Genomic DNA, 54,722 nt, shown 5'->3' on the forward strand with positions numbered 1-54,722 from the left:
GCGTGGTGACTGCGTGCCTTTTGAAGAATGAGCCTGCGAGTTTGCGGCATGTTGCGAGGTTAACCCGTTGTGGGGGAGCCGTAGCGAAAGCGAGTCCGAAGAGGGCGTCTGAGTAGCGTGTTCAAGACCCGAAGCGGAGTGATCTAGCCATGGGCAGGGTGAAGCGGCTGTAAGAGGTCGTGGAGGCCCGAACCCACCAGGGTTGAAAACCTGGGGGATGACCTGTGGTTAGGGGTGAAAGGCCAATCAAACTCCGTGATAGCTGGTTCTCCCCGAAATGCATTTAGGTGCAGCGTCGTGTGTTTCTTGCCGGAGGTAGAGCACTGGATAGGCGATGGGCCTTACCGGGTTACTGACCTTAGCCAAACTCCGAATGCCGGTAAGTGAGAGCACGGCAGTGAGACTGTGGGGGATAAGCTCCATGGTCGAGAGGGAAACAGCCCAGAGCATCGACTAAGGCCCCTAAGCGTGTGCTAAGTGGGAAAGGATGTGGAGTCGCAGAGACAACCAGGAGGTTGGCTTAGAAGCAGCCATCCTTGAAAGAGTGCGTAATAGCTCACTGGTCAAGTGATTCTGCGCCGACAATGTAGCGGGGCTCAAGCACACCGCCGAAGTCATGTCATTCGAGCATTAACCTCTAACGGGGGCTCGGATGGGTAGGGGAGCGTCGTGTGCCGGGTGAAGCAGCCGTGGAAGCGAGTTGTGGACGGTTCACGAGTGAGAATGCAGGCATGAGTAGCGATACGCACGTGGGAAACGTGCGCGCCGATTGACTAAGGGTTCCTGGGTCAAGCTGATCTGCCCAGGGTAAGTCGGGACCTAAGGCGAGGCCGACAGGCGTAGTCGATGGATAACCGGTTGATATTCCGGTACCCGCTGTGTGGCGACCAACGCTGAATCAGGTGATGCTAAGTCCGTGAAGCCGCTCCAGCTCCCTTCGGGGTGTTGGGGTGTGGTGGAGCCGACGGTCCAAGTCTGTAGTAGGTGAGTGATGGGGTGACGCAGGAAGGTAGTCCAGCCCGGGCGGTGGTTGTCCCGGGGTAAGGGTGTAGCCCGTTGTGCAGGTAAATCCGTGCAACTTGTGGGTGAGACCTGATGCCGAGCCGATTGTGGTGAAGTGGATGATCCTATGCTGTCGAGAAAAGCCTCTAGCGATGTCGTACGGCGGCCCGTACCCTAAACCGACTCAGGTGGTCTGGTAGAGAATACCGAGGCGTTCGGGTGAACTATGGTTAAGGAACTCGGCAAAATGCCCCCGTAACTTCGGGAGAAGGGGGGCCACGTCTGGTGATCCAATTTTCTTGGTGAGCTGGGTGTGGCCGCAGAGACCAGCGAGAAGCGACTGTTTACTAAAAACACAGGTCCGTGCGAAGCCGTAAGGCGATGTATACGGACTGACGCCTGCCCGGTGCTGGAACGTTAAGGGGACCGGTTAATCAGGATTCGTTCTGGTGAAGCTGAGAACTTAAGCGCCAGTAAACGGCGGTGGTAACTATAACCATCCTAAGGTAGCGAAATTCCTTGTCGGGTAAGTTCCGACCTGCACGAATGGCGTAACGACTTCTTGACTGTCTCAACCATAGGCCCGGTGAAATTGCAGTACGAGTAAAGATGCTCGTTTCGCGCAGCAGGACGGAAAGACCCCGGGACCTTTACTATAGCTTGATATTGGTGTTCGGTTCGGCTTGTGTAGGATAGGTGGGAGACTGTGAAGTGGCCGCGCCAGCGGTTGTGGAGTCGTTGTTGAAATACCACTCTGGTCGTGCTGGATGTCTAACCTGGGTCCGTGATCCGGATCGGGGACAGTGTCTGGTGGGTAGTTTAACTGGGGCGGTTGCCTCCTAAAGAGTAACGGAGGCGCCCAAAGGTTCCCTCAGCCTGGTTGGTCATCAGGTGGTGAGTGTAAGTGCACAAGGGAGCTTGACTGTGAGACTGACGGGTCGAGCAGGGACGAAAGTCGGGACTAGTGATCCGGCGGTGGCTTGTGGAAGCGCCGTCGCTCAACGGATAAAAGGTACCCCGGGGATAACAGGCTGATCTTCCCCAAGAGTCCATATCGACGGGATGGTTTGGCACCTCGATGTCGGCTCGTCGCATCCTGGGGCTGGAGTCGGTCCCAAGGGTTGGGCTGTTCGCCCATTAAAGCGGTACGCGAGCTGGGTTTAGAACGTCGTGAGACAGTTCGGTCCCTATCCGCTGCGCGCGTAGGAGTCTTGAGAAGGGCTGTCCCTAGTACGAGAGGACCGGGACGGACGGACCTCTGGTGTGCCAGTTGTTCTGCCAAGGGCATGGCTGGTTGGCTACGTTCGGGAAGGATAACCGCTGAAAGCATCTAAGCGGGAAGCCTGCTTCGAGATGAGGGCTCCCACCCCCTTGGTGGGGTTAAGGCTCCCGGGAGATGACCGGGTTGATAGGCCGGATATGGAAGCCTAGTAATGGGTGGAGTTGACCGGTACTAATAGGCCGAGGGCTTGTCCTTAGATGTTCGCGTCCACTGTGTGGTTTCTGAGACCACAACCGCCGTATACGGTGTGTTGGGTTGGGTTTCGGTGGTTATAGCGTGAGGGAAACGCCCGGTTACATTTCGAACCCGGAAGCTAAGCCTTTCTGCGCCGATGGTACTGCGAGGGGGACCTCGTGGGAGAGTAGGACACCGCCGAACAATCATTGTGGAACAGCCCCGTCGGCTTTTGTGCCGACGGGGCTGTTTCGCGTTCGGAAACACCCCCACAAGCCCACCCGCCGGCCCCGCCCACCCTCCGGGTAAGGTCTCGGGTGTCGAGCGCATGACCGGGTTCGACCACGCACCACGTACGAGACAGCACCGGACAGAGCGGGAGGCCGAGGGTGGAGGTCCAGGAGACGGCGGCCGGGACGGACCGGGTCCTCAACGTCCCGAACATCCTCAGCATGGCCCGCCTCGTCGGCGTCCCCGTCTTCCTGTGGCTGGTCCTGTGGCCCGAGTTCGGCGGCCCCAACAGCGACGGCTGGGCCCTCCTCGTTCTCGCGCTCAGCGGCATCAGCGACTACCTCGACGGCAAGCTCGCCCGCCGCTGGAACCAGGTCAGCAACCTCGGACGCATCCTCGACCCCGCCGCGGACCGCCTGTACATCCTCTCCACCCTGGTCGGCCTCACCTGGCGCGGTGTCCTCCCGCTGTGGCTCACCGGCGTACTCCTCGCACGCGAGCTGCTGCTGCTCGTCATGGTCTGGATCCTCGACCGGCACGGCTACGCGCCCCCGCAGGTCAACTTCCTCGGCAAGGCCGCGACCTTCAACCTCATGTACGCCTTCCCGCTGCTCCTCCTCAGCGACGGTTCCGGCACCGTCGCTTCCGTGGCCGCGGTGTGCGGTTGGGCTTTCGCCGCCTGGGGTACTGCGCTCTACTGGTGGGCAGGGATTCTCTACGTGGTCCAGGTCCGCCGTCTCATCCGGGCGGACGCCGCCACCGACTGAGCCTGCTCGCCTGCTCGACGCTGAGCGGCCGGGACCGGCTGCCCGTAATCTGGGACCGCTGGGGTCATCGTGGACGGGGCAGTCGGTTCCACTGTCTGTCGTTTTTGCGAGGAGGACATTTCCGATATGAAGGCCGTCGTAATGGCTGGGGGCGAGGGCACACGCCTTCGCCCCATGACCGCGAGCATGCCCAAGCCGCTGCTGCCCGTGGCCAACCGTCCGATCATGGAGCACGTGCTGAAGCTGCTGAAGCGGCACGGGCTCAACGAGACGGTCGTGACCGTCCAGTTCCTCGCCTCCCTCGTCCGGAACTACTTCGGTGACGGCGAAGAGCTCGGGATGGAGCTGACGTACGCGAACGAGGAGAAACCGCTCGGCACCGCGGGCAGCGTGAAGAACGCCGAAGAGGCCCTGAAGGACGACTCGTTCCTCGTGATCTCCGGTGACGCGCTCACCGACTTCGACCTCACCGACCTCATACGCTTCCACCGCGAGCACGGCGGTCTCGTCACCGTCTGTCTCACCCGAGTGCCCAACCCCCTCGAGTTCGGCATCACCATCGTCGACGAAGAGGGCCGGGTGGAGCGCTTCCTGGAGAAGCCGACGTGGGGCCAGGTCTTCTCCGACACCGTCAACACCGGCATCTACGTGATGGAGCCCGAGGTCTTCGACTACGTCGAAGCCGACACCTCCGTCGACTGGTCCGGTGACGTCTTCCCGCAGCTGATGAAGGAAGGCAAGCCCATCTACGGCTACGTCGCCGAGGGGTACTGGGAGGACGTCGGCACCCACGAGAGCTACGTCAAGGCGCAGGCCGACGTGCTCGAGGGCAAGGTCGACGTGGAGATCGACGGCTTCGAGATCTCGCCGGGCGTGTGGATCGCCGAAGGCGCCGAGGTGCACCCCGACGCGGTGCTCAAGGGCCCGCTCTACATCGGCAACTACGCCAAGGTCGAGGCGGGTTGCGAGATCCGCGAGCACTCCGTCGTCGGCTCCAACGTCGTCGTGAAGGGCGGCGCGTTCCTGCACCGCACCGTCGTCCACGACAACGTGTACCTCGGCGCGCACTCCAACCTCCGCGGCTGCGTCATCGGCCGCAGCACCGAGATCATGCGCGCCGCCAGGATCGAGGACGGCGCCGTCATCGGCGACGAGTGCCTGATCGGCGAGGAGTCGATCGTCCAGGGCAACGTCCGCGTCTACCCCTCGAAGAGCGTCGAGGCGGGCGCCTTCGTCAGTACGTCCGTGATCTGGGAGTCCCGCGGCCAGGCCCATCTCTTCGGCGCCCGGGGCGTGTCCGGCATCCTCAACGTCGAGGTCACGCCCGAGCTGGCCGTACGGCTCGCCGGCGCGTACGCCACCACGCTGAAGAAGGGCTCCACGGTCACCACCGCGCGTGACCACTCGCGGGGCGCCCGCGCGCTGAAGCGGGCGATGATCTCCGCGCTCCAGACGAGCGCGATCGACGTACGGGACCTGGAGAACGTGCCGTTGCCCGTCGCCCGCCAGCAGACGGCCCGGGGGAGCGCGGGCGGCATCATGATCCGTACGACGACGGGGGTGCCCGACTCCGTCGACATCATGTTCTTCGACGAGCGGGGCGCGGACCTCTCGCAGGGCAGCCAGCGGAAGCTCGACCGCGTGTACGCGCGCCAGGAGTTCCGCCGCGCGTTCCCCGGCGAGATCGGTGACCTGCGGTTCCCCGCCAGCGTCTTCGACTCGTACACGGGCTCGCTGCTGCGCGCCGTGGACTCCACCGGAGTCGCCGAGTCCGGCCTCAAGGTGGTCGTGGACGCCGCGCACGGCAGCGCGGGGCTCGTACTGCCCAGCCTCCTGGGCCGGTTGGGCGTCGACGCGCTGACCATCAACCCCGGGCTCAACGAGGGGCAGCCCACCGAGACCGCCAAGGAACGCCGGGCGGGCCTCGTACGCCTCGGGGAGATCGTCGCGTCGGCGCGCGCCGCGTTCGGGGTGCGCTTCGACCCGGTCGGGGAACGCTTCTCGCTCGTCGACGAGCGCGGCAGGATCATCGAGGACGACCGGACGCTGCTCGTCCTGCTCGACCTGGTGGCGGCGGAACGGCGCAGCGGCAAGGTCGCGTTGCCCGTCACCACGACCCGTATCGCGGAACAGGTCGCGGCCTACCACGGCACGCAGGTGGAGTGGACGACGACCTCGCCCGACGACCTGACCCGGGTCGGCCGGGAGGACGGCACGGTCTTCGGCGGGGACGGGCGCGGCGGCTTCATCGTGCCCGAGTTCAGCCCCGTGTTCGACGGACCCGCCGCGTTCGCGCGGCTGCTGGGGCTGGTGGCGCGCGCGCAGATGACGCTGAGCCAGATCGACGCGCGCATCCCGCAGGCGCACGTCCTGCGCGGCGACCTGGCGACCCCCTGGGCCGTCAAGGGCCTGGTGATGCGCCGGGTCGTGGAGGCCGCCGGAGACCGCCCCGTGGACACCACCGACGGCGTGCGCGTCGTCGAGCCCGACGGCCGCTGGGTGATGGTGCTCCCGGACCGCGCCGAGGCGGTCACGCACCTGTGGGCGGAGGGCCCGGACGACACCTCGGCGCAGGTCCTGCTCGACGAGTGGTCCGCAGTCGTGGACAGCGCCGGACGCTGAAGTCCCGCCGTACGCACGCCCGTACGGCATGAAGGACGCCTGAACGGGCCCACCGGACCGCACCGGTGGGCCCGTTCGGTGTCACCACTCTCGACGTGCGACGATGTGCGGCATGTCGCAGCAGCACCCCGGGCGGAGCACCGCACCGCGGCCTGCGCGTCCGGACGCGTCGATGTCGCTGCTGACCAACGTGATGGATCACAGCCTCGACGACGGATACGCCGAGGCCGCCGCCCGCCAGCACGCCGAGGGCCGTTCCGGGCTGCCCCGTACCCTCCACGCGAAGCTGTGGCTGGCCACGGGCCTGGTGCTGACCGCGCTCGTCGTCACCGTCGGCGCGGTCCAGGCACGCGTGGACGCGCCCACCGTCGCCAAGGAGCGCGGGGAACTCGTCGACCGGGTCGAGGAGGACACCCGCGAGGCCGACGCGCTGGAGGAGCGCATCGAGAAGCTCCGCCGGAGCGTCAGCGCGCGGCAGAACGAGGCGCTGGAACGCCACGGCGGGGACAAGGGCGCGCTCACCGCGCTCCTCGCGGGCGCGACCCCCGTCGAGGGCCCCGGCGTCGAACTCGTCGTGGACGACGCCGAGGACACCGGTGGCGGCGGTGACGGGCCGCGCGGCGACAGCAGCTTCTCCGACACCGGGCGCGTACGCGACCGCGACATGCAACGCGTCGTGAACGGCCTGTGGGCCGCCGGGGCCGAGGCCGTCTCCGTCAACGAGCAGCGTCTGACGGCGCTTTCGGCGATCCGCGCGGCGGGCGACGCGATACTGGTCGACAACAAGCCGCTCACGCCCCCGTACACGGTGCTGGCCGTCGGTGACGGCCGGAAGCTCGGCACCGCGTTCCGGGAGAGCGCGGACGGGCGTTACCTCCAGGTGCTCAAGGAAAGCTACGGCGTGCGCTACGGCGTTTCCGTACGGGAGGAGCTGCGGCTGCCGGCCGCGCTCAGCCTCTCCGTACGGACCGCGCGGCCCGCCGGGACAAGTAGCCCGTGAAGACAGGAAAGGGCAGCACATCGTGATCGCCGTACTGGGCCTCATCGTGGGAGTCGTGGCCGGACTCGTCGTCCGGCCCGTCGTACCGACGGTGATGGAGCCCTACCTGCCGATCGCCGTCGTCGCGGCACTGGACGCGGTCTTCGGCGGTCTGCGGGCGATGCTGGACGGGATCTTCAACGACAAGGTCTTCGTCGTGTCGTTCCTCTCCAACGTCGTCGTCGCCGCCCTCATCGTCTTCCTCGGCGACAAGCTGGGCGTGGGCGCGCAGCTGTCCACCGGTGTGGTCGTCGTCCTCGGCATCCGCATCTTCTCCAACGCGGCCGCCATCCGCCGCCACGTCTTCCGGGCGTGAGGCCGATGAGCGACGAGAACCCGAGGGGCGTCGGCGGCGACAAGCGGCAGGCCCTGCCCGCCGAGGAGCCCGCGCGCGACGCCCACGCCGCGGCGTCCGCCGACCGCGGGGGTGCCGAACCGGCGGGAAGCCCCGGGCGTCCCGGAAGCCACGGGGCCCCCGGCCACGACGAGCACGCGGGACGCGACGAGCGGGCCGCGGGGGAGGCCGTCACGCGCGGGAGCGACGAGGAGCCCGAAGGGGCACTCGCCCCGGAGGGCGGCGACGAACCCGGGGTCACCGGCCGCCAGCGGCTCGCGGCCGCTCTCTGGCCGCCGCGGGTGACCCGCGCCCAACTCACCGTCGCCGTGCTGCTGTTCGTGCTCGGCCTCGGCCTGGCCATCCAGGTGCGCTCCACGAGCGAGGGCGGTCCGCTGCGCGGCGCGCGCCAGGAGGACCTGGTGCGTATCCTCGATGAACTGGACGACCGTTCCGCGCGGCTCCAGGGCGAGAAGCAGCGCCTGGAGGGGCAGCAGCGGGAGCTGGAGAACAGCTCGGACCAGGCGGAGGAGGCACGCAGGCAGACCCGGCAGAAGGCACGTCAGCTGGGCGTGCTCGCGGGCACGGTGGGCGCCGAGGGGCCCGGACTGCACATCACGGTCCGCGACCCGGGAGGCGCCGTGGAGGCCGACATGCTGTTGGACACGATCCAGGAACTGCGCGCCGCGGGTGCGGAGGCGATCGAGGTGAACGACGTACGGGTGGTGGCGAGCAGTTACCTCCAGGGCGCCACGGACGTGCGGATCGACGGGAAGGCGGTCGCCCCGCCCTACCGCTTCGAGGTGATCGGCGAGCCGAAGGATCTGGAGCCCGCGCTCAACATCCCAGGTGGAGTCGTACAGACCCTGGAGAAGGAGCAGGCCGGTGTGGAGGTGTCCAGGTCGGAGAAGATCACCGTGGACGCCTTGCGTTCCACGAAGCAGCCTGACTACGCTCGGTCATCACAGTGAAGTGGCGATCGAGGCTTCAAGGGGGTCGGCGGGGGTGTAGTGGCCTCCGTGAGGGAAACTGGTCCGCCGCTGGGGATGTTCCCCGGGAATGTGGAATGGCCAGTGAGAACATCGAGGGTCTGTCCTGCCCCACGGGCGGGTCTGTGTCATGCGAGGGGAATCGCCCGTGAGTTTCTTTTCGAGGTTGTTCGGCAAGAACCGCAAGGAGGGTGGTGACGGCGACGCACGCCGGCACCGCGCCCCCCGACACGGTGACGCCCCCCGGGGCGAGGCCCCGGGCGACGAGCGGGAGCGTCCGCTCTTCCGCGACGAACTGGGCACCCCAGGTGCCCCCAATCCGGGTGGTCACGGCGTGGTGTCCGTTGACCCCGAAGCGACAGGCCGCATAGGTTTCGACGAACCATCAACCTCAAGTACGGGTGGAGGGTCTGCCTTGCCGGTCTGTTCGAGGTGCGGCACCCGTGCGGCGGAGGCCAGCCGCTTCTGCTCCAACTGCGGTGCGCCGCTGCGCGGCGGAGTGCCCGAGGGGCGCTCGGAGCAGACGTCCACGATCTCCATCTCCGGTATCGAGGCGCACGACTCGGAGACCACCGGCCAGCACATGATCGCCCTGCCCCCCGAGGCGCAGGCGGCCGTGGACGCCCTCCCCCTGGGGTCGGCGCTGCTGGTGGTCCGCCGCGGGCCGAACTCGGGCAGCCGCTTCCTGCTGGACGCGGAACTGACGACGGCCGGACGGCACCCGGAGGGCGACATCTTCCTGGACGACGTGACCGTGTCACGCCGTCACGTGGAGTTCCGGCGCGGCCAGGACGGCGGATTCACCGTCATGGACGTCGGCAGCCTCAACGGGACGTACGTCAACCGTGAGCGGATCGAGACCGCGATCCCGCTCGCCAACGGGGACGAGGTGCAGATCGGCAAGTACCGGCTGGTCTTCTTCGCGAGCCAGCGAGGCATCTGACCCGTCCCAGGGGAAGGTTCATGCTGCACACACCGTCGGGCGGCGCCGGGAACGGCGCCGCCACCGGGGAGGACGGCGGACCCATGAGCATCGGGGCCGCGCTCCGGATGCTGCGTGCCGAGTTCCCCGAGGTCACCATCTCCAAGATCCGGTTCCTGGAGTCCGAGGGACTGGTGGAACCGGAGCGCTCGCCGTCGGGGTACCGGAAGTTCCGTGACTCCGACGTCGAGCGCCTCGCGTACGTGCTGCGGATGCAGCGCGACCACTACCTCCCGCTGAAGGTCATCCGCGAGCACCTCGACGCCCGCGCGCGCGGCGAGGAACCACCCGTACCGCCCGCCCCGCGCCCCGGCGCGCTCCCCGAGCCGCGTGCCTCGGCGGACGTACGCCCCGGCGCCGCCGACCCCGTACGGCTCGGCAGGGCCGAGCTGGCCGCCGTCGCGGACGTCAGCGAGGACCTGTTCGCCGAGTGGGAGTCGTACGGGCTGCTCGCCCCGTACGAGGACGGCGCGTACGACATGGCGGCCGTCTCCGTGGTCCGACTTCTCGCGGACCTGGGCCGTTTCGGGTTGGAGGCGCGCCACCTCCGCTCCGTGAAGGCCGCCGCCGAGCGGGAGGCCGGTCTCGTCGAACAGGTCGTGGCCCCGCTCCGGCAGGCCCGTGATCCGCGTACGAGGGCCCGCGCCGAGGCCACCGCCGGGGAGCTGGCGGAGCTGGCCCAGCGGCTCCACACGGCGTTCGTACGGACCGCCCTGCGGCTGCCCGCGCCCTGACGGGAGCGCGACGACGTGCGCGCCGAAACACTGCCCGACTACCCAAACAGGCCGGGCACGTCCTAGGGTTGCTGTGTGAACGAGCTCGACGTCGTGGGTGTCCGGGTCGAAATGCCCTCCAACCAACCGATCGTTCTCCTACGAGAAGTGGGAGGCGACCGGTACCTCCCCATCTGGATCGGCCCCGGGGAGGCGACCGCGATCGCCTTCGCGCAGCAGGGGATGACCCCTGCGCGGCCACTGACGCACGACCTTTTCAAGGACGTGCTGGAAGCGGTGGGGCAGGAGCTGACCGCGGTGCGGATCACGGATCTGCGCGAGGGCGTCTTCTACGCCGAGCTGGCCTTCGCCAGCGGCGTCGAGGTCAGCGCCCGCCCGTCCGACGCGATAGCGCTGGCGCTGCGCACCGGCACGCCGATCTTCGGCAGTGACGGTGTGCTCGACGACGCGGGCATCGCGATCCCGGACGAGCAGGAGGACGAGGTGGAGAAGTTCCGCGAGTTCCTCGACCAGATCTCGCCCGAGGACTTCGGGACCAGCAGCCAGTGAAGGCGAAGCGCGTGCGGGACGCGAAGCGGACACGGGGGAGACCCGTGCCGCGGACAGCCGCGGATGTTTTCCCGGACCCGGGACACGTGAAACCACTCGTCGGGTGATTATCACTCGGCGTGCCGAGTGTGGCGATCGTTGACGCACCCCGGGCGACTGCCTACCTTCGGTTGGGCAGGTTCCGGGGGACTATCCCCGGGATGTGAAGGAGGAGGTCGGCGTGGGCAGCACCGGCGGAGAAGGCACGGCGGCGAACGGTTTCCCTCCACTCCAGGGGCCCCCGCCGCAGCCCGCCACCGAGGCCGTCCCGGCCGACGACAGCCCTGTGGAGCGGCTCGGCTACCGCGGCCCCACGGCTTGCTCGGCCTCCGGCATCACGTACCGGCAGCTGGACTACTGGGCGCGTACGGGCCTTGTCGAGCCGAGCATCCGCGCCGCGTACGGCTCCGGGACCCAGCGGCTCTACAGCTTCCGTGACGTCGTCGTCCTGAAGATCGTCAAACGACTGCTGGACACGGGCGTATCGCTCCAGAACATCCGTACCGCCGTCGAGCACCTCCGCTCGCGCGGCCGCACCGACCTGGCGCGCATGACGCTGATGAGCGACGGCGCCACCGTCTACGAGTGCGCGTCCCCGGACGACGTCGTCGACCTGCTCCAGGGCGGCCAGGGCGTCTTCGGCATCGCCGTCGGCGTCGTCTGGAAGGACGTCGAGGGCGCCCTCTCCGAGCTGCACGCCGAGCACGTCGACACCGGCGAGACCGTCGTCCGCGAGCACCCCGGGGACGAGCTGGCGCGCCGCCGGGGCAACCGTGCCGGGTGAGACTGTCAGTGGCGTGCGGCAGCATCGGGAGACGTGAGGTCCGCACCGACGATCCTGCATCTCGACATGGACGCGTTCTACGCCGCCGTGGAACAGGCGTCCAAGCCGAGCCTGCGCGGTAAGGCCGTCGTCGTCGGAGGGCTCGGCCCGCGCGGGGTCGTGGCCACCGCGTCGTACGAGGCCCGGCGCTTCGGGGTGCACTCGGCGATGCCCACGGCCCAGGCCCGCAGACTCTGCCCCAACGCGGCGTACCTCGTCCCCCGCTTCCCCCTCTACCGTCAGGTCAGCGACGTGGTGATGGGCCTGCTGCGGGAGCTGTCACCCCTGGTGGAGCCGCTCAGCCTCGACGAGGCCTTCGTCGACCTGGAGGCGGGCGGCACCCCCGCCGAGGCGGCCGCCGTACGCGCCGTGGCGAGGCGCCTGCGGGCCGACATCCGAGCCGCGACCGGGCTCGACGGGTCCGTGGGACTGGCCGGTTCGAAGCTGCTCGCGAAGATCGCGTCGGAGGACGCCAAGCCCGACGGGCTCGTGGTCATCGAGCCCGGCACGGAACGCGACCTGCTCGCCCCGATGCCCGTACGCACACTGCCCGGCATCGGCCCCGCCACCGCCGAGACCCTCCGCCGCGCCGGGATCACCACAGTGGGCGAGACCGTGGAGGCCGGGCAGGACGAGCTGCTGCGGCTGCTCGGCCGGGCGCACGGCACCGGCCTGTACGCCATGGCGAACGGGATCGACGAGCGCCCGGTGGTGGCCGAACGGGACGCCAAGTCCGTGTCCGTCGAGGACACCTTCGACGTCGACCTCACCGACCGCACCCGCGTACGGAACGAGCTGGGGCGGCTGGCGGAGCGGTGCGTCGAGCGGCTGCGCGCGGCGGGCCGCTCGGGCCGTACGGTCGTCATCAAGGTGCGGAGCTACGACTTCTCCACCCTGACCCGTTCCGAGACGCTGCGCGGCCCCACGGACGACCCGGCCGTCGTACGGGAGGCCGCGGCCCGGCTCCTGGACGGCGTGGACACCACGGCGGGCGTACGGCTGCTGGGCGTCGGCGTGACCGGACTCGCCTCCTTCACTCAGGAGGACCTCTTCGCGCAGGCCGCGGGAGACGCGCGGCACCCGGTGGCCGACACCGACGCGGCCCGCACGGAGACCGGTCTCCCCGACGGGCCGGAGCCCGCGCCCGGAGGCGCGGACGGGCCACGGCACGCGGCGGCGGACGACCCGCCCCGGCGGTGGCTCCCGGGCAACGACGTGGCGCACGCCGCGCACGGGCCCGGCTGGGTGCAGGGGAGCGGCGTGGGGCGGGTGACCGTACGGTTCGAGGGGCCGGGGACGCCGCCGGGCCGCGTCCGTACGTTCGCCGTGGACGACCCGGAGCTGAGCGCGGCCGACCCGCCGCCCCTCACGGCGTCACCCGCCCACCCGGACGGGCCGGACGACGCCGCGGGCGGTCAGCCGTCGGCGCCGGCGATCCGGCCGAAGTCGGTGTCGGGTGGGCGCGGCGCGGACGGCTCGCCGCCGGTGGGCACGTCGAGCCCGTAGTGGTGGTAGAGCTGCAACTCCTGCTCGGGCGACAGATGGCGGCCCACGCCGAAGTCGGGGGCCTCCTTGATCAACGCGCGCTCGAACGGGACGCGCAGCACGTCGCCGTCCAGCTCGCTCGGCTCCAGCGGGACGAACGCGTCGCGGCTGAACAGCCCGGTGCGTACGGCCGCCCACTCGGGGCGTCCCGTGGCGTCGTCGAGGTACACCTCGTCGACGGTGCCGATCCGCGCACCGTCGCGGTCGAACGCCTTCCGGCCGATCAGGGTCCGCGGATCGATCTCGGTATGCACGGCCACTCCCACTGCTCGCGGTCACTCCGGACGCCCCCGGGAACAGAATCCCCCAGGAAGCGCGAAAGCGACATTCCGGGGCGGGCGGTGACGCTGCCCGGTTCCCGTTCCCCACCGCGCTGGTACCCTCGGAAACGGCTGTCGACCCCGTACGGGAGAGTCCTCCGGAAAGTCCCGGAGGCGCCGAAGGAGCAACTCCTCCCCGGAATCTCTCAGGCACACGTACCGTACGGACGAGGTCACTCTGGAAAGCAGGGCGGGCCGCGGACGAGCGCCGAAGTCCCCCTCACCGACGGTGAAAACCGGGCGGCCCGGCACCCGGGCGGGCCGGTGAAGCTCTCAGGTCCATGACAGAGGGGGAGGCCGTCCGGGCACCTCGACCGGTGCCCCTCGTAGGTCGCACAGACCCAGGAGGCCCCCGCAGATGACCGACAACCGCACCTCACTCACCGCGCTGGAGCAGGCCGCGCCCTTCGAGCGCCGCCACATCGGGCCGGACGCGGAGTCCCAGGCGAAGATGCTGGCCCACGTCGGGTACGGCTCCCTCGACGAGCTGACCGACGCCGCCGTACCCGGCGTGATCCGGAGCACCGAGGCCTTGGCGCTCCCCGACGCGCGGGGCGAGGCGGAGGTCCTGGCCGAACTGCGCGGTCTCGCCGGGCGGAACGAGGTGCTGCACCCCATGATCGGCCTGGGGTATCACGGCACGTTCACGCCCCCGGTGATCCTCCGGAACGTGCTGGAGAGCCCCGCCTGGTACACGGCGTACACGCCCTACCAACCCGAGATCTCCCAGGGCCGCCTGGAGGCCCTGCTCAACTTCCAGACCGTCGTCTCCGACCTGACCGGCCTGCCGACCTCCGGCGCCTCCCTGCTCGACGAGCCGACCGCCGCCGCCGAGGCCGTGGCGCTCTCGCGGCGCGTGGGCAAGGTCAAGCAGGGCGTGTACGTCATCGACGCCGACTGCCTGCCGCAGACCGTCGCGGTCATCCGTACGCGTACGGAACCGGCCGGGGTCGAGACCGTCGTCGCCGACCTCAGCGACGGCATCCCGGCCGAGGTGGCCGAGCGCGGCGTGTTCGGCGTCCTCGTGCAGTACCCGGGCGCGTCCGGCGCCGTACGAGACCCGCGCGCCGTCATCGCGCAGGCGCACGAGCTGGGGGCCGTCGTCACCGTAGCCGCCGACCTGCTGTCGCTCACCCTGCTCACCTCGCCCGGCGAGCTGGGCGCGGACATCGCCGTCGGCTCCAGCCAGCGCTTCGGCGTCCCGATGGGCTTCGGCGGGCCGCACGCGGGCTACATGGCGCTGCGCGACTCGTACGCGCGGAGCCTGCCCGGCCGTCTCGTCGGCGTCTCGAAGGACGCCGACGGCAGGCAGGCGTACCGGCTGGCGCTCCAGACCCGCGAGCAGCACATCCGCCGCGAGAAGGCCACCAGCAACATCTGCACCGCGCAGGTGCTGCTCGCCGTGATGGCCGGGATGTACGCCGTCTACCACGGCCCCGACGGCCTCGCGGACATCGCCCGCCGCACCCACCGCTACGCCGCGCTGCTCGCCGCCGGGCTGCGCGCCGGGGGAGTGGACGTCGTGCACGGCGCCTACTTCGACACCGTCACCGCCCGCGTCGAGGGGCGGGCCGCGGAGGTCGTCGCCGCCGCGCGGGAGGCGGGCGTCAACCTGCGGCTGACCGACGCCGACCACGTCGGCGTCTCCTGCGACGAGACGACGACCCGCGCGCAACTGACCGCCGTCTGGGGCGCGTTCGGCGTCGAGGCCGACGTCGAGGCGCTGGACGCCGTGACCGGCGACGCGCTCCCCGCCGACCTGCTCCGCACCGACGCGTACCTCACCCACCCGGTGTTCCACGAGCACCGTTCCGAGACGGCGATGCTGCGCTACCTGCGCCGCCTCTCCGACCGCGACTACGCGCTGGACCGCGGCATGATCCCGCTCGGCTCCTGCACGATGAAGCTGAACGCCACCGCCGAGATGGAGGCGATCAGCTGGCCCGGGTTCGCCGGGCTGCACCCCTTCGCGCCGGAGGATCAGGCGCGGGGCTTCCGTACGCTGATCGACGAGCTGGCCGAGCGGCTGGCGGAGGTCACCGGCTACGACACGGTCTCCCTCCAGCCCAACGCCGGCTCGCAGGGCGAACTCGCCGGGCTGCTCGCCGTACGGGCCTACCACCGGGCGAACGGCGACACCGGCCGCGACGTCTGCCTCATCCCCTCCTCCGCGCACGGTACGAACGCCGCCAGCGCGGTGATGGCGGGCATGCGGGTCGTCATCGTGAAGACGGGCGCCGACGGCGACGTGGACGTCGCGGACCTGCGCGCCAAGATCGAGCAGCACGGCGAGCGGCTGGCCGTGCTCATGGTCACCTACCCGTCCACGCACGGTGTCTTCGAGGAGCACATCACCGACATCTGCGCGGCCGTGCACGACGCGGGCGGCCAGGTGTACGTGGACGGGGCGAACCTCAACGCGCTGCTCGGGCTCGCCAAGCCCGGCCGGTTCGGCGCCGATGTCTCGCACCTCAACCTGCACAAGACCTTCTGCATCCCGCACGGCGGCGGCGGCCCCGGCGTCGGCCCCGTGGGCGTACGCGCGCACCTCGCGCCGTACCTGCCCAACCACCCCCTCCAGCCCGCGGCCGGGCCGGAGACGGGCATCGGGCCGGTGTCCGGCGCGCCGTGGGGCTCGGCGGGCATCCTGCCGATCTCGTGGGCGTACGTACGGCTGATGGGCGCCGAGGGTCTGCGCCGCGCGACGCAGGTGGCGGTGCTGGGCGCGAACTACGTGGCGAAGCGCCTGGAGCCGCACTTCCCCGTGCTCTACACCGGACCCAACGGGCTCGTCGCGCACGAGTGCATCATCGACGTGCGGCCGCTCACCAAGGCCACCGGCGTCAGCATCGACGACGTCGCCAAGCGGCTGATCGACTACGGCTTCCACGCGCCGACCATGTCGTTCCCGGTCGCCGGGACGCTGATGATCGAGCCCACCGAGAGCGAGGACCTGGCCGAACTCGACCGGTTGTGCGAGGCGATGATCGCCATCCGCGCGGAGATCGACCGGGTCGCGTCGGGGGAGTGGGACGCGGAGAACAACCCGCTGCGCAACGCCCCGCACACCGCCGCCCAGCTCGGGCGCGACTGGGACTTCCCGTACAGCCGCCAGGAGGCGGTCTTCCCGGCCGGGGTCGAGGCGTCCGACAAGTACTGGCCGCCGGTGCGGCGCATCGACGGCGCGTACGGCGACCGGAACCTGGTCTGCTCCTGCCCGCCGGTCGACGAGTACGACAGCTGACGCGTACGGCGGCGGACATGAAGGGGGGCCGGTGCGGCTGACGACGCCGGGCCGGCCCCTGTCCGTACGGTGCCGCGTCAGGCGGCGGTGATGACCTGCTCGCTGTCGAGCGGGCGGTGCGGCGCGATGACCTTGCCGTCCGGGAGCAGCTCACCGGTGTCCTCGAAGAGCAGGACGCCGTTGCACAGCAGGCTCCAGCCCTGCTCGGGGAAGTGCGCCACGAGGTGCGCGGCCTCCCGGTCGGCGGATTCGGCTGTCGGGCACGGTGGCTTGTGCTGGCACATTTTCGGTGTCTTCCGGTGTGTGGTGGTCTCTGTTCCGCGGCTCGGTGCGTTCTCCATGGCCGCCCCCCGTTTCCTCGGTCAGTCCCCAGTGTTGCCCCGCCGGGAGGAATCCGCAGGCATTTCGCCGCAGTGCTCCTGACTCGTCTGAGACGCGTCCACCCGGCCGGGCGGTTGCCCCCGGAAAGGGGTCCCTTCGGGTGGTCGGGAGAACGCGGAGGGCTACTCCGCCGGGGGTACGGACCCGTCCCGTACGGCCGTGCGCGCGCGTACGGGCCCGGAGCGGCGGTCGGCCGGCGTGCCGCCGTGTCGCGGGCGGGACGCCGGCCGGGGACCGGTGCTCTGACGGGCCGGGCGGAACGGGTGGTGTCAGACGGCCGTGCCGGAGGGGACGGTCGTACCGAGCAGCTTCGCGGAGGCCACCAGCCGGTGCGTGAGCACGGGCAGCAGCGCGTCGACCCGGTGCGGCTGGTGCGCGGCGATGCCGGGCGGCGACGGGGCCAGCGGGATCAGCAGGTCGGAGGCGGCCGGGGAGCCCTCGGCGGGGTCGGCGTCGGCGTCGCCGTGCAGCCACAGCGTCACCATGTACAGCTCGGGCACCGACAGCAGACGCGGCTGGTACGCCAGCGGCAGCACGTCCGCCTGCTCCATGGCGCGCCGCGTGGAGGACGCGTACGGGCCCTGACGGAAGTGCTCGAACGACCAGCCCCCGGCGGTTCCGCGCACCTCGGCAGCGCCGACGACCACGGGTCTGCCGCTGCCCGGCCCGTCCCCGCCCGGTTCCGTGTCGCGCAGCAGGAACCGCCAGCCGGTGAGGCGGGTGACGGGTGGGCCCTGCCGCTGTCCGACGTGCGCGATCTCGTGCACGGGCAGGGCGAGGTCCGGACGTGGCGTGCCCGGGAGCCCGGAGGCGGGTGAGTCGATCGCGTCGAGGACGCCGCGCAACGCGGAAGCCGGAGCCGGGGACATACGCAGGGGCATGATGGGTCGCCTCTCATGGGAGACATGGCTGTGCGAGGGCGGTGCGCGACGGCACTGTCGGCGTACGGAGGGCCGCGGACGGCGGCCGGGAGGGCGTCGACGGTCACGGGCCGGTCGAGCACCCAGGTCTCTGCCTCGTCCTCGGAGCTTATACGACGTTTGTTCCCACAAGGTTTCGGCTAGTGACTCACCAGTATTTCCGCAAGGGGAAATCCGGGCGGTGTGAGAGACGCATTTCTCCGGGTACGCGGTGTCCGTATGCCCGCTGCCTCGGATTCCCACCGGGAAATGGTCGGCCGAAAGACGTCGATGCATTTCGTGGGACGTTATGCATATGGAGTGGGTCACCGCCGTATGCCGAAGGGATGTGCCGACGGCGTTCCCATCGCAGCGTAACCGCCGACGACCTGCCCGGGGAGGCGTTATCGATCATACGGACGGGCATCAATCCCTCGTCATACGTGTGACTCCCGGCCGTCACCGGCCGCACGCCCCGAGCACACCACCCCGCAGTCCCCGTCCCCGACCCGTGGTCCGCAGCACAAGGAGGAACGCCCCGATGGGAGAGAAGGTCGCGGCCGACAGATTCGGCCTGACCGACCGGCAGAGGTACCGCGCGAAGCTGCGGCTGTGCCTGGAGGGACTCGAACGCCTCCTGCGGGAGCAGCGGTTCGACCGCCCCCGCGGACTGATGGGGCTGGAGATTGAGCTGAACCTCGCCGACGCCGGGGGCCTGCCCCGCATGCGGAACGCGGAGGTCCTGGAGCGGATCGGCAGCCGCGACTTCCAGACGGAGCTGGGCCAGTTCAACCTCGAAGTGAACATCGTGCCGCACCAGTTGACGGGCCGGGTGTTCGACCAACTGGCGGAGGAGCTGCGTACGGGCCTCGCGTACGCCGACCGGCAGGCGCGCGAGGTCGACGCGCGGATCGTGATGATCGGCATCCTGCCGACGCTCACCGGTGAGGACCTGGTCTCCGCGAACCTCTCCGCCGTCGACCGCTACACCCTCCTCAACGACCAGATCATGGCGGCGCGGGGCGAGGAGGTCACCCTCGACATCCAGGGCGTCGAGCACCTGCGCTACGTCTCCGGGTCGATCGCGCCCGAAGCGGCCTGCACCTCCGTGCAGTTGCACCTCCAGGTGACGCCCAACCGCTTCGCGAACGTGTGGAACGCCGCGCAGGCCATCGTCGGCCCGCAGATCGCGATGGGCGCCAACTCCCCGTTCCTCTTCGGCCGTGAGCTGTGGCGCGAGTCCCGCCCGCCGCTGTTCGCGCAGGCCACCGACACCCGGCCGCCGGAGCTGGCCGCGCAGGGCGTCCGCCCGCGTACGTGGTTCGGGGAGCGCTGGATCGACTCCGCCTACGACCTGTTCGAGGAGAACGTCCGCTACTTTCCCGCGCTGCTGCCCCTGCTGGAGGACGAGGACCCGCGCGTGGAGCTGGACGCGGGCCGGACCCCCGCCCTGCCCGAACTCGTCCTGCACAACGGCACCGTGTACCGCTGGAACCGGCCCGTGTACGGCGTCGCCGACGGCGTGCCGCACCTGCGGGTGGAGAACCGCGTGCTGCCCGCCGGGCCCACCGTGGCCGACGTCCTCGCCAACACCGCGTTCTACTACGGCCTGGTGCGGGCCCTCGCCGACGACCCTCGGCCGGTGTGGAAGCGCCTCCCGTTCGCCGCCGCGCGGGAGAACTTCGACAACGCCTGCCGCCACGGCGTCGACGCCTCCCTGACCTGGCCGCGCCCCGGCCGAGGCGGACTGGCCAGCGTCCCCGCGGTACGGCTCGTACGGGACGAGCTGCTGCCGCTCGCCGCCTCGGGCCTCGACGCCTGGGGCATCGAGCCGGGCGACCGCGACCGCTACCTGTCCATCATCGAGGAGCGCTGCCGCCTCCGTACGAACGGCGCGGCGTGGCAGGCCGCCTCGTTCCACCGGGCGCAGGCGGCCGGGCTGGACCGGGAGAAGGCGCTGACCGCGATGACCAGGAGGTACTGCGAGCTGGTCCGTACGGAGGAGCCGGTCCACACCTGGCCCGTCGGCCCGTGACGTAGCGCGCCCCCGGGCCCGGTGCCGCACCGGGCCCGGGGGCGCCGTACGCCCCGTCGCCGCCGGGCCCGTGCGGTCGTCCGGCCGTGCTCACCCCGCGTGGCCCGCCGACATGATCGCCTTGAGGATCACCTCGCGGATCTGGCCGGGGTCGTCGACCCGGTACGAGGAGCCGCTCGTCGCCTCCGCGATCTCCCGGCACGCCTCCTCGTCGGCGTCCGGGCCGACCGCGATGGCGATCAGCGGTACGGGCCGTTCCGGCCCCGCCAACTTCCGCAGCTCCTTGACGAGTTCGCCGCGGGTGACGCTGCCCGGGTCCTCGTTGGCGCCGTCGGTGAGGATGACCAGCGCGTTGAACCCGCCCTTCGTGTACGTGTCGAGCGCGTCCCTGTACGCCGCCAGCGCCGTGTCGTACAGCCCCGTCGCGCCGCCGGGGATCGGCTCCAGGCCGCCGATGGCGGCGGTGAGCCGGTCGCGCTGGGTGCCGCCGTCGTCGGTGCGTTCACCGAGGCGGGCGGCGGGCACCAGCTTGCGGTAGTCGCGCTTGCCCTTCAGCCGTACGGCGAAGTCCCACAGCCCGATCTCGTCGCTGTCGCTGAACTGCGCGAGGGCCTGGAGCAGCGAGCCCTTCGTGACGGCCATCCGGCTCTCGCCCCCGCCACCCGGCACCGGCGACGACATCGACGCGGAGGCGTCCACGACGGTGGTGAGCCGCACGCTCTGCACGGTGATCGTCCACATGCCCAGCACCGCGCTCAGGTCCTTGCTCTTCGGCGGGTCGGCCGGCGGTTCGCCGTACGGCTGCGGGTCGCGGCTGCCCGCCGTGTGCGACAGCTCGTCGTCGGCCTGCCCGTGCCCCTCGCGGAATCCGTGCCGCTGGAGGACGCGGCGGCCGGACTCGCTGCCCAGCAGCGTCTGGAAGCGCGTGACGGCGCGCGTCCTGGTGTTGTCGTGGCTGTCGGGGTCGAGCACCGTGTACGGGTAGTCGAGGAACGCGGTGGAGTCGTCGGGGGAGAACAGCCGCAGGTCGGGGGCGTCCTGGCGGCCGGTGTTGTGGGTGTACGCGGCCTGTTCGGACAGCAGCAGCGCCTGGTTGCGCTGCGGGTTGCCGCTCTCGGCGCCGGTCGCGTCGCGCGGCAGGGTGGCGAGGACCTGCGGGTCGCCGGGCGCGGTGCGTTCGGAGAGGAGCTTGACGATCGCGGCGGCCCGTACGTCCGCGTCGCCCTTCCCGGCCGTACCGCCCTTGCCGCCCTTCTCGTCCTTCCCGTCTTTCTTCCCCGCGGCCGCGGGCTTCCCGCCGCTCTCCGTGGACTGCTGGATACGGGCGAGGGCGAGCAGCCCGGACGCGCTGCGCGTGGGATCGGCGCTGCCGACGCGCAACGCGCCCTCCTGCGCGGCGCCCGCCAACTCCGCCCAGCTGTACGTCCGTTCCGGCCAGCCCAGTTTCTCCGCCTCGTCGGGTAACGCGGCGAAGCCCAGCGGGGAGGAGGCGACGCTGCCGGTGGTGTCGAGCGGCACGGCCTTCCCGTACGCGGTGGCGCGCGTCACCCACAGCGCCGAGTCCGGCACCCACACGTCGAAGCCGCTGGCCGAGCCCCCGCCGAGGGTGCCCGCCATCTCGACGCCCGTACGGTCGCTGACCCGTACGTCCAGGCACTGCCCGTCGGACGTGGTGCCGTCCTCGCGCGCGCGGTCCGCGACCGCGCGCAGCGCCGGGGCGACGGACGGCTCGGCGGCGACGCGCAGGCCGACGGTGTTCCCCTCGCAGGGTTCGTCGAACGGCAACATCCCGCTGCGCGCGGCCCCGACCGTACCGGCGCCCAGGGCGAGGACGACGGCGGTGGCGACGAGGACCGTACGGCGGCTGGGACGGCGCCACGGCAGCGGGCCCGCCGGACCGGGCCCGCCGGGCGGCGGCGGGTCCGCGGAGCCCCCCGCGGATGACCGGCCGGGGCGATCCGGCAAGCTGTGACGTCCCATGGTGTGCGCGCCTCCTTCTCGGAGCTTCGCGATCCACATCGGAGGTAGGGACGGCACACCTGTCGGCCGGCGCTCGCCCCCGGCCTGTCGCGAGCGATCTTCGTACGTGCAGTCGAGACCCTAGCGCCACGGGGGACCGGATGCGGCGGGATCGTGGAACTGGAGGAGATTGTGCAGTCGGAGGCGGGTGACCCCGCGCACCGTTCGTACGAGGACGGGCCGGAACGTACGATTCTGCGCCGCGAGGTGCTGCTCGTGCTGGCGCTGTCCCTCGGGGCGAGCGCCGTGTCGTCGCTGATCAGCTTCGCCGGTTCGCTCACCGAACCGGGCGGACTCGCGGACCAGGCGGCCCAGTTGAACACCTCGCGGGCGCCCGACCGGCCGTGGCTGGACCTGGCCTGGCAGCTGTTCGGGATCGCGACGGCGCTCGTGCCCGTCGCCCTGGTGGCGCACCTGCTGACCCGCGAGGGCGCCGGGGCGCCCGGGGGAGGGCTCCGCGCGCTGGGCCTCGACCGGTCGCGGCCGGGCTTCGACCTGAGCCGGGGCGCGGCCCTCGCGGCGGCCGTCGGCGGCACCGGGCTGGCGTTCTACCTCGGGGTGCGGGCCGCCGGGTTCAGCCTCACCGTCGTACCGGAGAACCTGCCCGACGTGTGGTGGAAGATCCCCGTACTGGTCCTCTCCGCGGTGCAGAACTCCGTACTGGAGGAGGTGATCGTCGTCGGCTACCTGCTGCGCCGCCTCGACCGGCTCGGCTGGAGCGCGCACGCCGCCCTGGCCGCGAGCGCCGTGCTGCGCGGCACGTACCACCTCTACCAGGGCGTCGGCGGCTTCCTCGGGAACATGGCGATGGGCGTGCTCTTCGTGCTGCTCTACCGCCGCTGGGGCCGGGTCGGGCCGCTCGTCGCGGCGCACGCGTTCATCGACGTCGTGGCCTTCGTCGGGTACGCGCTGCTGGCGGGCGAGGTCGACTGGCTGCCCACCGCCTGACGGGGCGTCGGGACACCGGGATGCGGCGCGTACGCCCCCGGCATCATGGCGGTGCCGCCGCCCGGCGGCGCCACCTCGTGCCCGGCAAGGAGCCCCGCCGTGACCGATCCCCGCCCGTTCCCCCTGGAGCCCGTCCCGATCCACGTGCCCGACGCGGTCCTCGACGACCTGCGCGCCCGGCTCGCCCTGACCCGGCCGCCGCTGGACGAGGGGAACGAGGACTGGTCGTACGGCGTCCCCGCGAGCTACCTCGGCGACCTCGTCGCGTACTGGCGCGACGGCTACGACTGGCGCCGCGCCGAGGCCGCCCTCAACGCCTACGACCACCACCGGGTGGAGGTCGACGGCGTGCCCGTGCACTTCCTGCGCAGAGCGGGGCGCGGCCCCCGCCCGGTCCCGCTGATCCTCACGCACGGCTGGCCGTGGACGTTCTGGCACTGGGCGAAGGTGATCGACCCGCTCGCGGACCCGGCCGCGTACGGCGGCGATCCCGCCGACGCGTTCGACGTGATCGTGCCGTCCCTGCCCGGCTTCGGCTTCCCCGGCCCGCTCACCGGCTTCCCGGACGTCAACTTCTGGAAGGTGTCCGACCTCTGGCACACCCTGATGACGGAGACCCTCGGGTACGCGAAGTACGCCGCCGGGGGCTGCGACATCGGCGGGGTCGTGACCAGCCAGCTGGGGCACAAGTACGCGGACGAGCTGTACGGCATCCACATCGGCTCCGGGCTGCCGCTCGACTTCTTCTCCGGGCCCCGCGCCTGGGACTTCGCCCGCAACCGGCCGCTCACCGACGACCAGCCCGCCGACGTGCGCGCCCGCGTCGCCGAGCTGGACCGCCGCTCGGCGACGAAGCCGAGGTGGCAGACGTACTCCTGGTCGAGTATCGCGTGCACCAGCTCCCGGTCGTACGCCACCCGCTCCCGCGCGCGGGTCGGCGTCGTGCGGTCGGTACGGGGGTAGCCGCCGGTGGCGGCGGGTGTCGGCGCGGTGGTCACGGAGGTCTCCTTGTACTGGTGATCGGACTTGCGACCTGCATTGCACTAGTGCAATACTGTGTTTGTGCTAGGAGAATACCGGATCGTGGGGCGCCGTGCCGCGGACATCGCCGCCAGCGTCGAACAGGGCGTCGGCGCGGGCGACTTGACCCCCGGACAGCCCCTGCCCCCGCTGCGCGACCTCGCCACCGAGCTGGGCGTCAACCCCAACACCGTCGCCGCCGCTTACCGCACGCTGCGCGAACGCGGCGTCATCGAGACCGCCGGGCGCCGCGGCAGCCGCGTCCGCGCCCGCCCCGCCACCACCCCGCGCGAGGAGATCCGCGTCGAAGCACCCGAGGGCGTACGGGACATCGCGCAGGGCAACCCCGACCCGCGCCTGCTGCCCCCACTGGCCGGGGCGCTCGCCGCCGCCGCGGACGCCGCGGCGCGGCGTCCCGTGCTGTACGGGACGGCCGACGTCGCGCCCGCCCTCGCCGACGCGGCGCGCGCGGCGCTCGCCGCGGACGGCGTGCCCGACGGGCCCGTCGCCGTCACCTCCGGCGCCCTCGACGCCATCGAACGCGTACTGGCCGCCCACCTCCGCCCCGGCGACCGGGTCGCCGTCGAGGACCCCGGCTGGGGCAGCCTGCTCGACCTGGTGCCCGCGCTCGGACTGCGCCCCGTCCCCGTCGCCCTGGACGGCGAGGGGCCGCTGCCCGACGCGGCGGAGCGCGCGTTCCGGCAGGGCGCGCGGGCGTTCGTCGTCACCAGCCGCGCCCAGAACCCGACCGGCGCCGCCGTCACCGCCGACCGCGCCCGCGCGCTCCGCGCGGTGCTCGCCGCCCACCCGGACGTGCTGCTCGTCGAGGACGACCACGGGCACGGCATCACCACCCTCCCGCTGCACCCCCTGGCGTCCGGCGGCGGCCCGGAGCACTGGGCGCTGACCCGGTCCACCGCCAAGGCGTACGGCCCCGACCTGCGGCTCGCCGTACTCACCGGGGACGCGACCACCGTCGACCGGGTACGCGGCAGGCAGCGCCTCGGCCCCGGCTGGGTCAGCCACCTGCTCCAGGACGCCGTCGCGCACCTGTGGCGTACCGGCGCGGTCGACCCGGCGGCGGTCTCCGGCGCGTACGGGGAGCGGCGCGACGCGCTCGTACGGGAACTGGCCGCGCGCGGCGTCCCCGCGTACGGCCGCAGCGGCATGAACGTCTGGGTGCCCGTGCCCGACGAGACCGGCGCCGTCGCCCGCCTGCTGCACGCGGGCTGGGCCGTCGCGCCCGGCGCCCGCTTCCGGCTGGGCTCCCCGCCGGGGATGCGGCTGACGGTCTCGTCGCTGCCCGCGTCCGAGGCGGCGCGGCTCGCGGACGGCGTGGCGGCGGCGCTGCGCCCGGCGGCGGCGCGGCGGTACGACTGACCGGCGTCGCCCGTACGCCTGCGCCGGGCGAGGGCGGACGGGCCGCCCGCGCCCCGGTTCCCGGCCCGCCTCCGTACGCTGGACCCATGCGTACGCGCCCCACACTGAGCTGGACGCCCACCGAGGACCTGCCCGCCGCGACCACCGACCTGGCGCCGGTGGTCGCGGCGCTGCGCGCGGGCGGGGTGCTGGTGCTGAGCGGGGCGGGGCTCTCCACCGAGTCCGGCATCCCCGACTACCGGGGCGAACGCGGCAGCCTGACCCGCCACACGCCCATGACGTACCAGGACTTCACCGGTGGCGCCCCCGCCCGCCGCCGCTACTGGGCACGCAGCCACCTGGGCTGGCGCGTCTTCGGCGGCGCCCGGCCGAACGCGGGGCACCGGGCGGTCGCCGCGCTCGGGCGGCACGGGCTGCTCAAGGGCGTCATCACCCAGAACGTCGACGGCCTCCACCAGGCCGCCGGCAGCCCGGACGTACTGGAGCTGCACGGCAGCCTGGACCGTACGCACTGCCTGTCGTGCGGCGCGTACGGCACCCGCCGCGAACTCGCCGTACGACTCCGGGCGGCCAACACCGGCTTCGCCCCGGTGGCCGCGGGCCTCAACCCCGACGGCGACGCCGACCTCACCGACGCGCAGGTGGCCGACTTCCACGTCGTGCCGTGCGCGGCCTGCGGCGGCGTCCTCAAACCGGACGTGGTGTTCTTCGGGGAGACGGTGCCCCCGGAACGGGTGGCGCGGTGCCGCGCGCTCGTCCGCGACGCGTCCGCGCTGCTGGTCCTCGGCTCCTCGCTGACGGTGATGTCCGGGCTCCGGTTCGTCCGGCAGGCCGCGGCCGAGGGCACACCGGTCCTCATCGTCAACCGCGACCCCACCCGCGGCGACCCCCACGCCCTCACCCGCGTCGCGCTCCCGCTGGGAGCCGCGCTGACGGACGTGGCCGCCCGGCTCGGCGTGCCCGTGGACGACGAGCCCGCCGGCTGACGCCGCGCGACGTACCGACCGAGCGGATCGACGCCCTCACCGAGGAGCCCCTTCCGGCCCGCCGACAGCGTGCGGATCACGCGCGTCCACCCGCCGGTGGTCCGGCTCTCCTGAACGGGACCGCGCGGCGCGGATGTACGGACCGACCGGCGGCGGGTGACGTGCGGCACAGGGCGATGGTCGCGCCGGGGCAATAGTTGCGATGACGGGAGTATCTTGCCTAACGTGCAGGTCATGGACGAGCGCGGCGAACTGCACGAAGGGCTGGACACCTTCCTGGGCCATCTGTTCGGCCTCGTGGCGACCGACGAGCTGAACCTCGTGGCCGACGTGGAGATGTCGTTCACGCAGGTCCGCGCACTCCACCTGCTGGCCGCCGCCGACGAGCCCCAGCCCCTCCACCGGATCGCCGAGCGCCTCGGCCTCTCCCTCACCGCCACCGGACGGAACATCGACCGCCTCGTACGGCTCGGCAGCGTCGACCGCCGGGAAAATCCGGTGGACAGGCGTAGCAGACTTGTCTCGATCACCCCGCACGGGCTCGACGTGATCGAGCAGCACCGCGCGCCCCGCCGCAGAGCCCTGCACGCCTTCGTCGCGGGACTGCCGGACGACAGCGTCCGGGCGTTCCTGGACGCGCTGCGTCCGCTGATGGCCGACGACCACTTCGGGCCCGGCCAGCCGGCCGTGCCGTCCCAGCTCTCTCCGACCGACCACGAGGAAAACCATGTCCCACACGGCGGCTGACACCGGCAGCCCCACCGGATCACCCGGTGAAGACGACAACAGGATCACCGCAGACATACTCAGAACCGCCGGGGTCGTCGTCCTCGGCATGATCATGGCCATTCTCGACACGACCGTCGTGAACGTGGCCCTGCCGACGTTCCAGACCGAGTTCGACGTCGACGCCTACTCGACGGTCGCCTGGACCATCACCGGCTACACCCTGGCGCTGGCCGCGATCATCCCCGTCACCGGCTGGGCCGCGGACCGCTTCGGCACGAAGCGCCTCTACCTCTCCGCGCTGGTCCTCTTCACCCTCGGCTCGGTCCTCTGCGCGTTCGCCTGGAACATCGAGGCGCTCATCGCGTTCCGCGTGCTCCAGGGACTCGGCGGCGGCATGCTGATGCCGCTCGGCATGACCATCATGACCAAGGCGGCCGGACCGCACCGGATGGGCCGCCTCATGGCCATCCTGGGCGTACCGATGCTGCTCGGCCCGATCGCCGGCCCCATCCTCGGCGGCTGGTGCATCGACGCGCTGTCCTGGCACTGGATCTTCCTGATCAACCTGCCCCTCGGCGTCGTGGCCGTCCTCTACGCCCAGTTGGTGCTGCCGAAGGACGCGCCGGAGCCGAGCGAGACGTTCGACTTCGTCGGGATGCTGCTCATGTCCCCGGGCCTGGCGCTGTTCCTCTACGGCGTCTCGTCCATCCCCGGCGAGGGCACCGCGGCCTCCGCGAAGGTCCTCGTACCCGGCCTGATCGGCATGGCGCTCATCGCCGCCTTCTCGGTGTGGGCGTTCCGGCCCGAGCACCCGCTGCTGGACCTGAGCCTGTTCCGCAACCGGAACCTGACGGTCTCCACCATCGTGATGTTCGTCTTCGCCGCCTCGTTCTTCGGCGCGATCCTGCTCGTCCCGACGTACTTCCAGGAGGTACGCGGCGAGGACGTCCTCAAGGCCGGGCTGCTCGTCGCCCCGCAGGGCCTCGGCGCGATGCTGACCATGCCGATCGCGGGCACCCTCGCGGACCGGGTACCGGTCGGTCGGATCGTGCCCGTCGCCATCGCCACGATCATCGTCGGCGTCGGCGGCCTCGCCTTCAGCACCGACCCCGACACCCCGTACTGGCAGATCGTCCTCTTCCTGTTCGTGATGGGCCTCGGCATGGGCGGCTCCATGATGCCGATCTTCACCTCGGCGCTGAAGACGCTCCGCGGGCACCAGATCGCGCGCGGTACGACCCTGATCAACGTGATCCAGCAGGTCGCCAGCTCCGTCGGCGTGGCCGTCATGTCGGTCGTCCTGACCAACCAGCAGAACGGCTCCGACGCGATCTCCGCGCTCCGCGCGCTGGGTGAGGCGAAGAAGGAGGAGACCACCCCGCCGGCCTGGGCCGCGGAGACCGCGCAGCGGCTGGGCGACGCGTTGCAGAGCACCGCGCTCTCCGACCTGGCGGACGCCTTCTCGACGACGTACGTCGTGGCCACGATCGCGCTCGTGGTCACGCTGGGCGCGTCGTTGATGCTGCCCCGCAAGCACCAGGAACCGACCGGCTCCGCAGGGGAGAAGGGCGAGGCGCCGCCGCCCGCGCTACTGCACTGAACCGTCCGGTTCGGGCCCCGGGTCGTACGGCGGACGTCGTACGACCCGGGGCCCTTCCGCGTCTCCGGGCGCGTTCCGCCGAGGCTGGCTTGGACTGGGATTCCAACTCTGGACGAATGTGCCAGCGTTGCGTATCGTCGACGTCGGCCCGGGGACCCGCGGGCCGCGACCGGCCAGGTGCCGTGGCGCGGGTCCCTCCGTGGTCGTGAGGAGGACGCGTGGCACGCTCCGCCGCGGGACCGGAACGGGACGGGGGCGGTGACGCCGCGCCCGTCGACGCCGGACCGGTCGGGTCCGACGAGCACGTCATCCGGGAGGCCGAGCGGATCGCCGTCGCGCTCGGCCGGATGTTCCCCGGCCTGTGCGAGGTGGTGCTGCACGACCTGCGGGACCCCCGGCACGCCGTCCGCGTCATCGAGAACAACCTCTCCGGCCGCCGCGTGGGCGACTCCGCGACCGAGCTGGGACTCGCGCGCATCGCGGACCCGGACTACCCCAGCGTCCTCCAGAACTACCCCAACCGGTTCCCCGACGGCCGTCCCGCCAAGAGCACGTCGATCGGCATCCGGAACGCGCGGGGCGACTACATCGCGGCGCTGTGCCTCAACCTCGACGTGTCCGTGCTGTCCCCGGTGACGCTGACCCTGGCCAACCTCGTGGCCACCGGCACCGAACACCGCGGCGCCCCGCTGGAGCACCTCGGGGACCGCAACGCGCGCGAGCTGCGCGAGGCCGTCGAGACGCGCGCCGCCGAACGGGCCGCCACGCCACGCTCGTTGAGCCGTGCCGACAAGCGGGAGCTGGTACGGCAGCTGCACGGGGACGGTTTCTTCGCCTCGCGTGACGCCGCCCAGACCATCGCTGACCTGCTGGGCGTGTCCCGGGCGACGGTCTACAACTACACGAAGTGACCCGGCCCGCGAAGGCCGCCCCGTACCCGCGTCACACGAGGAACCGGAGTCCCCACGGTGCACCACGCACGCCCGCCCGCGCCCGTACCCGCCGCCGTACCCGCCGTCACCGGGACGCTCGCGGACCCCGACACCCCCTTCGCGGTCGTCGACGCCCGCCGGGCGGCGGCCAACGTCGACCGCCTCGCCCACCGGGTCCGGCGGCTCGGCGTGACGCTGCGGCCGCACGTCAAGACGGCCAAGAGCCTGGACGCGGCCGCGCTCGGCGGCGGGCCACCCGGACCGGTCGCGGTGTCCACCCTCGCCGAGGCGGAGGCGTTCGCGGACGGCGGCCACTGCGACGTCACGTACGCCGTCGGCATCGACCCGCGCAAGCTGCCCCGCGTCCTCGCGCTGCTGCGCCGGGGCGTGTGCGTACGGCTGCTGCTGGACAGCCCCGAACAGGCGCGGGCGGTGGCCGACGCGGCGCGGCGCGAGGGCGTACGGGTCCCGGCGCAGATCGAGGTCGACTGCGACGGCCACCGCGGGGGAGTACGGCCCGACGACCCCGCCCTGACCGCGATCGGCCGTGTCCTGCACGACGCCGACTGCCTGGACGGGGTGCTGACGCACGCGGGCGAGTCGTACTTCGCGTACACCCCCGAGGACCGGCTGCGCGCGGCGGAGGGCGAACGGGACGCGGCGGTCGCCGCCGCCCGCGCGCTGCGCGCCGCCGGGCTGCCGGTGCCGACGGTGAGCGTCGGCTCCACCCCGACCGCGCACGCCGCGGAGGACCTCACCGGGGTCACCGAACTGCGGGCGGGGAACTACGTCTTCTTCGACCTCGTGATGGCCGGGCTCGGCGTGTGCCGCGTCGAGGACCTCGCTCTGTCGGTCGTGGTGACCGTCATCGGCCACCGTCCCGAGTACGGCCGGATCGTCACCGACGGCGGCTGGATGGCGATGTCCCGCGACCGGGGGACCGCCGCGCAGGCCCGGGACCAGGGGTACGGCCTGGTCGCCTCGCTCGACGGCGTCCTCGTGCCCGGCCTCGTCATGACCTCCGCCAGCCAGGAGCACGGCATCCTCACCACCCGCGACGGCGCGCCCCTGCCCGAGCTGCCGCTCGGCACCCGGCTGCGCGTCCTGCCCAACCACGCCTGCGCCACCGCCGCCCAGCACCCCGGCTACCACGTCACCGACGGTGCCCCCGGTGGACCCGACGGCGCCCCCGGTGAGTTGTCCGCCGCGCCCGCCGTCTCCGCGTACTGGCCGCGCGTCACCGGCTGGTGACGCCCACCCCGCCCGCCCCCGGGGCCGTACCGGCCCGTGCGGGGGCGTTTCCCACGACACCCCTCGGGAGGACCCCATGTCTGCCGCACCGTCCGTCTCGCTCAGCGACGTACGAGACGCCGCCGCGCGCCTCGCGGGCGTCGCCCACCGCACTCCGGTGCTGACCTCCCGTACGCTCGACGCGTTCGTCGGCGCCGAGGTGTTCGTGAAGTGCGAGAACTTCCAGCGGGTCGGCGCGTTCAAGTTCCGCGGCGCGTACAACGCCGTGTCGCGCCTGCCCGCCGACCGGCTGGCCCGTGGGGTCGCGGCGTACTCCTCCGGCAACCACGCCCAGGCCACCGCCCTGGCGGCGCGCGAGCTGGGCACCACCGCGGTCATCCTCATGCCCGAGGACGCCCCCCGCGCCAAGCGGGAGGCCACCGCGGCGTACGGCGCGGAGGTCGTCACCTACGACCGGTACGGGCAGGACCGCGCCGCCCTGGCCTCGGCGCTCGCCGCGGAACGGGGCCTCACCCTCATCCCGCCCTACGACCACCCCGACGTCATCGCCGGACAGGGCACCGCGGCACTCGAACTCTGCGAGGAGACAGGGGAGTTGGACGCGCTCGTCGTCCCCGTCGGCGGGGGCGGCCTGATCGCGGGCAGCGCCGTCGCCACGAAGGCGCTCCATCCGGGCGTCCGGGTGGTCGGCGTCGAACCCGAGGCGGGCGACGACACCCGGCGCTCCCTGGCGCGCGGCGAACGCGTCGCGGTGCCGGTGCCCCGTACGATCGCCGACGGCCAGGCCGTGGCCACCCCGGGCGAGCTGACCTTCCCCCTCAACCAGCGGCTGGTGGACGCCGTCGAGCTGGTCGACGACGACGAGATCGTGGCCGCCATGCGGTTCGCCTTCGAACGCCTCAAGATCGTCCTCGAACCGAGCGGCGCCACCGGCCTGGCGGCCCTCCTCGCCGGCCGCCTCGGAAGCCCCACCGGCCGGATCGGCGTGATCGCCTCCGGCGGGAACGTCGACGGCGCGCGCTTCGCGGAACTGCTCGGCCGCTGACCCCGTACCCCCGCCCGTACGCCCGTGTTCCCCCGCCCACGGTGCGGGGGAACGGTGCAGGATTCGCGCGCGGCCTCTTCACCGGATTCGGAACGTGGGAGAAGTCACGCCGCGCCGTACGGGGCTTTGCAGGTGTTGGTGATTCCTTTGCGGCCCGTTGGGTGTGACCGGTCGCGGAGTTTCCCCCGGTTGCGGTGCGGGGGAGTTCGGCACGTACGTCACGGAATTCCGACGCTCTCCGTCGTTCCTTCACCTCGTTCACCGCGGGCACTGGTCGGCGCAGTCCAAACGGTTCGGGAATGTCGGGTATGCGGTTCTCTGTGCGGGCTGTCGGCGGGCCCGGGGTGCGCGTACGACTGTCCACGCTTGATCATCGAAAGTCCCGGCATATCCGTTTGATCGCTTTCGCGAAACAAAGGGATCCGCTGACCGCTTGGCGTCCAAATGGGCGTCGCATTGACAAGAAGTGAACGCCTACTGAATATTTGCGGAACGAAAAGAGCGGGATGCGCTCACGCCGTTTTCGTTCTCCTTCGCGTGCGGCGTGAAATCCCGCTGGTGGGCCGGGACGTGGGCGTGTTCAACGGTGATCATTCCCGGACCGGCGCGGAAGCCGAGAAGGGAATGACGGTTGGGTGCCGAACGGCCACTCCTGAGCGTGGTAGTCCCGTTCCAGGACGTCGAGATCTACCTCGCTGAGTGCCTCGAGTCCATCGCCCGGCAGACCCTGGACGACCTGGAGGTCATCCTCGTCGACGACGGGTCCACCGACGGCTCCGCCGCCATCGCTCTCGACTTCTGCCGTCGTGACCCGCGGTTCTACTACATCCGCCAGCAGCCCCACGGCCCCGGCCACGCGCGGAACGTGGGTCTGCGCGCGATGCATCCGGAGGGGGAGTTCCTCGCGTTCGTGGACGGGGACGACGTCATCCCGGAGTACGCGTACGAGTTGATGGTGCGCACGTTGCGGGCGTCTGGTTCGGACTTCGTGTCCGGGAACGTGCAGATGATGAACAGTGCCCGGAAGTGGCAGTCGCCGCTGCACAAGCCGCCCATGGCCAAGGAGCGCAAGGGTACGCACATCACGCGTTTCGAGGCGCTGATCTACGACCGCACCGTCTGGAACAAGGTGTTCCGGAGGTCGTTCTGGGACTACCACTACATCGAGTTTCCCGAGGGGGTCCTCTATGAGGACTCCTGGGTCAACATGTTCGCTCACTTCCGGGCGCGCAAGGTCGACGTCATCACCGATTTCGTGTACTTCTGGCGTCGTCGTGAGGGCACCGCCGCGCCGTCGATCACCCAGCGTCATACCGAGTTGGGGAACCTGCGGGACCGGGTCGCCGCGGTCCGGTCGGTGAGTGGTTTCCTCGGTGCGCACCGTTCCCGCGCGTATCACGACCACAAGCGCAAGTACGATCTCGCCTGCCTCAAGTCGGACCTCATGCTGCATCTGAAGGTGCTGCCCGACGCGGATGAGGAGTTCCGGGACGCTTTCATGGAGTGGGCCGGGGAGTTCATGGAGGCGGCCGACCCAGCCGTTCTCGACGAACTGCCCGCCGACGCGCGGGTGAAGTGGCTGCTGGTGCGGGAGGGCATGCTCGAGGAGCTGCTGGACGTGCTCGCGTTCGAGCGTCGGGGCGGTCCGTTGCCCGTACGGCGGCGTTTCCGTCGCTACATCGACTACCCGTTCCTGGGTGACCGTGGTGTGGGGCTGGACAAGCGGGCGTACCGGCTGGACAAGGAGTTCTCCGTGAACGCCTTGTTGAGCGGCGCGGAGTGGCAGGGCAAGTGGCTCCACCTCAGCGGCTCGGCGTACATCCGTTTCGTGGACGTGCACCGCCGTCACATGTCGGTGAAGGGCCTGGCGCTGCGGAACCGGAAGCAGGGGCGTTTCCTGGTCGCTCCCGTTCGTACGCGGTTCCGTCCGCAGGCCACCGAGCATTCCCGCCAGGACCGTTACTGCTACGACTGGGCCGGTTTCGAGGCGCGGTTCGACACCACGCGGCTGATGCGGCGGGGGAAGTGGGTCGAGGGCACCTGGGACATGGCGACGGGGGTGTTCAGCCAGGGGTTGTTCCGTCGGCGGGGCATCACCCGGGGCGGTGCGGGTACCGCGGCGAACCCGCCGTACCGCTATGTCGACAAGAACACCCGGATCGTGCCGGTGTTCCTTCAGGGCAAGTTGAAGCTCCGGGTGGAGATCGTACGGTGCCGGATCACCGGTCACCGGGTCGTGGACGGGCAGTTGGAGTTGCGGGGGGTCTTCCTCGGGCCGGAGGTTCCGGCCGGGGGCGTGTTCCGGGTGGCGAGCATGGGGGGTGCCGCCCGGCACGAGTTCCCGGTGCGTTTCGAGCCGGGTGGTGCGGGGTGGGCGGGTTTCACCTCCCGTATCCCGCTGGGGGACCTCGTTCCGGGCGCGCGGGGCAGTGACGACGGCGTGCCGGAGTCGTGGACGACGGGGAGCAACGGTTGGCGTACGACGTTCCACGTCGAGGGCCGTGCGTCGGCGCTCTACCCGGTGATGGCCGAGGACGCGGAGGACGGCCACTATCCGGTGCCCGCCGCGTACCAGACGCCGGAACGCGACCGTGAGGTCGTCGTCCACCGCAACGGCGCCGGGTACGTGGTGCTGTTCGAGCGTGCGACGCTGCCGATGCTGACGGGGTTCGCGTGGCGGGAGGACGGCGCGCTGGAACTGACCGGCCGGTACGCGGCTCTGGACCGTCTGACGTCGGTGGAGTACGCCTCCTGTCACCTGGTGGTGCGTTCCCGTGCGCACGGGGCGGAACGGCGTGTGCCGTTGGAGTGGAGCGGCAAGGGTTTCCGGGCGGTGTGCACGCCCGCGTCGTTCCGTACGCTGGGCGGGGACGTGCCGTTGGCCTCCGGGCGTTGGGACTTCTTCCTGCGCCGTCAGGACCCGTCCACCGTCGCGGCCGACGCCGCGGATGGACGACCTGATGGTGAAGATCGAGCAGGACCTGATCCCGTCCTTCCCGCGTACGTACGAGGAGGGGGAGCGGGGTTACGAGGTGCAGGCCGAGGCGTACGACCGGCTGTCGCTCCTCGTCCACTCCGCGATGCCGCACACGGCGCGTGGCCCGTACCGGCAGAACCTGCTGCGCGGCCGCCACTACCCGGCGTTCCGTGGCCGCCCGGTGCGGCCCGCGGTGCTGTACGACGCGTTCAAGGGCACGCAGTTCTCCGACAACCCCCGCGCGCTGTACGAGGAACTCCGCGCGCGGGGAACGGAGTTGGAGCACCTGTGGGTCGTACGCGACGACCAGGTCGTCGTCCCGGAGGGTGTGCGGCCGGTGCGGATGTGGTCCGCGGAGTGGTACGAGGCGCTGGCGACGGCCCGTTACGTCGTCGCCAACAACCACCTGCCCGACTGGTTCCGCAAGCGCGAGGGTCAGGTGGTCGTGCAGACCTGGCACGGCACGCCGCTGAAGCGGATCGGGCACGACATCGAGGCCGTGCACTTCGCGGACAAGCGGTATCTGGAGCGGCTGGAGACGGAGGTGCGGAACTGGGACCTGCTGGTCTCGCCGAACAGTTTCTCCACGCCGATCCTGCGCCGCGCGTTCCGTTTCCCGGGCGAGCTGGTGGAGAGCGGCTACCCGCGCAACGACGTGCTGTGCCGTCCGGGGACCGAGGAGCGGCAGGAGGGGATACGTCGGCGGATCGGGGTGCCGCCGGGGAAACGCGTCGTGTTGTACGCCCCGACGTGGCGGGACGACCAGTTCTACGCCCCCGGCAGGTACAAGCTGGACTTCCGGCTGGACCTGGCCGACGCCCGCGCCCGGCTCGGTCGTGACCACGTGCTGCTGGTACGGCGTCACCCGAACGTGGTGGACCCGGTGCCGGGCGCCGGTGACGGCTTCGTCTTCGACGTGTCCGACTACCCGGACATGGCGGAACTGTCCCTGATCACCGACGTGATGGTGACCGACTACTCGTCCCTGATGTTCGACCACGTCAACACCGGCCGTCCGGTGTTGTTCTTCACCTACGACCTCGACCACTACCGCGACACGCTGCGCGGTTTCTACTTCGACTTCGAGGAGAACGCGCCGGGGCCGCTGCTGTCGACGTCGCAGGAGCTGGTCGCGGCGATCGCGGACATCGACCGGGTCCAGGAGGAGTACGCCGAGCGCTACTGCCGGTTCCGGCGGGAGTTCTGCGACCTGGACGACGGGCGTGCGGCGGCCCGTCTGGCCGACCGGCTGCTGGTCGTCGGCGGTGACCTGGCGGAGACGGGCGCGGGGGCTCCCGCGCCGGGTGCGGCCGGTACGGGGCCGGTGGCGCGGCCGATGACGCCGCTCGCCGGGGTGCGGCCGGGCGCGGAACGGGCGGGCGCGGAACGGCTCGTGGCGGCCGGTCAGTCGCCGGACGTGCCCACCGATCGGCGGCCCGGTCACCGGCAGACGGGCCGGGTGCCCGCTTCTCCTCAGCGTGAGCCGCAGGATCGGCGTCCGCAGAGCGGTGAGCGGGATGAGCGGGTCTTCGAGGACGTGATCGTCTGATCGGCGGCGCCCCCGTCCGCGGCCGTCCGACCCGCCCGGTCCGCCCGTGCCGCTCGGGATGTTCAGGTGGGGTTCACGCGCAGGAGCAGCGCCCGGTGGTCGGAGGCGGCGGTGGGCAGGACCGCGCAGCCGAGCCGGGGGAGCGGCGTGAAGAGGTAGTCGAGCTTGTGGCCGCTTCGGTGGGTGGCCTCCGCCGCGCGGGAGGCGGCGGAGCGTTGGGCGCACTCCCGCGCCGTACGGTACGGCCCGTCGGACGGCCACACCCAGGTGGAGGGGTTCCGCGTCCCCGGAGGCGGCGTGTTGAGGTCACCGCCGTAGACGACGCGGGGGCCACGCGAGGCCGCGACGAGGGTGTGGAGTTGGTCGTCCCGGTACTCCCAGCCGGGGTGCGCGCGGTCGCCGCCGCGGGGGGTGAGGTGCGCGGTGCAGGCCCGTACGTCGTAACGGGACGCGGTGGCGCACAGGGTTCCGCGCTGGAGGCCGTCCTCGGGCTGCGCGCTCGCCGGGTGGGTGACGCGGGTGAGGGCGGAGGCGGCGAGGATCGCGTACCCGGCCCGGTCCGAACGGGGCGCGGCGCAGCGGACGGTGGTCTCCCGCCCGGACGCGTCGCGGTGCGTGTAGGGGCGGAAGGTGCTGTGCCAGGAGGTGCCCAACTCCCGTACGGCGGCGGCCACGTCGTCGGCGCAGGCTTCCTGGAGCATGAGGACGCGTACGTCCCGGTCGCGGGCGAGGCGCAGCAGGACGTCGGTCTTCGCGGCGCGGTCGCCGGTGTCGGCGCAGCCCCAGGCGCGTACGCCGCACACGTTCCAGGTCGCCACCGTCAGCGAGGACGGACGCTGTCCGGCGCCGTCCTCCCGGTCGCGGTCACCGCCCCGGTCCATGAGGACCGTGGCGAGGACGGCGGCCAGGGCGATGGTCAGGGCCGCGGCGACGAGCAGGCGGGTGGGGCGCGGGAGGTGGGGCCGGTGCGGGGGGTGCGTCGTCGGCATCGGACCATCATCGCCGTGGGCCGCCCGCGCCGTCGCACCGGAGGGAGCGGTCGGGCCCCGCCGCCCCACCCCGCGTGCCCCCGCCCCCCGTGCGAACCACCCCGGTTCCCCCACCCCCCACCGCAGTGACAGGACGGAACACCATGGCCAGGCCCACCTCCGGCGGACGCCGCGTACACACCGGCATCGAGTCCTCCGGCGCGCACCCCGTCGAGTACCGCTTCTCCCACGCCAGGAACGGCAACCGGCACCTCCTCGTCGTCTTCGCGAACTTCTCCGCCGAGGGCGGCTACGGCTGGTCCAACGGCGTCTTCGACGACCTCCGGTCGAACATCCTGTGGATACGCGACCGCTTCGACGGCGAGTCCGCGTACTACCTGTGCCGGGACATGGACTTCTCCGTCGAGCAGTCGGTGGTCAACCTGATCGGCCGGGTCCTGAACGCGCTCGGGCTCACCCCCGACCAGTGCACGCTGTGGGGCGGGTCGAAGGGGGGCAGCGCGGCGCTGTACCTCGGTCTGCGCTACGGCTTCCGGAACATCGTCTCCCTCGTCCCGCAGTTCCTGGTGGGGACGTATGTGCGGGACGTCCATCCGCGTACGGCCCGGCACATGCTGGGGGAGGGGGTGCCGGAGGAGCACGTACGGGCGCTGGACGCCGTACTGCCCGACACGGTGCGCTCGGTGCCGGACCGGAAGGCCAACGTCTACCTGCTCTCCTCACCGCAGGACGAGCAGTTCCCGGTGCAGGTCGAGCCGTTCCTGCCGCTCTTCCAGGACTACGAGAACTTCAACTTCGTCCTCAGCGACTCGCCCCACATCTCCGACCACACGACGGTGACGCGGCGGAACGTGCCCCTGCTGATGGGCCTGGCGAACTTCCTCGTCGACGGGATCTCCCCGCGTTTCGGCACGGTGCGCAACGGCCTGGAGGAGGTCGGCGCGGACACCTCGGCCATCGACGCGTACCTGCGGACGACGACCCTGGTGCGCGGTGCCTCGTTCCCGCCGCCGGTCCTCTCCCGGCCCGCGCCGGGTGAGGAACTGCGGGCGGACGGGGTCCGGTTCACCGGTACGGCGCCGGGCGCGGTACGGGTCAGCCTGTGGGAGGACGGGAAGTTCCTGGGCACCCCGGACGTCGCCGCCGACGGCGGCTGGACGTGGGAGACGGGGCACGCGTGGGGCGTGGGGGAGCACTGCGTGCGGGTGTTCGCCGTCGACGCGGCGGGGCACCAGAGCAGGCGCGCGGAGGTCCGCTTCTCCGTCGCCAAGGCACCCACGGCACCCATCGTCTCCGCCCCGGCCCAGGGCGAGGAACGGGCGGCCGACGACATCGGCTTCACGGGGCTGGCGCGGGGCGCGGTGCAGGTGGGGCTGCGGGAGCGCGGCGTGCTGCTCGGGCTGGCGTCGGTGGGTCCGGACCAGGGCTGGTCGTGGACGTCGCCGGAGGGCTGGCGGCCGGGCGCGCACGTGGTGGAGGTGTTCGGGGTCGACGCGGCGGGCGTGGAGACGGCGTCGTACGCGGTGCGCTTCACGGTGACCGCCGAGACGGCCCGGACCTCGGCACGGTGGCCGTCGCCGGAGCGCGACTTCGCCGACCGGTGACGCCCGGAGGCTGCTGCTCGGGTACCCGGAGGGTCGCCCGTGCCGGTCGCCGGGTTCGTGTGGTCATCGAAGGGATCGAGAGGGTCGGCACACCCACCAGCCCGACCAGCGGTTCGTCGTCCACACCGCGGCCCGACTCGTCTGGCGCCCGCGTCCCGCTTCCTCGGCTCCCGGCCCGCGCCGGTCTAGGACGCGGTGGTGGGCGTGGGCGGCGGGGCCATGGCCCAGCGGACGGTGCGGATGAGCAGCTTCCCGGCCGGTTGCACGCAGGCCGCCGGTACGTGTGCCGGTGGACGCAGTTGCAGTGAGGCACGTGCCCACGGCGGGAGGGTGTGGATCGCGTTCGCGGCGAGGACGGCGTACGGAAGTCGCGCCACGCGAGGCAGTGGCGGCTGCCGGAGCACGAAGTGAGCGGCCTCGCGTGCCTCGGTGGTGGGGCGCAGTTCGGGACGGTACGCGGCCAGCACCGCGTGCAGTCCCGCGTGGTCGCGTGGCGGGTCCACGACGCCGAGTGCCTCCGCGACGTGTGCCATGTCGGCGACGTAGCCGTCGAGGCCCGCGGGGTCGAGGGGATGTGCCCCGTACCGCTGGTGGGCGGTGAGGAAGCTGTCCACCTCCGCCGCGTGGACCCATCCCAGCAGGTGCGGGTCGGCGGCGTGGTACGGCTCTCCGAGGGGGGTGCGGCCACGGATCCGCTCGTGTACGGAGCGCACCCGGTCCACGGCCTTCTGCGCGTCGGTGGCGGCGCCGTACGTCGTCATGGCGAGGAAGGTGCTCGTGCGTTGGAGCCTTCCCCACGGGTCGCCCTGGTAGCCGGAGTGGTCCGCCACGGCGGCCATCGCCCGCGGATGGAGGGACTGGAGGAGCAGCGCCCGTAGCCCGCCGACGAACATCGACGCGTCGCCGTGCACCGTACGCACCGGCCGGTCGGGGCCGAACCAGCGTGGGCCCGGGGTCCCGTGGATGCGCGCCCGGTTCTCGCGCCCCTGGGGGCCGGCGACCCGGGCGAAGAGGGCGTTGCCGATCTGCTCGCGCGGGTTCCGCGGTTTCGACGCCGGAAGACTCATACCCTTCAGTGTCCCTCGCCGTCGACCGTGCCGTGTGGGCGGCTGCGCCCCCGCCTCGGGGCCGCCCGTTGGCGGCCCGGGTGACGCGGCCCGGCCGCGGCGCCCGGGGTTCGTTCGCTGCTGTTTCGGGTTCAAGCACTTTCCGGGGGCAGGTGCCGTTCCGGCATGTCGGGCAGTGGCCGCTCCGTCTCGGAGACCTGGGTGAGCCGCCTGGTGAGCGGCCTGAGCGGCGGCGAGGTGAACGCCTTCTCAGCGATCCGCCGTAGCGCCAGCCCGGTACGGGTCCGTGGGTAGGCGACGCGGGTCAGTCCGCGGGGGAGGGACTGGACGCCGTCGACGAGGGGGCGCATCCACGCCTCGTACGCGGTGAGCGCCGCCTCGACGTCGCCCGGGTGCCGGGAGAGCTGGGCGGCGAGGACGTAGCCGCTGGTGAGGGCGAGTGAGGCGCCGCCCCCGCCCAGGGGCGTGACGCACCAGGCGGCGTCGCCGGCCAGGACGGTACGGCCACGGTGCCAGGTCGTCATCCGGATCTGGGTGAGCCGGTCGACGTAGACGTCCTCGGACGCGTCGAAGCCGTCCAGGACGCGGGGTGCCTCCCACCCCGCGTCGGCGTAGCGGGCCCGCACGCGCGCCAGGGCCTCCCCGCGGTCGAGGGGGGTGAGGTCGTCCCCGGGGGTGTAGGAGAGGAGGGCGCGGGTGGTGCCGTGGTTGTCGGGCCGCAGGTGGATCTGGCGGCCGCGGGTGGTGTTGTGCCAGCGCCAGCGGTCGTCGTCGTCGTCCGGCGTACGGGGGATGGTGCCGAAGACCATGGTGATGCCCAGGTCGTACTCGGTGACGTCGGTGTCCGCGAACACCCGTCCGCGCGTGGTCGACCGCACCCCCTCGGCGACGACGAGCAGGCCGCACCGCAGCTCCCGCCCCCGCTCCGTGACCAGGCGCACTTCCTCGGGCCCTTCCGCCACCTCCGCGATGCTGTCGCCGTACACGAACGCGACGCCCTCCGGAAGGCCGTCGTGGAGGACGCGTGCGAAGTCGCCCCGCAGCACCTCCAGTTCGGCGGTCGCGCCGTCCGGGCCGTCGGACGGCAGCTCGGCGGTGACCCTTCCCCGCGCGTCGACGACGACCGTGCCGGTCTCCGTCGTGTGCCGCGCCTTCACCGCCTCGAACAGGCCCATCCGGTCGAGGACTTCGCGCGCCACCCCACGCACGTCGACGTTCTGGCCGCCGTCGCGGAACCCGGCGGCCCGTTCGACCACCGTGACCCGCCACCCCTGCCGCCGCAGCCAGAACGCCGCCGACAGACCGGCGATGCTGGCCCCGGACACCACAGCACTGCGCTCGCTCATCCGTGCCTCTTCTCGTGGATACGTTGATGCCGTCCGCGTCGCCCGACCGGCACCACCCGGGCGCACTGGCCCGACAGCCGTCCCTTTCCGTACGGCACGTCAACCCCGCTCCTCGTCCCGCGAGAGGACGGCGCTTGGTGGTGGGCCCGAGTACATACCCGGGGACGCGTTCTGACCCTGGCTCCCGTGCTTGCTACTCGCTGGAGCGCAGGTCAGCGCCCTTGCCGGTAGCGACCATCGTTGCTGCCGGTAGCAAACATGCCAGCGCCCCCCGGCGCTCCCGGAAACCGGGAACCCAGGTACGGCACGGCCCAGAAAGCGGCGGGTAGTCGGTGCAGCACTGGATCCATGAGCCCATCATCCCTGCGGCCGGGCCAGGGCGGGGTGCGCTACCGCGCATGTTGCCGGAGCCGTTACGGGACGGCCTCGCGGGCCACCGGCGGCCTTGCCGACGGCATCTTTCGCACCGGACGGCTCCCACGCCTCGCAGCCGTCGCGGTTGCCCGCACCGCTTGCGCTGCTGGAGGGCCAGCGCGGGCCCGGGCAGTTACGGGACAACCCTTAGTTCCAGCGGTCTTCGTTGAGGAAGCGGGCGACCGCGCGCCAGGAGTTGGGGCCCATCACGCCGTCGATCGGGCCGGTGTAGCCGTAGCCGCTCGCGAGTCGCTGGAGTGCGGCGTAGGTGTTGGGGCCCGTCACGCCGTCGATCGGTCCGGTGTAGCCGTGGTGGTCACGCAGGTTGCGCTGGAGTGCGGCGTACGTGTTCGCGCCGGGGGCGCCGTCGATCGGGCCGGTGTAACCGGACTCGATCGACAGCCACTTCTGGGCCCTCTGCCAGAACACCGTGCCTGGTACGCCGTCCTGCTCCGTCGAGGTCTTCGGCAGGCCGGTGCCCCCACCGTCGCCGAGGAAGGTGAGTGGGTTGATGCGCACCCCGTTCGGGTCGATCATGTGCCAGTGCGCGTGCGGGCCGGTCGAGGACCCGGAGCCTGGTGCGCCCGGCGCGCCGCCGGAGAGGCCGACGATGCCGCCGGAGGCGATCTGGGCGCCGTTGCCGAGCACGAACTCGGACAGGTGCATGTACTGCGTGCGGTAGCCGTTGCCGTGGCTGATGGTCACGGTGTGACCGCCGGTCCCGTTGTTGGGGATGTTGGTCACCGTCCCGCCGCCTGCCGCAGGGAGCGGGGTCCCGACGGCCATGCCGTAGTCGAGGCCGCCCAGGGAGCCGCGGTCGAGGTGTTCCTGCCAGGTGCCGGTCATCGTGTATCCGCTGAACGGGTTGTAGAAGTCGTCCTGCTGCACCGTGGTACCGGCGTGCGCCGGCGTACCGGTGGCGGCGACCAGCCCGAGGCCGATCGCGCCCGCGCCGAACGCCCCGACGGACCCGCGTATGATCGCGCGGCGGCTGGGCGTGTGGCGGGCGGGCTGATGCTCGTTCACGGTGACTCCTGTGGGGGAGGAGAGGTGCGCTGGGTGTCTGAACGTAAGGGATCTCGGCGGCGGTTGGTAGGGCAGCGCCGGGTGTGAAGGACGTTCGACACGGGACCGGGTTTCCCGGCGGCGGACGGAATGCCGCCCCGGGCCGCTACCGTAGGAAAGCCCTGATCGGCGTGTATTAATCCAGCCTGCAATGGATCATTCGCCGTGCTGCCGATGGGGAGCATGCCATCCTCACCTGCTGCACCGCATAGAGTCAGATGCGCGAGTGCGGACGGGATGTGCAGCGACAAGTAGCTCACTTCCCGCATTACCCAGGTGGTGTCCCGGGCGATCTTTGAGTCCGAGAAGATCGCCCGGGACACCACACCTGGGACGCGGCGGCAGCTGGAAAGGCCGTACAGGCACTCCACGGCTCCCGGCCGGACCCCGCGCGACGGACAGCAGAGTTTGCCCGCCCGGCCACCGCAGTGCTTTCGTCAGCCCGTCCTTGCGACAGCGGCCCGGCATTGGGGCGGTGGGGTCCGGTGCTGCGCCGGGGCGGAATTCTGCCTCTCGGTCTGCCCTTTTTGGGGACATGAAACGAGGACGGTCCGCCGACTTTTTCGGCGGACCGTCGCGGGAATTTGAGGTTAGAAGAAGTGTTTCCGTCCGCCGACGGCGCGTCCGGTTGCGCCTAGTATCCATAGGATGGCGCCCACCAGAATGAGAATTCCACCGATTGTGGTCAGTAGCCCCATGCCGACGAGCATGCCAATTATCAGTAGGATTAGTCCAAGGATTATCACTGTGGCTCCTTCTGTTAAGCCTGGACCATGCGTATGCGCGCATGGGGTATGTCGAATGTTCTGGTGTCTTTAAGTGCCTGTGGTTGGCTCCGGACCGTACGGAGACCCTTCGTCCTGGACTCCGTGTGCCCCACGGCGCCGTGTTCATGCATCTCGAACTTCATAGATGAATCCCGCAGGTGACGAACGTGTGGGGGAGGCAAGCGGAGCGGCGGGCTGAGCTCGCCCCGCGTGGTTCTGTGGCTGTGTGTGGTTTGGAGTTGATGACGGCGTTGCGTCCGCCGACGAGGCCTGTGCGTGATGAGGTGACTGGTAATTGGGTGTGAGGTTCGGTCGTGATGTCACTGGGATGTTCGGCTGTGCGTGTCACCGACGTGTAGACATATCAGTGCTGTTCAGGGCCGATTGACCATGTCGATCATGGTGACAGTTTTCCGAATATTGCAGTGGCATGAACCCGCACTGCTCGGTGTCGTGTTTCCCGTGTCTCCTTTGCGTCGCTGATCATGTTGCTGGGAGGCAGCGGGCGGAGGGGGACGGGGTCAGCGTGAGTAGACGGAGGGGGTGACGCGGTTGCCGGTGACGATGCCTGCGACGACCGCGCGGTCGATTGTCGCGCCGTCGGGGCGGTGGGAGGTGACCCATGTCAATTCGTCGATGCGCTGGGTGCCGGTGGCTTTGTTGGTCAGGTCGAGGACAAGGAGCTGACCGAAGGGGGCGTTGGTGTTGCTGTATTCGGATGCCTGGGTGAGGTACTTGCGTTCGAGATGGTCACGGGTGTTGTCCGTGGAGTCCATCTTGATCTCGGTGAGGTAGCGCAGGGCGCCGAAGTGCACCAGGACATCGGCACGCCCCAGAGCGGCGTCGATGGGCTCGATACTGACGATGTTGTGCAAGGGGCCGGCTTGGAGCCAGCCGTGGAAGTCTCGCTGCAGGTCGTCCTCCAGCGGGGCTCGTTGTCCTTGCTCGGGCTGACGGCGGTAGTCGTAGGGCTTCTCGCCTTTCCTTCCTGGGCCGAGCAGGCTCTTGCTGGTCAGATCGGAGCGGCTCTTGAGGAAGAGCAGTGTCTGTTCGACGAGGGCTTCGAAGGTATGCCTGACCTCGCCTGTGAAGTCGGGGAATGCTGAGAGTTCGGCGATGAGACGGTCGAGTTGAGGGATGATCAGCGGGTCGGATGCCTTGAGGCGAGCGACGTCGCCGTTGTAGGCGATGCCTTCGATGGTGAGCAGTGCGCTGTCGTCCAGGCCCTGGGCGATCCGCAGGGCGTCGTCGAGGCCGAGATTGAGGACGAGGGTGGGAGCAAGGCGGTGCAGCCGGGGGGCGGTTCGTCCGCTCTGATCATCTTCGTCCAAGTCGCTTGACCGCTGCGGGGTCGTGTTCTGCTGCCGGTCCTGCATCCGCTTGCTGAGGTTGGAGGCCAACTGGGCGGCCGTTGTGGCGTCGAAGACGGCGTCAGGGTGCTCGTGTGGTTGCTGTGCGGCGTGTTGCAGGGCGGCGAGGAAGGACTGCTGTTTTAAGAAGCCTTCTTCGATGGCGGGTTCCACCAGCGTTGCTAGGCCGGTGAGTTCGGCGGCGTTGCCGACGGGCTGGACCGTGCGGGCTGAGCGGTAGGCGGCGAGTACCGCGTCCAGCGCACGCCACGGGTCCATCCACACCGGCTGGTGGAGCAGATCGCTCGCCGCGCGAAGTTGGAGGAGCAGACGGCTCCAGGCGATCTCGGCCGACACCCGGGGCTGCAGCCAAGCGGGTTGGTGTGTGCCCAGAAGCCAGGCTGCCCGTCGGTGCATGGCGTTCTCGATCGCGTCCGCGGCGGCGGAGACTTTGTCGGCGTCGTGGGAGGTGAAGCCGAGGAGGGCGTCACAGACCGCGGCGTAGACGCTGGCGTCGTCGCGTGCTTCCTCGGCGGCGCCAGCGGCGGCGAAGTACCTGCGGGCCTCGGCGGTCTGGCGGGTGACATCGGTGAGGGAAGAAGAGCCCAGGGCCTGGCGCAGCCGGTCGCAGCCAAGTTCGAACATCGCGCCGGCGTCTGCGGCTTCGTCCACCGACAACTGCTCCAGCAGGCCGCGCACCGTCGAGGTGACGGCTTCCTCTTGGGCCCAGCAGTCCAGGGCAACCCCGAGGATGCGGGGAACACATTCGAGGAAGTCCTCGGGCCCGTTGGTGGGCAGTTCGTCCAGTGTGCCCCAGACTTTGTAGGGGCTGACGGCCTTGGAGGTCGCCAGCCGTACCGCGCCTTCGAGGCGCGCCGCCGCCAGAAGGGGTGTTTGCCGGAGCGTGTCGGCGAAGCCGTTCAGGAGCGCGTTGTTGAGGGATTTGGCCAGGGCCTGGGTGGTCTGTGGGCTGCGCAGCAGCGCCTCGAGCGTGCTCGTCAGGTGGAGGAAGCTGTGCTGGCCGGCCAGACCTGCGGCGAACGAGGCTGCGGTGTTCGTCCACTGCGCCTCGCCGTGGTCGTAGGCGTGTGCGATGGCCTCGGCGAGCAAGGCGGAGAACGGCCCCGCCGCGACCGTGGCGGCTTCGCTTTCGACGACGTCGTTCGGCAGTGCGATGGTCGTGAAGTTGATCGCCTCGCTGTCGGCTGCCAGGGCGCACAGGCGGTCGGCGAGCCGGGTCACGGCCGCCGCTCCGCCCCGAGCGCGCGGTGCACGGTGCTCACCACAGTGGCGCGCCGTCGGCGGCCTCGATGACGCTGTCCGGGGGCAGGACATCATGGGCGAGTACGGGGTCCGCGGTGGTGATCACGGCCTGGAGCTTATTGTCGGCCGCGAGCTGCGACAGTTCCTTCAGAAGGGTGTGTGCGTCCAGGTCTTGGACCTCCTCGGCCTTGGGGCTGTCGATTAGGAGGAGGCCGGGGTGTGTGGACACGCCGTGCGCCGCGCCTACGCGCAGGAGCGCGATGACCACCGCGATGCGAAGACGCAGGCGCTCTCCCGCGCTCTGTTTCCCGAAGCGGTCCTCGATGCCGCCGTCCTTGGTGACCTTCAGCCGTGCGGAGCGGTCGATCTCCACGGACTCCAGCGACACGATGCCGAAGCGACGGCCGAGCTCGGCGATCTCCGCGTTGAGTGCGCCGAAGAGGGCGGCCGCTGCGTCCTTGCTGTCGTCCTCCAGGATCTTGGCGCCTGCGGCCAGGATGTCCACCGCCGCCGTTTCGGCAGGGGCAGCGGCGGTCGGCCGGGGTTTCGGAAGGAAGTCGAGCGCCCCTTCGAGCCGCAGCACTGCTTCCTGGGCTGCCAGCCTCGCCGGTAGCTGCGACGCGGTCTGGGCACGCCGCAGGCGCTCTTGCACCGCGGCGAGTTCTTCGGTGACCCGTGCCAGGTCTTCCTCGGCCGGGCCCAGTGTGTCCCATGCGGCTTGCTCTGCCGCCTCGCTCGCACTCAGCCGTGTCTTGGCCTCGGTGATGACGTCCTCGGGGGTCTCGTCATCGCCCTCGACCGGTCGGGCGCACACGGCGCACGCATGGGTGGCACTCTCCCGCAGTCTGCGCTCTTCCTCGATCGCCTGATCGCATCGCGGACAGGCGCGTGGATCCAGTCCGTGGAACAACCGGCGCGCGGTGGCGCTCTCGGTGACGTCGTTGAGCATCTTGGTGTCCTGCTGACGCTGGGACCGTGCCAGGCGGTGCGCCTGCACCAGCTCGTTCCGCGTCTCCTGCGCGTCTACCACCCGGCCGGCGAGTGCGACGGCCCGTTCGGCGAGACCGGAGAGCGACTCCTCCATGGCCGACTCTTTGTCGAGAGCCTCCAGGCGGGCGCGGGCTTGCGTCAAATCGCTTTGTAGTTTTACGCGTTGGGAATCGAGTTCGCCGGCGATGGCTGCGGCGGTTGCCGCACGGGCCTTGTTCTCGTTGACCCGCACATCCAGGGCGGTTTTCACGCGGGTGAGGGCGGCCGTCGCCGGCAGGTCCAGGAAAACCTGCAGCAGTCGGCCCGGTAGCCCCGCCATGGTGAGGTCGCCCAGCAGAGCCTTGTCGCCTCCGGCGGGCAGGTAGATGGCGCCGTAGTAGGCGGGCCAGCCGTGGGTCTGGGTGGCGGTGCCCTTGTAGCTGTTGACCAGCGGCTGCAGATCGAGTCTGCCGAGCATCAGCGCCTGGACCTGTTCGGCGTAGCTGGCGGAACTGGCGGCCCGGATCAGCGGTGAGACGTCTCGTGCCGGGTCGGCCTCGCGCAGCGACTGCAGTTGCGTGACGTCCATGGCGGTGAGCACGACTGCCGAGACGATCTCACCTTCAGCGATGTCGAGTCGAAAGCCCATCGCCTGTCCGGCTACTACGACATCGAGGTCCAGGGTGCTCAGCCAGTTCCGCACCCCGCTTTGCAGTTCACGGGGAGTTCCGCGTAGACACCACGTCACCAGTTCCAGGACGCTCGTCTTGCCGCGGAAGTTGGACGCCACCAGGGCGGTCATCCCGTCGGAGAAGCGCATGGTCGAGTCGAACGGCCCCGGAGCGACGGACCCCGTGCGTACTCCGCTGACCCGCAGCCGGTGCAGGCGAAGCGACCGCGGCCGGGACGGCGTCGCGACCAACGGCAGACCGTAGGTGGCGAACACGTCCCGCACGCCCTCCTCCGGCACACCAGCGCGTTCCGCGATCCGCGACTCCAACAACCGTTCGATCTCGCTCACTTGACCTCCGCTTCGCGCTGCGGCGCAGCAGCCTGCGCGCGGAACTGCTCCAGTCGCGTTCGGGCCTGCGCGCTGACCGACCCGATTCGCGTGCCCCGATCGGTCTGCGCGTACTCCCGCTGCAAGTACTGTCGTGCCTTCAACTCGGTGCCACCCAGCCCGTCGGCCAGCGCCACCACCAGCGCGACACGCTCCACGTAGTACTGGAACACGGGCTCCTGGGAGACGATCTCATTCGCCACCCGGCGCCCGTCGCCGAGCAGGAAGTAGTCATGTTGGCGGACACGGCTGACGGTGCCTCGACGCCGGACGGCGATTAGACCGGCACTGCGCAAGACGGCCAGCGCGTCGTCCAGCGGCTCGTACGCGCCGAAGTGGTGCCGCAGCATCGGGTAGCGCCGCACCTCGGGTTCTTCGGAATCCAGGATCTCCCCTGCCAGGTGCAGCAGAGGCGCCTCACGACTGCTCTCGTAGTCGGTGAGCAACTCATCCGCGAGGTAGTCGGGATTGCGAAGCCAGAAGTCCAGCTTCTGCAGCCGCACCTGGGTACGTACGACGCCGACGGCGGAGGCGAGTGCCGGATCAGCCAACTCCGGCTGGATCGGACTCTCGCCGGCACTGTCGATGAGCAGCAGGACGCGCACCGCGTCCTGCTCCCGACTTGTCACCGGCGCTTCCTGCGCTCCTCCGTGCGGTTCGTGATCCACCGCGCCAGCGTAGCGCCGGGTGAACATCACCGGACAAGCTGTGACAGGTCTTCTTGGGGCGCGGGTAATAGCTCGGCGGCACTCGGACTGCGAGTCGGCCTTGCCCCGGGGCGGCCGCTGCCGGGGCGAGGCCGATGCCAGGAACTGGCCAAGACGGAAGGCACTGCAGAGCCAGCTAGCATGCGCGTGTGCGCGGTCTGGTGGGAATGTCGAGGCACCATTCGTCCGAGTGAACAGCTGGGTTGGAGGTTCACTCCCGGCTCGTAGTCTCGCGTCGGGTTCGTCCGTCACAGAGGACGGTCCCTGGCTGAACTGTCTTGCGTGTCAGTGCTGTTCGACGTTGGAGACTGTGGTTGATCACCGTGTCGTTATCCGCACGCCCGCCTCACAGTAGTCGCCACCAGTGACCGCGCTGGAGGGCGCCCCGACGGAGGAGCTGGGCCGGCATCGGGATGAGCTGAGGCCTGCCGGAGTGGTCCAGTTGCTCTGGCTACGCGGGGCGGGGGAGTTGACCACCGCGCATGTGAGGCTGGTTGCCGAGTCGGCGGGCGTGAGCATCCGTACGGTGTGGCGCTGGCTCAAGGAGGCCGAGGAGAGTGGCACGCCGGAGAAACCTGCCAGGAAGCGTCTGCGGATCACCGACGAGATCATCGATGTCCTCGCCGACTACCAGGGCAACGTCAAGCGTGCCCATGAGCACTTGGTGCGCGCGGCCCTGGCGGCGGGGGAGAAGCCGATCGGTCTGACGACGCTGCACGACGCGATCGCCCGTGACCTCGACCCCGGTTTCATGGCGGGCCTGCGGGAGGGCATTCCGGCCGCCCGCGGCTTCGACCCCGCCTTCCAGCGCCCGGCGGTGGCCCGGAACCAGGTGTGGGAGGGGGACCACAAGCAGGCTCCGCTCGTGGTGGTGATGCCCGACAGGAAGCTGTCGAAGGTGTGGGTGACGTGGTTCGAGGACCGTGGTACCAGCTATGTGATGGGCTGGGCGGTCACCGCTGGCTCCGCGCACCGCGGCTCGGTCCTGGCGGCCGTGCGGGCGTCGGTGCTGCGGGAGGATCCTTACGGGCCGGCCGGGGGACTGCCTCACTTGGTACGGGTCGACGGCGGTGCCGACTTCCTGTCCAAGACCGTCCGGCGGGCTTTCGGTCTGCTCGGCGCCCCGGTGCACCGGGTGCGCAGTGCCCGCCATAAAGGCGGTATCGAACGGCTGAACCGCACCAGCATGACCCGCTTCTTCGCCGACCTGCCCCGCTACACCCAGGCGCCCCTGCTTGATCACCGCCGTCGCGTCGGCGAGACGGATCCGCCGCTGGCCTTCGAGGCATTCGTGGAGCTCCTGGGGGAGTGGGTCACCGAGCACAACACCCAGCACGTGGTGAAGCGCACCGGGGTGACGCCGCTTGAGGCGTGGCTGGCCGACCCCACCGAGATCCGTCCCGAGCCCACCCCGGCCGAGCTGCGTGCGTTCATGCTGGAGAGCGACCACAGGCCACGGAAGATCACCAGTCACGGGGTGGAGTTCGCGGGCCGCTGTTACATGCCGGAGAACGGCGTGGGCCGGATCGGGGTCGAGGTGTGGGTGCGGTGGATGCCACACCACAGTCATGAGATCGACCTGTACACCTTCCGCGGCGACCGCTACCTGGGCCGGGCGTTCCTCAGCGACGAGGCCACCGAGGAACTGCGCGCCAAGGTCCTTGCCGACCGCCAGGAGCATAGCGCTGACCTGCGCCGGGCCCTGCAGCGCTCCGGTGAGCGCAAACGCGACCGTTATCTGCCGGCTACCGAACCCCAACTGCCTGTCTCTGCGACCCGCATGACCAAGGAAGAGGCCCTCGCCGAACTCGCGGGCACCAGCCAGCGAGCGCCTGCCGCGCCTCGTCGGCGCGCAGAGCCGTATCAGCCTTTGACGCCCGTCCCGGCCGGCTGGGTGCGCCCCGGCCAAGCCACTGCCCCCGCCGATCTGTCTTCGGAGGACACATGACCACCGCCGCCACTTCTGCCGCGCCGTCCCAGCCGCTCGAATCGGGGCCGCCGCGCCGTCCGGATCTGCGTCCGCAGTTCTTCCTCGGCCTTGAGGACTCCTCACTGGTCGCCACCGACACGCTGCTGCAGATCAAGGACACCGTCGTCGACACCGTCGAATCACGGGCGATGTCGGTGATCTACGGCGACGCCGGGCTGGGGAAGAGTTTCGGCACCCGGGCCACGATCCAGGAGATGAACCCGGATCTGATCCTCCCGCTGGACTTCGCCCGTTCCCGCCCGGGGCCGAAGGACCTGCGCGAGGAGCTGTTCCACCAGATGAATCTGTCCTGCAAGATGCCCGGCACCCCGACCGCTTTCGACAAGCTGCTGCGCGAGACCCTGCCCAGGCGCCCGTATGTGATCGTGTGCGACGAGGCCCAGCAGTACCGGCGGGAGAACTTCGAGTTCCTGCGCAAGCTGTGGGACACCTGCGACCCCAAGCCCGCCATCCTCTTCGTCGGCGGCCGGGAGGCGTACGAGACGCTGCAGAGCGATCCGGCGCTGGCCTCGCGGATCTACATCCGCCTGGAGATCCTGGCCATGACCGAGGACGAGGTCCTCCAGACCGTGCCCGACTCCCACCCGGTGTGGAGGGGCGCGGATGAGGCGCTGCTGAAGCGGGTCGACACCCAGTACGCGCTCGGCTCCTTCCGGGAGTGGGTGAAGGTCACCAAGCACGTGGTCAAGGGCATGGAGCATTTGGGGGTCGACAAGGTCGACGACCGGGTCGTGGACTGGGCCCTGAAGCGATGCTGACCATCCCGCCTGTGCCGTCGGTCGTCTGGGGCGCGGCCGCCGCAGCCGAGCCCTTCGCCGTCATGGACGACGCGGCCTCGTCTGGTCTGCACTTCCTCGACACCCCAGGTGTGCGCACCTTGCTCACCCCGGGCATGCTCGCCGTGGGCGACGCGCTCGTCGACGCGTACTCCCAGGGCCGGTTTGTGTGCGTGCTGGGCGAGGCCGGGGTCGGCAAGACCTTCGCCGTCCACACCGCCGCCCGCCGTCTCGGTGAGCTGTTGCTGTTGCCGCTGCGTTTCCGGGCTCAGCCGACGCCGGCTGACCTGCGAGCCGCCCTTCACCGTGCACTTGGCCTCCGTGGTGAGGCGCCCGCCGACCCAGGGGCCGCCGACGCCTGGATTCGTCGCGCCCTGGCTCTCAAGCCGCGGATCGTCGTGGTCGAGGACGCCCACCGGCTGTCGGCATCCTGCTTCGAGTACCTGCGTTTCCTCCACGACGACCTCCCCCAGGGGCTGTGCGTGGTCCTGATCGCCCAGGCGCGTGGCGAACGCTCCTTGCGCGCCCAGCGGATGCTCGCCACCCGCACCGCCGGCTGGCCCTACATCTGGCCGCTCACCCGCGACCAGGTCCCCAAGGCACTTCCCGCGCTGCACCCGCTGTGGCAGAGCGTCGCGCCCGACGACCTCAAGGCGCTGGACGCCCGCCTCGCCGATGGTTGTCTGCGCCGCTGGATCGTGCTGACCCTTCACACCCAGCGGGTGTTGGCTGCCACCGGAGCAAGCACGCCCGACTGGGACATGCTGCAGGACGCGGCTGACCGGGTCGACGGCGGACGTCGCCCATGACCGCATCCACACTTTCTCCCACCCTCGCCCCCGCTCCTGCTTCACGGGCCGCTACACCCCCGGCGGCGCGGCCGGTGAGGCTGCTGCTGGACGGTGACGACGATTACGCGGTACACCGAGCCGCCTACCAGTGGGCCGATCCCGCCAGCGGCCGGATCACCGTCGATCCCACCCCGCACACCACCAGCCCGGCATACCTCGCGCGGGACGTGCTGCGCGCCATGGGCCGCGACGGATTCTTGCGCCCCGAGGCCGAGCGGATGTCCACCGACCCGGCCTGGCGGGCGGTGACCTGCTGGACCCTGAACTGCGGCCTTGACGAGGTCATCGTGCTGCGCGCCCACCGCCTCACCACCGAGCGGCTGCGCCGCCTGGCCGCGTGGCACGCGGACACCGGTATCCGCCTGACCCTCCTGGTCCACACCCCGGAGCAGACCGACTTCCAGCGCCTGCTCGACCACCTCACAGCCGCCGAGTTGGTGGACGTGGTGACCATACGCGGCACGGCCGCCGTTCTCGAGGCGATCGGCCCGGCCGCCACCGGGCGGCGCTCAGGCCCGCCGCCGCACGATCACGCCTACCCGCTCCCGGTGCTGCCGCGCAGCTCGGTGGCTGCGTTCCGCGCGGACTGCTGGCGCCGCCAGAACGCCACCGACTTCGCCCACAGCGACGGCCAGTACCGCGCCGGCTACGCCGCCGCCCGCACCTGGCTGGCCCGCACCCTGCCACCCCCACCAGCCTCGGACGGCGGCATCGAATCCGCCGACGGTCCGGCCGAGCCAACCCCCTTCACCCTGCAGGAGACCGAGGCCTTGCGGCTGTTCCTGGCCCGCCTGACCGTCTCAAGTCCCAGCGCCGCGCACACCGTGGCCCGCGTGCGCGGCGCCCAGGCCGGCTTCCTCAGCCACTCAGTGCTGCTCAACGTGCCGGACGACCTCACCAGTTGCGCGGGGCCCGGCCTCACCACAGTGCCCATCACCCCGCGCACCGTGCACACGATCACTGTGCGCCTGCCCAACCCGCTGCGCGCCGCCGCCATCGCGGCCCTGTTGTTCACCGGCACCGAGAAGTCGCTGCTGTCGATGACCCAGATCGGATCCGTCGACGAGGACGGCACCACCGTGGCTATCGACCGCGACTCGCGGATCAACATCGGCGAACCTCCTGGGCCCCGGCACCTGTACGCCGTCCCGCCCCGCGCCCGCCCCCTGCTGCACGCCGCCGTCGAATTCCGCCGCCGCACCCCGCGCACCGCTGATAACCACGGCCTGTTCGCGAACTGCTTCGGCACCACACCACGATTCGAGGCCCTCATCGCCGACGCCGGCTTCCCGCTCCCCGTCCTGGCCCACCCCCATGCGGGGGACGACTGGCACACCGCCGCCCGCTGCTGGTACCTGCACACCCCCGCGCCGCCCGCCCCGGACATCCTGCCGCGCCTTGGGGAGTTACGCCCGTGACCGACCAGCCCCAGCCGCCCAGCGACACGTCCGCGGTCGCGTTCGACCTGATGTTCCTGCGGACACGCGCCGCGGAGTGCAGGCTCACAGACGAGGACCTGACCGCGCTGACCGGCATCCCCACTGCCGACTGGGGCACCCACCTCACCCCGCGCACCCTCCCCGCCGCGACCCTGTTCACCCTCGCCCGCGCCCTGAACACCTCACCCGAATCCCTCCTGCGCGTCCCCGAGCGCGCCTCCCGCAGTTCCGTCCCGGGTGCGGCCACCCACGCGACCGTGCTGCACGCCGCCCTGCTGGAGGTCGGCCGCATCCACCCGGACGACCTGGCCTCCGCCCTGGAATGGCCCCCACACCGCCTGAAGCGCGCCGCCACCACCCTGGCCGCACACCTTGAGCAGCCCAGCAGCCCTCACCGGCTCGTCCACACCGACACCACCATCCATCTGACCTGCGTCCCCGGCCTGCTTGACCCGGGCAGCGGAAGAACCTGCACAATACCGGCCACACCGCCGCCTCCCTCGCCCCCGGCGAGGCCGCCGCCCTCACCCTCCTGCTGCACCGCGCAGCCAGCGGCCTCACCCCCGACCTGCCGCCGAGCAGATCCCGCGTCTGGCCAACCGACGCCTGCTTGCCCCCTCCGCAAAACAGCAGAGTCCC

The 54,722-nt window shown here is 70.9% G+C and carries 37 protein-coding genes, 2 rRNA genes, 4 pseudogenes and 1 riboswitch (1 of these 44 running past the window's edge); of the genes and pseudogenes, 31 read left to right on the plus strand and 12 right to left on the minus strand.

The genetic code is table 11. The features are described from left to right. The 12 genes from D7M15_RS27880 to D7M15_RS27935 all read left to right on the plus strand — a co-directional run. Positions 1-2,479, plus strand: a 23S ribosomal RNA gene (locus D7M15_RS27880) (it extends 650 nt beyond the left edge of the window). A gap of 66 nt (positions 2,480-2,545) precedes the next feature. Then, positions 2,546-2,662 (plus strand): 5S ribosomal RNA (gene rrf / locus D7M15_RS27885). A gap of 185 nt (positions 2,663-2,847) precedes the next feature. Next, positions 2,848-3,456 (plus strand): CDP-alcohol phosphatidyltransferase family protein, encoded by a 609-nt coding sequence (locus D7M15_RS27890; protein ID WP_121520021.1) that lies wholly within the window; start codon positions 2,848-2,850, stop codon positions 3,454-3,456. A gap of 126 nt (positions 3,457-3,582) precedes the next feature. Next, positions 3,583-6,078, plus strand: coding sequence for a mannose-1-phosphate guanyltransferase (locus D7M15_RS27895; RefSeq protein WP_121520022.1), 2,496 nt, complete (start codon positions 3,583-3,585; stop codon positions 6,076-6,078). A gap of 103 nt (positions 6,079-6,181) precedes the next feature. Beyond that, on the plus strand, positions 6,182-7,078 hold the full coding sequence (locus tag D7M15_RS27900; RefSeq protein WP_121520023.1) for a DUF881 domain-containing protein: 897 nt from the start codon (positions 6,182-6,184) through the stop codon (positions 7,076-7,078). A 22-nt stretch (positions 7,079-7,100) separates the two neighbouring features. Further along, positions 7,101-7,433, plus strand: coding sequence for a small basic family protein (locus D7M15_RS27905; protein ID WP_121520024.1), 333 nt, complete (start codon positions 7,101-7,103; stop codon positions 7,431-7,433). A gap of 5 nt (positions 7,434-7,438) precedes the next feature. Further along, positions 7,439-8,422, plus strand: coding sequence for a DUF881 domain-containing protein (locus D7M15_RS27910; protein WP_121520025.1), 984 nt, complete (start codon positions 7,439-7,441; stop codon positions 8,420-8,422). 433 nt (positions 8,423-8,855) lie between these two features. Continuing rightward, the gene (locus D7M15_RS29470; protein ID WP_276314480.1) at positions 8,856-9,383 is read left to right on the plus strand and encodes an FHA domain-containing protein; all 528 of its coding nucleotides are present in this window, start codon (positions 8,856-8,858) and stop codon (positions 9,381-9,383) included. A gap of 20 nt (positions 9,384-9,403) precedes the next feature. Next, entirely contained in the window at positions 9,404-10,156 is a 753-nt protein-coding gene (locus D7M15_RS27920; RefSeq protein WP_121520027.1) for a MerR family transcriptional regulator, read from the plus strand. A gap of 75 nt (positions 10,157-10,231) precedes the next feature. Then, positions 10,232-10,705: a bifunctional nuclease family protein gene (locus D7M15_RS27925; RefSeq protein ID WP_027750355.1), complete on the plus strand. Its 474-nt coding sequence runs from the start codon at positions 10,232-10,234 to the stop codon at positions 10,703-10,705. A 220-nt stretch (positions 10,706-10,925) separates the two neighbouring features. Beyond that, a complete protein-coding gene (locus tag D7M15_RS27930; RefSeq protein ID WP_121521542.1) occupies positions 10,926-11,528 on the plus strand; it encodes a MerR family transcriptional regulator in 603 nt (200 codons plus the stop codon). A 33-nt stretch (positions 11,529-11,561) separates the two neighbouring features. Next, the gene (locus D7M15_RS27935; protein ID WP_121520028.1) at positions 11,562-13,073 is read left to right on the plus strand and encodes a DNA polymerase IV; all 1,512 of its coding nucleotides are present in this window, start codon (positions 11,562-11,564) and stop codon (positions 13,071-13,073) included. Here D7M15_RS27935 and D7M15_RS27940 read toward each other — a convergent pair. After that, positions 12,983-13,366, minus strand: a complete 384-nt coding sequence (locus D7M15_RS27940) for a PRC-barrel domain-containing protein (protein WP_121521544.1) — start codon at positions 13,364-13,366, stop codon at positions 12,983-12,985. The two genes, D7M15_RS27935 and D7M15_RS27940, sit on opposite strands and share 91 nt — an antisense overlap. A gap of 142 nt (positions 13,367-13,508) precedes the next feature. Next, positions 13,509-13,604: riboswitch (glycine riboswitch) on the plus strand. Positions 13,605-13,790: 186 nt separating this feature from the next. Between D7M15_RS27940 and gcvP the strand changes: the two genes are divergently transcribed. Continuing rightward, a complete protein-coding gene (gcvP, locus tag D7M15_RS27945; protein WP_121520029.1) occupies positions 13,791-16,676 on the plus strand; it encodes an aminomethyl-transferring glycine dehydrogenase in 2,886 nt (961 codons plus the stop codon). 77 nt (positions 16,677-16,753) lie between these two features. On the opposite strand, the gene D7M15_RS27950 is transcribed toward gcvP, so the two are convergent. Both D7M15_RS27950 and D7M15_RS27955 read right to left on the minus strand, forming a co-directional pair. Then, complete coding sequence (locus D7M15_RS27950; RefSeq protein WP_165906344.1) at positions 16,754-16,960, minus strand: DUF5999 family protein; 207 nt, start codon at positions 16,958-16,960, stop codon at positions 16,754-16,756. A 366-nt stretch (positions 16,961-17,326) separates the two neighbouring features. Next, a complete protein-coding gene (locus D7M15_RS27955) occupies positions 17,327-17,938 on the minus strand; it encodes a hypothetical protein (protein ID WP_121520031.1) in 612 nt (203 codons plus the stop codon). Between the two features lie 559 nt (positions 17,939-18,497). Here D7M15_RS27955 and D7M15_RS27960 point away from each other — a divergent pair. Continuing rightward, the gene (locus D7M15_RS27960; protein WP_121520032.1) at positions 18,498-19,991 is read left to right on the plus strand and encodes a glutamate--cysteine ligase; all 1,494 of its coding nucleotides are present in this window, start codon (positions 18,498-18,500) and stop codon (positions 19,989-19,991) included. 90 nt (positions 19,992-20,081) lie between these two features. On the opposite strand, the gene D7M15_RS27965 is transcribed toward D7M15_RS27960, so the two are convergent. Continuing rightward, on the minus strand, positions 20,082-21,971 hold the full coding sequence (locus D7M15_RS27965; RefSeq protein WP_121520033.1) for a substrate-binding domain-containing protein: 1,890 nt from the start codon (positions 21,969-21,971) through the stop codon (positions 20,082-20,084). A gap of 171 nt (positions 21,972-22,142) precedes the next feature. Between D7M15_RS27965 and D7M15_RS27970 the strand changes: the two genes are divergently transcribed. Then, a complete protein-coding gene (locus tag D7M15_RS27970; protein WP_121520034.1) occupies positions 22,143-22,958 on the plus strand; it encodes a CPBP family intramembrane glutamic endopeptidase in 816 nt (271 codons plus the stop codon). A 99-nt stretch (positions 22,959-23,057) separates the two neighbouring features. Then, a pseudogene (locus tag D7M15_RS27975) lies at positions 23,058-23,795 on the plus strand (epoxide hydrolase); the annotation flags it as partial. 11 nt (positions 23,796-23,806) lie between these two features. Here D7M15_RS27975 and D7M15_RS29295 read toward each other — a convergent pair. Next, positions 23,807-23,956 (minus strand): annotated as a pseudogene (locus D7M15_RS29295) (pyridoxamine 5'-phosphate oxidase family protein); the annotation flags it as partial. Between the two features lie 64 nt (positions 23,957-24,020). Between D7M15_RS29295 and D7M15_RS27985 the strand changes: the two are divergent. The 9 genes and pseudogenes from D7M15_RS27985 to D7M15_RS29305 all read left to right on the plus strand — a co-directional run bounded on the left by D7M15_RS27985 (position 24,021) and on the right by D7M15_RS29305 (position 36,427). Then, positions 24,021-25,358: an aminotransferase class I/II-fold pyridoxal phosphate-dependent enzyme gene (locus D7M15_RS27985; RefSeq protein WP_121520035.1), complete on the plus strand. Its 1,338-nt coding sequence runs from the start codon at positions 24,021-24,023 to the stop codon at positions 25,356-25,358. A gap of 86 nt (positions 25,359-25,444) precedes the next feature. After that, a complete protein-coding gene (locus tag D7M15_RS27990; protein WP_121520036.1) occupies positions 25,445-26,344 on the plus strand; it encodes an NAD-dependent protein deacetylase in 900 nt (299 codons plus the stop codon). Between the two features lie 234 nt (positions 26,345-26,578). Continuing rightward, a complete protein-coding gene (locus tag D7M15_RS27995) occupies positions 26,579-27,091 on the plus strand; it encodes a MarR family transcriptional regulator (RefSeq protein WP_121520037.1) in 513 nt (170 codons plus the stop codon). Next, the gene (locus D7M15_RS28000; RefSeq protein ID WP_121520038.1) at positions 27,072-28,673 is read left to right on the plus strand and encodes a DHA2 family efflux MFS transporter permease subunit; all 1,602 of its coding nucleotides are present in this window, start codon (positions 27,072-27,074) and stop codon (positions 28,671-28,673) included. The genes D7M15_RS27995 and D7M15_RS28000 overlap by 20 nt, the downstream gene beginning before the upstream one ends. Positions 28,674-28,981: 308 nt before the next feature. Further along, complete coding sequence (locus D7M15_RS28005; RefSeq protein ID WP_240649751.1) at positions 28,982-29,584, plus strand: PAS domain-containing protein; 603 nt, start codon at positions 28,982-28,984, stop codon at positions 29,582-29,584. A gap of 57 nt (positions 29,585-29,641) precedes the next feature. Continuing rightward, positions 29,642-30,856: an alanine racemase gene (locus D7M15_RS28010; RefSeq protein ID WP_121520040.1), complete on the plus strand. Its 1,215-nt coding sequence runs from the start codon at positions 29,642-29,644 to the stop codon at positions 30,854-30,856. 76 nt (positions 30,857-30,932) lie between these two features. After that, positions 30,933-31,901: a threo-3-hydroxy-L-aspartate ammonia-lyase gene (locus D7M15_RS28015; protein WP_121520041.1), complete on the plus strand. Its 969-nt coding sequence runs from the start codon at positions 30,933-30,935 to the stop codon at positions 31,899-31,901. 658 nt (positions 31,902-32,559) lie between these two features. Further along, positions 32,560-32,982 (plus strand): annotated as a pseudogene (locus D7M15_RS29300) (glycosyltransferase family A protein); the annotation flags it as partial. A gap of 1,879 nt (positions 32,983-34,861) precedes the next feature. Then, a complete protein-coding gene (locus tag D7M15_RS29305) occupies positions 34,862-36,427 on the plus strand; it encodes a CDP-glycerol glycerophosphotransferase family protein (protein ID WP_240649533.1) in 1,566 nt (521 codons plus the stop codon). Between the two features lie 62 nt (positions 36,428-36,489). Here the strand turns inward: D7M15_RS29305 and D7M15_RS28025 are convergent, their stop codons facing one another. Next, positions 36,490-37,416, minus strand: a complete 927-nt coding sequence (locus D7M15_RS28025) for an endonuclease/exonuclease/phosphatase family protein (RefSeq protein WP_121520042.1) — start codon at positions 37,414-37,416, stop codon at positions 36,490-36,492. 143 nt (positions 37,417-37,559) lie between these two features. Here D7M15_RS28025 and D7M15_RS28030 point away from each other — a divergent pair, with 143 nt between their 5' ends. Continuing rightward, positions 37,560-39,020 (plus strand): hypothetical protein, encoded by a 1,461-nt coding sequence (locus D7M15_RS28030; protein ID WP_121520043.1) that lies wholly within the window; start codon positions 37,560-37,562, stop codon positions 39,018-39,020. 185 nt (positions 39,021-39,205) lie between these two features. Here the strand turns inward: D7M15_RS28030 and D7M15_RS28035 are convergent, their stop codons facing one another. From D7M15_RS28035 to D7M15_RS28065, 6 genes are all read right to left on the minus strand, one after another. Beyond that, positions 39,206-40,087, minus strand: a complete 882-nt coding sequence (locus D7M15_RS28035) for an oxygenase MpaB family protein (protein WP_121520044.1) — start codon at positions 40,085-40,087, stop codon at positions 39,206-39,208. 131 nt (positions 40,088-40,218) lie between these two features. Further along, positions 40,219-41,433: an FAD-dependent monooxygenase gene (locus tag D7M15_RS28040; protein WP_121520045.1), complete on the minus strand. Its 1,215-nt coding sequence runs from the start codon at positions 41,431-41,433 to the stop codon at positions 40,219-40,221. A gap of 561 nt (positions 41,434-41,994) precedes the next feature. After that, positions 41,995-42,873, minus strand: coding sequence for a peptidoglycan DD-metalloendopeptidase family protein (locus tag D7M15_RS28045; protein ID WP_240649535.1), 879 nt, complete (start codon positions 42,871-42,873; stop codon positions 41,995-41,997). A 1,327-nt stretch (positions 42,874-44,200) separates the two neighbouring features. Then, on the minus strand, positions 44,201-46,270 hold the full coding sequence (locus D7M15_RS28055; protein ID WP_121515597.1) for a hypothetical protein: 2,070 nt from the start codon (positions 46,268-46,270) through the stop codon (positions 44,201-44,203). Between the two features lie 37 nt (positions 46,271-46,307). Next, positions 46,308-48,281 (minus strand): hypothetical protein, encoded by a 1,974-nt coding sequence (locus tag D7M15_RS28060; RefSeq protein ID WP_121515596.1) that lies wholly within the window; start codon positions 48,279-48,281, stop codon positions 46,308-46,310. Continuing rightward, complete coding sequence (locus tag D7M15_RS28065) at positions 48,278-48,988, minus strand: hypothetical protein (RefSeq protein ID WP_240649066.1); 711 nt, start codon at positions 48,986-48,988, stop codon at positions 48,278-48,280. Before D7M15_RS28065 ends, D7M15_RS28060 begins: the two co-directional genes overlap by 4 nt. A gap of 403 nt (positions 48,989-49,391) precedes the next feature. Here D7M15_RS28065 and D7M15_RS28070 point away from each other — a divergent pair, with 403 nt between their 5' ends. The 5 genes and pseudogenes from D7M15_RS28070 to D7M15_RS28090 form a co-directional block, all read left to right on the plus strand. Then, entirely contained in the window at positions 49,392-50,975 is a 1,584-nt protein-coding gene (locus D7M15_RS28070; protein WP_240649065.1) for a Mu transposase C-terminal domain-containing protein, read from the plus strand. Next, entirely contained in the window at positions 50,972-51,775 is an 804-nt protein-coding gene (locus D7M15_RS28075) for an ATP-binding protein (RefSeq protein ID WP_121515595.1), read from the plus strand. Before D7M15_RS28070 ends, D7M15_RS28075 begins: the two co-directional genes overlap by 4 nt. Next, positions 51,769-52,602, plus strand: a complete 834-nt coding sequence (locus tag D7M15_RS28080; protein ID WP_121515594.1) for an ATP-binding protein — start codon at positions 51,769-51,771, stop codon at positions 52,600-52,602. Before D7M15_RS28075 ends, D7M15_RS28080 begins: the two co-directional genes overlap by 7 nt. A gap of 74 nt (positions 52,603-52,676) precedes the next feature. Then, positions 52,677-54,062, plus strand: a complete 1,386-nt coding sequence (locus D7M15_RS28085) for a hypothetical protein (protein WP_240649064.1) — start codon at positions 52,677-52,679, stop codon at positions 54,060-54,062. Continuing rightward, positions 54,059-54,722, plus strand: a pseudogene (locus tag D7M15_RS28090) (hypothetical protein); the annotation flags it as partial. The gene D7M15_RS28085 and the pseudogene D7M15_RS28090, both read left to right, overlap by 4 nt.

The organism is Streptomyces sp. Z26, from assembly GCF_003665095.1.
Classification (GTDB): domain Bacteria; phylum Actinomycetota; class Actinomycetes; order Streptomycetales; family Streptomycetaceae; genus Streptomyces; species Streptomyces phytohabitans.

Excerpts from the sequence above, each read along its gene's own strand:
- D7M15_RS27895 (WP_121520022.1), top strand. The coding sequence starts at position 3,583 with ATGAAGGCCGTCGTAATGGCTGGGGGCGAGGGCACACGCCTTCGCCCC.
- D7M15_RS27900 (WP_121520023.1), top strand. The coding sequence starts at position 6,182 with ATGTGCGGCATGTCGCAGCAGCACCCCGGGCGGAGCACCGCACCGCGG.
- D7M15_RS27910 (WP_121520025.1), top strand. The coding sequence starts at position 7,439 with ATGAGCGACGAGAACCCGAGGGGCGTCGGCGGCGACAAGCGGCAGGCC.
- D7M15_RS27920 (WP_121520027.1), top strand. The coding sequence starts at position 9,404 with ATGCTGCACACACCGTCGGGCGGCGCCGGGAACGGCGCCGCCACCGGG.
- gcvP (WP_121520029.1), top strand. The coding sequence starts at position 13,791 with ATGACCGACAACCGCACCTCACTCACCGCGCTGGAGCAGGCCGCGCCC.
- D7M15_RS27950 (WP_165906344.1), bottom strand. The coding sequence starts at position 16,960 with ATGTGCCAGCACAAGCCACCGTGCCCGACAGCCGAATCCGCCGACCGG.
- D7M15_RS27955 (WP_121520031.1), bottom strand. The coding sequence starts at position 17,938 with ATGCCCCTGCGTATGTCCCCGGCTCCGGCTTCCGCGTTGCGCGGCGTC.
- D7M15_RS27960 (WP_121520032.1), top strand. The coding sequence starts at position 18,498 with ATGGGAGAGAAGGTCGCGGCCGACAGATTCGGCCTGACCGACCGGCAG.
- D7M15_RS27965 (WP_121520033.1), bottom strand. The coding sequence starts at position 21,971 with ATGGGACGTCACAGCTTGCCGGATCGCCCCGGCCGGTCATCCGCGGGG.
- D7M15_RS27990 (WP_121520036.1), top strand. The coding sequence starts at position 25,445 with ATGCGTACGCGCCCCACACTGAGCTGGACGCCCACCGAGGACCTGCCC.
- D7M15_RS27995 (WP_121520037.1), top strand. The coding sequence starts at position 26,579 with ATGGACGAGCGCGGCGAACTGCACGAAGGGCTGGACACCTTCCTGGGC.
- D7M15_RS28000 (WP_121520038.1), top strand. The coding sequence starts at position 27,072 with ATGTCCCACACGGCGGCTGACACCGGCAGCCCCACCGGATCACCCGGT.
- D7M15_RS28015 (WP_121520041.1), top strand. The coding sequence starts at position 30,933 with ATGTCTGCCGCACCGTCCGTCTCGCTCAGCGACGTACGAGACGCCGCC.
- D7M15_RS29305 (WP_240649533.1), top strand. The coding sequence starts at position 34,862 with ATGGTGAAGATCGAGCAGGACCTGATCCCGTCCTTCCCGCGTACGTAC.
- D7M15_RS28025 (WP_121520042.1), bottom strand. The coding sequence starts at position 37,416 with ATGCCGACGACGCACCCCCCGCACCGGCCCCACCTCCCGCGCCCCACC.
- D7M15_RS28030 (WP_121520043.1), top strand. The coding sequence starts at position 37,560 with ATGGCCAGGCCCACCTCCGGCGGACGCCGCGTACACACCGGCATCGAG.
- D7M15_RS28035 (WP_121520044.1), bottom strand. The coding sequence starts at position 40,087 with ATGAGTCTTCCGGCGTCGAAACCGCGGAACCCGCGCGAGCAGATCGGC.
- D7M15_RS28040 (WP_121520045.1), bottom strand. The coding sequence starts at position 41,433 with ATGAGCGAGCGCAGTGCTGTGGTGTCCGGGGCCAGCATCGCCGGTCTG.
- D7M15_RS28075 (WP_121515595.1), top strand. The coding sequence starts at position 50,972 with ATGACCACCGCCGCCACTTCTGCCGCGCCGTCCCAGCCGCTCGAATCG.
- D7M15_RS28080 (WP_121515594.1), top strand. The coding sequence starts at position 51,769 with ATGCTGACCATCCCGCCTGTGCCGTCGGTCGTCTGGGGCGCGGCCGCC.